The organism is Enterobacter sp. LM3, assembly GCF_046622475.1.
Classification (GTDB): Bacteria; Pseudomonadota; Gammaproteobacteria; order Enterobacterales; family Enterobacteriaceae; genus Enterobacter; species Enterobacter cloacae_P.
Map to the genome: position 1 here is coordinate 260,297 of NZ_JBJURN010000001.1, position 57,671 is coordinate 317,967.

At 53.3% G+C, this 57,671-nt stretch carries 54 protein-coding genes and 1 pseudogene (2 of these 55 running past the window's edge); 35 read left to right on the forward strand and 20 right to left on the reverse strand.

Annotated elements, in window-relative coordinates:
* The 10 genes from ACJ9N4_RS01195 to ACJ9N4_RS01240 form a co-directional block, all read left to right on the forward strand.
* A protein-coding gene (locus tag ACJ9N4_RS01195) for a glycyl-radical enzyme activating protein (protein ID WP_182919671.1) crosses the window boundary here: on the forward strand, positions 1-200 show its 3' portion. 700 nt of this gene lie to the left of the window's left edge; 200 of the gene's 900 nt are visible here — the last part of the coding sequence; its start codon lies off the left edge, out of view; its stop codon occupies positions 198-200.
* Positions 201-204: 4 nt separating this feature from the next.
* The gene (locus ACJ9N4_RS01200) at positions 205-2,637 is read left to right on the forward strand and encodes a formate C-acetyltransferase/glycerol dehydratase family glycyl radical enzyme (RefSeq protein ID WP_182919670.1); all 2,433 of its coding nucleotides are present in this window, start codon (positions 205-207) and stop codon (positions 2,635-2,637) included.
* A gap of 224 nt (positions 2,638-2,861) precedes the next feature.
* Complete coding sequence (gene tssD, locus ACJ9N4_RS01205; protein ID WP_182919669.1) at positions 2,862-4,847, forward strand: type VI secretion system tube protein TssD; 1,986 nt, start codon at positions 2,862-2,864, stop codon at positions 4,845-4,847.
* Positions 4,844-5,527 carry a DUF2931 family protein gene (locus ACJ9N4_RS01210; RefSeq protein WP_182919668.1) on the forward strand — a complete coding sequence of 228 codons (684 nt, stop codon included), beginning with the start codon at positions 4,844-4,846 and terminating at the stop codon, positions 5,525-5,527. The genes tssD and ACJ9N4_RS01210 overlap by 4 nt, the downstream gene beginning before the upstream one ends.
* 100 nt (positions 5,528-5,627) lie before the next feature.
* Positions 5,628-6,311 (forward strand): DUF2931 family protein, encoded by a 684-nt coding sequence (locus tag ACJ9N4_RS01215; protein ID WP_411500196.1) that lies wholly within the window; start codon positions 5,628-5,630, stop codon positions 6,309-6,311.
* A gap of 100 nt (positions 6,312-6,411) precedes the next feature.
* Positions 6,412-7,095, forward strand: a complete 684-nt coding sequence (locus tag ACJ9N4_RS01220; protein WP_411500197.1) for a DUF2931 family protein — start codon at positions 6,412-6,414, stop codon at positions 7,093-7,095.
* A gap of 97 nt (positions 7,096-7,192) precedes the next feature.
* The gene (locus tag ACJ9N4_RS01225; protein WP_411500198.1) at positions 7,193-7,879 is read left to right on the forward strand and encodes a DUF2931 family protein; all 687 of its coding nucleotides are present in this window, start codon (positions 7,193-7,195) and stop codon (positions 7,877-7,879) included.
* A 97-nt stretch (positions 7,880-7,976) separates the two neighbouring features.
* Positions 7,977-8,660: a DUF2931 family protein gene (locus tag ACJ9N4_RS01230; protein ID WP_411500199.1), complete on the forward strand. Its 684-nt coding sequence runs from the start codon at positions 7,977-7,979 to the stop codon at positions 8,658-8,660.
* A gap of 145 nt (positions 8,661-8,805) precedes the next feature.
* Positions 8,806-9,621 carry a Cof-type HAD-IIB family hydrolase gene (locus ACJ9N4_RS01235; RefSeq protein WP_182919664.1) on the forward strand — a complete coding sequence of 272 codons (816 nt, stop codon included), beginning with the start codon at positions 8,806-8,808 and terminating at the stop codon, positions 9,619-9,621.
* Positions 9,622-9,770: 149 nt separating this feature from the next.
* Positions 9,771-11,033, forward strand: coding sequence for a DUF1479 domain-containing protein (locus ACJ9N4_RS01240; RefSeq protein ID WP_182919663.1), 1,263 nt, complete (start codon positions 9,771-9,773; stop codon positions 11,031-11,033).
* Here ACJ9N4_RS01240 and ACJ9N4_RS01245 read toward each other — a convergent pair.
* The gene (locus ACJ9N4_RS01245; protein WP_182274241.1) at positions 11,030-12,103 is read right to left on the reverse strand and encodes a LacI family DNA-binding transcriptional regulator; all 1,074 of its coding nucleotides are present in this window, start codon (positions 12,101-12,103) and stop codon (positions 11,030-11,032) included. The genes ACJ9N4_RS01240 and ACJ9N4_RS01245 overlap by 4 nt on opposite strands.
* Positions 12,104-12,391: 288 nt before the next feature.
* Here ACJ9N4_RS01245 and ACJ9N4_RS01250 point away from each other — a divergent pair, with 288 nt between their 5' ends.
* Together ACJ9N4_RS01250 and ACJ9N4_RS01255 are read left to right on the forward strand one after the other, a co-directional pair.
* The gene (locus tag ACJ9N4_RS01250; protein ID WP_182919662.1) at positions 12,392-13,693 is read left to right on the forward strand and encodes an MFS transporter; all 1,302 of its coding nucleotides are present in this window, start codon (positions 12,392-12,394) and stop codon (positions 13,691-13,693) included.
* Between the two features lie 17 nt (positions 13,694-13,710).
* Entirely contained in the window at positions 13,711-16,074 is a 2,364-nt protein-coding gene (locus ACJ9N4_RS01255; protein ID WP_182919661.1) for a TIM-barrel domain-containing protein, read from the forward strand.
* Between the two features lie 88 nt (positions 16,075-16,162).
* Here ACJ9N4_RS01255 and ACJ9N4_RS01260 read toward each other — a convergent pair whose 3' ends face one another.
* On the reverse strand, positions 16,163-17,758 hold the full coding sequence (locus ACJ9N4_RS01260; RefSeq protein ID WP_182274238.1) for an ABC-F family ATPase: 1,596 nt from the start codon (positions 17,756-17,758) through the stop codon (positions 16,163-16,165).
* 222 nt (positions 17,759-17,980) lie between these two features.
* On the opposite strand from ACJ9N4_RS01260, the gene ldtB reads away from it, so the two are divergent.
* Positions 17,981-18,901 (forward strand): L,D-transpeptidase, encoded by a 921-nt coding sequence (gene ldtB, locus ACJ9N4_RS01265; protein ID WP_182274237.1) that lies wholly within the window; start codon positions 17,981-17,983, stop codon positions 18,899-18,901.
* Between the two features lie 231 nt (positions 18,902-19,132).
* Positions 19,133-19,942, forward strand: coding sequence for a hypothetical protein (locus tag ACJ9N4_RS01270; RefSeq protein ID WP_182274236.1), 810 nt, complete (start codon positions 19,133-19,135; stop codon positions 19,940-19,942).
* Positions 19,943-19,950: 8 nt separating this feature from the next.
* On the opposite strand, the gene ACJ9N4_RS01275 is transcribed toward ACJ9N4_RS01270, so the two are convergent.
* The 6 genes from ACJ9N4_RS01275 to mntR form a co-directional block, all read right to left on the reverse strand.
* Positions 19,951-20,667, reverse strand: coding sequence for a GntR family transcriptional regulator (locus tag ACJ9N4_RS01275; protein WP_182919660.1), 717 nt, complete (start codon positions 20,665-20,667; stop codon positions 19,951-19,953).
* Positions 20,668-20,682: 15 nt separating this feature from the next.
* Positions 20,683-22,005, reverse strand: a complete 1,323-nt coding sequence (locus ACJ9N4_RS01280; protein WP_182919659.1) for a PTS sugar transporter subunit IIC — start codon at positions 22,003-22,005, stop codon at positions 20,683-20,685.
* Positions 22,006-22,056: 51 nt separating this feature from the next.
* Positions 22,057-23,433, reverse strand: coding sequence for a glycoside hydrolase family 1 protein (locus ACJ9N4_RS01285; RefSeq protein WP_182919658.1), 1,377 nt, complete (start codon positions 23,431-23,433; stop codon positions 22,057-22,059).
* Positions 23,434-23,579: 146 nt separating this feature from the next.
* Complete coding sequence (locus ACJ9N4_RS01290; protein WP_182919657.1) at positions 23,580-24,620, reverse strand: aldo/keto reductase; 1,041 nt, start codon at positions 24,618-24,620, stop codon at positions 23,580-23,582.
* A 146-nt stretch (positions 24,621-24,766) separates the two neighbouring features.
* Complete coding sequence (locus ACJ9N4_RS01295) at positions 24,767-25,876, reverse strand: SLC13 family permease (protein ID WP_182919656.1); 1,110 nt, start codon at positions 25,874-25,876, stop codon at positions 24,767-24,769.
* Positions 25,873-26,346, reverse strand: coding sequence for a manganese-binding transcriptional regulator MntR (gene mntR, locus ACJ9N4_RS01300; protein WP_182274230.1), 474 nt, complete (start codon positions 26,344-26,346; stop codon positions 25,873-25,875). The genes ACJ9N4_RS01295 and mntR overlap by 4 nt, the downstream gene beginning before the upstream one ends.
* A 183-nt stretch (positions 26,347-26,529) precedes the next feature.
* Between mntR and mntS the strand changes: the two genes are divergently transcribed.
* Both mntS and ACJ9N4_RS01310 read left to right on the forward strand, forming a co-directional pair.
* Positions 26,530-26,658, forward strand: coding sequence for a manganase accumulation protein MntS (gene mntS, locus ACJ9N4_RS01305; protein WP_182274229.1), 129 nt, complete (start codon positions 26,530-26,532; stop codon positions 26,656-26,658).
* A 283-nt stretch (positions 26,659-26,941) separates the two neighbouring features.
* A complete protein-coding gene (locus ACJ9N4_RS01310) occupies positions 26,942-28,525 on the forward strand; it encodes a phosphoethanolamine transferase (protein WP_182919655.1) in 1,584 nt (527 codons plus the stop codon).
* A gap of 131 nt (positions 28,526-28,656) precedes the next feature.
* Here ACJ9N4_RS01310 and ompX read toward each other — a convergent pair whose 3' ends face one another.
* The gene (ompX, locus tag ACJ9N4_RS01315) at positions 28,657-29,175 is read right to left on the reverse strand and encodes an outer membrane protein OmpX (protein ID WP_182274227.1); all 519 of its coding nucleotides are present in this window, start codon (positions 29,173-29,175) and stop codon (positions 28,657-28,659) included.
* 354 nt (positions 29,176-29,529) lie between these two features.
* Here ompX and rhtA point away from each other — a divergent pair, with 354 nt between their 5' ends.
* From rhtA to glnQ, 5 genes and pseudogenes are all read left to right on the forward strand, one after another.
* A complete protein-coding gene (gene rhtA / locus ACJ9N4_RS01320) occupies positions 29,530-30,417 on the forward strand; it encodes a threonine/homoserine exporter RhtA (RefSeq protein ID WP_182919654.1) in 888 nt (295 codons plus the stop codon).
* A 300-nt stretch (positions 30,418-30,717) separates the two neighbouring features.
* Positions 30,718-31,220: pseudogene (gene dps / locus ACJ9N4_RS01325) on the forward strand (DNA starvation/stationary phase protection protein Dps).
* A gap of 361 nt (positions 31,221-31,581) precedes the next feature.
* Positions 31,582-32,325: a glutamine ABC transporter substrate-binding protein GlnH gene (glnH, locus tag ACJ9N4_RS01330; protein ID WP_182274224.1), complete on the forward strand. Its 744-nt coding sequence runs from the start codon at positions 31,582-31,584 to the stop codon at positions 32,323-32,325.
* Positions 32,326-32,411: 86 nt separating this feature from the next.
* Positions 32,412-33,071: a glutamine ABC transporter permease GlnP gene (glnP, locus tag ACJ9N4_RS01335; protein ID WP_182274223.1), complete on the forward strand. Its 660-nt coding sequence runs from the start codon at positions 32,412-32,414 to the stop codon at positions 33,069-33,071.
* The gene (glnQ, locus tag ACJ9N4_RS01340) at positions 33,068-33,790 is read left to right on the forward strand and encodes a glutamine ABC transporter ATP-binding protein GlnQ (protein WP_014069454.1); all 723 of its coding nucleotides are present in this window, start codon (positions 33,068-33,070) and stop codon (positions 33,788-33,790) included. Before glnP ends, glnQ begins: the two co-directional genes overlap by 4 nt.
* Positions 33,791-33,936: 146 nt before the next feature.
* Here glnQ and rlmF read toward each other — a convergent pair whose 3' ends face one another.
* Positions 33,937-34,848 carry a 23S rRNA (adenine(1618)-N(6))-methyltransferase RlmF gene (rlmF, locus tag ACJ9N4_RS01345; RefSeq protein ID WP_182274222.1) on the reverse strand — a complete coding sequence of 304 codons (912 nt, stop codon included), beginning with the start codon at positions 34,846-34,848 and terminating at the stop codon, positions 33,937-33,939.
* Between the two features lie 242 nt (positions 34,849-35,090).
* Here rlmF and mcbA point away from each other — a divergent pair, with 242 nt between their 5' ends.
* The 3 genes from mcbA (at position 35,091) to ybiJ (ending at position 36,274) form a co-directional block, all read left to right on the forward strand.
* Positions 35,091-35,357 (forward strand): DUF1471 family periplasmic protein McbA, encoded by a 267-nt coding sequence (gene mcbA / locus ACJ9N4_RS01350; protein ID WP_182274221.1) that lies wholly within the window; start codon positions 35,091-35,093, stop codon positions 35,355-35,357.
* 107 nt (positions 35,358-35,464) lie between these two features.
* Positions 35,465-35,731, forward strand: coding sequence for a DksA/TraR family C4-type zinc finger protein (locus ACJ9N4_RS01355; RefSeq protein ID WP_411500200.1), 267 nt, complete (start codon positions 35,465-35,467; stop codon positions 35,729-35,731).
* 282 nt (positions 35,732-36,013) lie between these two features.
* Positions 36,014-36,274, forward strand: a complete 261-nt coding sequence (gene ybiJ, locus ACJ9N4_RS01360; RefSeq protein ID WP_182274219.1) for a DUF1471 family protein YbiJ — start codon at positions 36,014-36,016, stop codon at positions 36,272-36,274.
* A gap of 116 nt (positions 36,275-36,390) precedes the next feature.
* Here the strand turns inward: ybiJ and ybiB are convergent, their stop codons facing one another.
* On the reverse strand, positions 36,391-37,353 hold the full coding sequence (ybiB, locus tag ACJ9N4_RS01365) for a DNA-binding protein YbiB (RefSeq protein ID WP_182919651.1): 963 nt from the start codon (positions 37,351-37,353) through the stop codon (positions 36,391-36,393).
* A gap of 248 nt (positions 37,354-37,601) precedes the next feature.
* Here ybiB and ACJ9N4_RS01370 point away from each other — a divergent pair, with 248 nt between their 5' ends.
* From ACJ9N4_RS01370 to ACJ9N4_RS01390, 5 genes are all read left to right on the forward strand, one after another.
* Positions 37,602-38,138 (forward strand): fimbrial protein, encoded by a 537-nt coding sequence (locus ACJ9N4_RS01370; protein WP_182274217.1) that lies wholly within the window; start codon positions 37,602-37,604, stop codon positions 38,136-38,138.
* 68 nt (positions 38,139-38,206) lie between these two features.
* Positions 38,207-38,881, forward strand: coding sequence for a molecular chaperone (locus ACJ9N4_RS01375; RefSeq protein ID WP_182274216.1), 675 nt, complete (start codon positions 38,207-38,209; stop codon positions 38,879-38,881).
* A 31-nt stretch (positions 38,882-38,912) separates the two neighbouring features.
* Positions 38,913-41,456 carry a fimbria/pilus outer membrane usher protein gene (locus ACJ9N4_RS01380; RefSeq protein ID WP_411500201.1) on the forward strand — a complete coding sequence of 848 codons (2,544 nt, stop codon included), beginning with the start codon at positions 38,913-38,915 and terminating at the stop codon, positions 41,454-41,456.
* A gap of 22 nt (positions 41,457-41,478) precedes the next feature.
* Complete coding sequence (locus ACJ9N4_RS01385) at positions 41,479-42,465, forward strand: fimbrial protein (protein WP_182274214.1); 987 nt, start codon at positions 41,479-41,481, stop codon at positions 42,463-42,465.
* Entirely contained in the window at positions 42,462-42,965 is a 504-nt protein-coding gene (locus tag ACJ9N4_RS01390; protein WP_182274213.1) for a fimbrial protein, read from the forward strand. The genes ACJ9N4_RS01385 and ACJ9N4_RS01390 overlap by 4 nt, the downstream gene beginning before the upstream one ends.
* Here ACJ9N4_RS01390 and dinG read toward each other — a convergent pair.
* Entirely contained in the window at positions 42,952-45,129 is a 2,178-nt protein-coding gene (dinG, locus tag ACJ9N4_RS01395; RefSeq protein WP_182919649.1) for an ATP-dependent DNA helicase DinG, read from the reverse strand. The two genes, ACJ9N4_RS01390 and dinG, sit on opposite strands and share 14 nt — an antisense overlap.
* Before the next feature lie 97 nt (positions 45,130-45,226).
* Positions 45,227-46,609 carry an ATP-dependent RNA helicase RhlE gene (rhlE, locus tag ACJ9N4_RS01400; protein ID WP_182274211.1) on the reverse strand — a complete coding sequence of 461 codons (1,383 nt, stop codon included), beginning with the start codon at positions 46,607-46,609 and terminating at the stop codon, positions 45,227-45,229.
* A gap of 208 nt (positions 46,610-46,817) precedes the next feature.
* On the opposite strand from rhlE, the gene cecR reads away from it, so the two are divergent.
* Genes cecR through ACJ9N4_RS01425 form a run of 5 tightly spaced genes read left to right on the forward strand, consistent with a single transcriptional unit; the run spans position 46,818 to position 52,458 of the window.
* Positions 46,818-47,495, forward strand: coding sequence for a transcriptional regulator CecR (cecR, locus tag ACJ9N4_RS01405; protein ID WP_196391025.1), 678 nt, complete (start codon positions 46,818-46,820; stop codon positions 47,493-47,495).
* Positions 47,492-48,487, forward strand: coding sequence for a secretion protein HlyD (hlyD, locus tag ACJ9N4_RS01410; protein WP_182919647.1), 996 nt, complete (start codon positions 47,492-47,494; stop codon positions 48,485-48,487). The genes cecR and hlyD overlap by 4 nt, the downstream gene beginning before the upstream one ends.
* Positions 48,480-50,219, forward strand: coding sequence for an ATP-binding cassette domain-containing protein (locus ACJ9N4_RS01415; RefSeq protein WP_182919646.1), 1,740 nt, complete (start codon positions 48,480-48,482; stop codon positions 50,217-50,219). Before hlyD ends, ACJ9N4_RS01415 begins: the two co-directional genes overlap by 8 nt.
* Complete coding sequence (locus ACJ9N4_RS01420) at positions 50,209-51,342, forward strand: ABC transporter permease (protein ID WP_182274207.1); 1,134 nt, start codon at positions 50,209-50,211, stop codon at positions 51,340-51,342. The genes ACJ9N4_RS01415 and ACJ9N4_RS01420 overlap by 11 nt, the downstream gene beginning before the upstream one ends.
* A gap of 9 nt (positions 51,343-51,351) precedes the next feature.
* The gene (locus ACJ9N4_RS01425; RefSeq protein ID WP_182919645.1) at positions 51,352-52,458 is read left to right on the forward strand and encodes an ABC transporter permease; all 1,107 of its coding nucleotides are present in this window, start codon (positions 51,352-51,354) and stop codon (positions 52,456-52,458) included.
* Here the strand turns inward: ACJ9N4_RS01425 and ACJ9N4_RS01430 are convergent.
* Positions 52,420-52,830 (reverse strand): YbhQ family protein, encoded by a 411-nt coding sequence (locus ACJ9N4_RS01430; protein WP_182274205.1) that lies wholly within the window; start codon positions 52,828-52,830, stop codon positions 52,420-52,422. The two genes, ACJ9N4_RS01425 and ACJ9N4_RS01430, sit on opposite strands and share 39 nt — an antisense overlap.
* 241 nt (positions 52,831-53,071) lie before the next feature.
* Between ACJ9N4_RS01430 and clsB the strand changes: the two genes are divergently transcribed.
* Positions 53,072-54,310, forward strand: a complete 1,239-nt coding sequence (gene clsB, locus ACJ9N4_RS01435; protein ID WP_182919644.1) for a cardiolipin synthase ClsB — start codon at positions 53,072-53,074, stop codon at positions 54,308-54,310.
* 100 nt (positions 54,311-54,410) lie between these two features.
* Here the strand turns inward: clsB and ACJ9N4_RS01440 are convergent, their stop codons facing one another.
* The 6 genes in view from ACJ9N4_RS01440 to moaA are tightly spaced (at most 58 nt apart) and all read right to left on the reverse strand, a layout consistent with a single transcriptional unit that may run on beyond the window.
* Complete coding sequence (locus ACJ9N4_RS01440) at positions 54,411-55,118, reverse strand: Bax inhibitor-1 family protein (RefSeq protein WP_182274203.1); 708 nt, start codon at positions 55,116-55,118, stop codon at positions 54,411-54,413.
* Positions 55,119-55,176: 58 nt separating this feature from the next.
* Positions 55,177-55,629: a molybdopterin synthase catalytic subunit MoaE gene (gene moaE, locus ACJ9N4_RS01445; protein ID WP_182919643.1), complete on the reverse strand. Its 453-nt coding sequence runs from the start codon at positions 55,627-55,629 to the stop codon at positions 55,177-55,179.
* A gap of 1 nt (position 55,630) precedes the next feature.
* The gene (gene moaD, locus ACJ9N4_RS01450; RefSeq protein ID WP_182919642.1) at positions 55,631-55,876 is read right to left on the reverse strand and encodes a molybdopterin synthase sulfur carrier subunit; all 246 of its coding nucleotides are present in this window, start codon (positions 55,874-55,876) and stop codon (positions 55,631-55,633) included.
* Positions 55,869-56,354: a cyclic pyranopterin monophosphate synthase MoaC gene (gene moaC / locus ACJ9N4_RS01455; protein WP_182919641.1), complete on the reverse strand. Its 486-nt coding sequence runs from the start codon at positions 56,352-56,354 to the stop codon at positions 55,869-55,871. The genes moaD and moaC overlap by 8 nt, the downstream gene beginning before the upstream one ends.
* 3 nt (positions 56,355-56,357) lie before the next feature.
* Complete coding sequence (gene moaB, locus ACJ9N4_RS01460; RefSeq protein ID WP_182919640.1) at positions 56,358-56,870, reverse strand: molybdenum cofactor biosynthesis protein B; 513 nt, start codon at positions 56,868-56,870, stop codon at positions 56,358-56,360.
* Between the two features lie 24 nt (positions 56,871-56,894).
* Positions 56,895-57,671 carry the 3' portion of a GTP 3',8-cyclase MoaA gene (gene moaA / locus ACJ9N4_RS01465; protein WP_182919639.1) on the reverse strand. The gene runs 213 nt beyond the window's last position, so only the last 777 of its 990 coding nucleotides appear in the window; its start codon lies beyond the right edge, outside the window — the gene reads right to left on this strand; the stop codon is at positions 56,895-56,897.

A 57,671-nucleotide genomic window follows, 5' to 3' on the forward strand; every position in this document is an offset into this window, starting at 1 on the left:
ACATTATCAATTTCGCTGCCGACGAACTCAACGTCCACGATATTCATTTTCTGCCGTATCACACGCTGGGCATGAACAAATACACCCTGCTCGGCCAACCCTACTCTGCCCCTGACAAACCGCTGGATAACCCTGCACTACTGGACTTTGCACAGCAGTATGCCTGCCAGAAAGGGTTAACCGCGACCTTACGAGGATAAACTGATGACAACCCTGAATCTCAACACGCTAAGCGACCGTATTAAAGCGCACAAAACCGCCCTGGTGCATATCGTCAAGCCGCCGGTGTGTACCGAACGCGCACAGCACTACACCGAAATGTACCAGCAGCACATGGACAAGCCTGTTCCGGTACGCCGGGCCCTGGCACTGGCACATCACCTGGCAAAACGCACCATCTGGATCAAACACGATGAGCTGATCATCGGTAACCAGGCAAGCGAAGTGCGCGCCGCGCCGATCTTCCCGGAATATACCGTCTCCTGGATTGAGAAAGAGATCGACGATCTGGCGGACCGCCCGGGTGCAGGTTTTGCCGTAAGCGAAGAGAATAAACGCGTCCTGCACGAAGTCTGTCCGTGGTGGCGCGGCCAGACGGTGCAGGATCGCTGTTACGGGATGTTCACCGACGAACAGAAAGGCCTGCTGGAAACTGGCATTATCAAAGCCGAAGGCAACATGACCTCCGGCGATGCACACCTGGCCGTTAACTTCCCGCTGGTGCTGGAAAAAGGTCTCGACGGGATGCGCGCCAAAGTGGCAGAGCGCCGTTCCCGCATCAACCTGACCGTGCTGGAAGACCTCCACGGAGACCAGTTCCTGAAAGCGATCGATATCGTACTGGAAGCCGTAAGTCTGCATATCGCACGTTTTGCCGCACTGGCACGCGAAATGGCCTCCACCGAAACGCGTGAAAGCCGCCGTGATGAACTGCTGGCAATGGCAGAAAACTGCGACGTTATCGCCCATGAACCACCCAAAACGTTCTGGCAGGCGCTGCAGCTGTGCTACTTCATCCAGTTGATCCTGCAAATTGAATCCAACGGCCACTCCGTGTCGTTTGCCCGTATGGATCAGTATCTTTATCCGTACTACCGTCGTGACGTGGAGCTGAACCAGAACCTCGACCGCGAACACGCCATTGAACTGCTGCACAGCTGCTGGCTGAAGCTGCTCGAAGTGAACAAGATCCGCTCCGGTTCGCACTCCAAAGCCTCTGCGGGTAGTCCGCTGTATCAGAACGTGACTATCGGTGGTCAGAAACTGGTGAACGGTGAGCCAATGGATGCCGTGAACCCGCTCTCCTACGCTATCCTGGAGTCCTGCGGCCGTCTGCGCTCTACCCAGCCTAACCTGAGCGTGCGTTATCACGCCGGAATGAGTAATGACTTCCTCGACGCCTGCGTGCAGGTGATCCGCTGCGGCTTTGGTATGCCAGCATTTAACAACGATGAAATCGTGATCCCGGAGTTCATCAAGCTGGGCGTTGAGAAAGACGACGCCTACGACTATGCGGCGATTGGCTGTATCGAAACGGCGGTTGGCGGCAAGTGGGGCTATCGCTGCACCGGCATGAGCTTCATTAACTTTGCCCGCGTGATGCTGGCCGCGCTGGAAGGCGGCCGTGATGCCACCAGCGGCAACGTGTTCCTGCCGCAGGAGAAAGCGCTCTCCGCCGGTAACTTCAATAACTTCGGGGAAGTGATGGCGGCCTGGGACACCCAGATCCGCTACTACACCCGTAAATCCATTGAGATTGAATATGTGGTAGACACCATGCTGGAGGAGAACGTCCACGATATTCTCTGCTCGGCCCTGGTAGATGACTGCATCGAACGCGCGAAAAGCATCAAGCAAGGCGGCGCGAAGTACGACTGGGTCTCCGGCCTGCAGGTGGGGATCGCTAACCTCGGTAACAGCCTTGCCGCGGTGAAAAAGCTGGTGTTCGAACAGGGAACGATTGGTCAACAACAGCTGGCGGCTGCCCTGGCGGATGATTTCGACGGGCTGACCCACGAGCAGTTGCGCCAGCGTCTCATCAACGGCGCGCCGAAATACGGTAACGACGACGACAGCGTGGATATGCTGCTCACCCGTGCTTACGAAACCTATATCGAAGAGCTGAAGCAGTACCATAACCCACGCTACGGTCGTGGCCCGATTGGCGGTAACTACTATGCAGGTACCTCCTCCATCTCTGCGAACGTACCATTTGGTGCAGCAACGATGGCAACACCAGACGGACGTAAAGCACATACGCCGCTGGCTGAAGGGGCAAGCCCGGCCTCCGGTACTGACCACCTCGGCCCAACGGCGGTGATTGGCTCCGTAGGTAAACTGCCAACCGAAGCGATCCTCGGCGGCGTGCTGTTAAACCAGAAACTGAACCCATCAACGCTGGAAAACGACAGCGACCGCCAGAAGTTAATGGTGCTGCTGCGTACCTTCTTCGAGGTGCATAAAGGCTGGCATATTCAGTACAACATCGTTTCGCGGGAAACACTGCTGGAAGCGAAGAAACACCCTGACCAGTATCGTGACCTGGTGGTGCGCGTAGCGGGTTACTCGGCGTTCTTTACTGCCCTGTCGCCGGATGCGCAGGACGATATTATTGCGCGTACTGAACATACGCTTTAATTTGCATACACAAATCCCCGGCATACATCGCCGGGGATTTTTTAATTTTACACCTCTGATAATAAGATATTTCTTTCCGTCCCCACTACCATTTAATTTATTAGCCATTCCTTTTACGCTTAAATAAAAACCATTTCCTTCATTTAATTTGATTAATAACAAGTTAACACCTCAATTTTATCATTAGGCTTCTTCCTGATTAAACACCTCACTCAGGGAAGCAAATGAGCAACATTATTTATTTAACGCTTGAGGGTGATATTCAGGGAAAGATTTCAGCAGGCTGTGGTTCACAGGCCTCTGTTGGTAACCGCTATCAGCTGGGGCATGAAGATGAAATCTTTGTCTTCAGCCTGACGCAGGCGGTGGCTGGGGTTAATGGAGGTATCCATCATCACGCCCTGCAATTTTGCAAACTCCTGGATAAAAGCTCTCCATTACTCAATAACGCCATTAATAATAATGAACGTCTAAAACTGACGTTTGATATTTACCGTACTAATAAATACGGACACATGGAAAAGTTTTATCTTATCGAACTTCGCGGTGCAACACTACAGTCTGTTTATCAGACCGTCAAGATGAACAATATGCCCTACGAATATATATCGGTGAATTACGATTATATTCTGAGCCGGCATCTTATCGCTGGTACCGAGTTCGATTACCTGCTGACGCCGGAAAATTATCACCGCCTTTTCCCGGTGTCGCAGAAAATTCTCCTGCCCGAAGAGCCACCAGAGCGTAAGGTGACGCTGGTGCTAGGGATCTTCTTTGACGGCACGGGTAATAACGCGGTGAATACCCGGAACATGCTTGAGGCGCTTACGGCACAGTACTTTGATATCAATAGCCTGGATGCGGAAACCATTCTCGCCAGAAATGCATCGGAGAAAATGGGCATCAGCGGGATCGGAGCGGGTAGCTATCTGGGGTATTACACAAACATTCATTGGTTAAATGAATTGTATGAACAAAACTTTCTTCCAGACAGCAGCTACATCCAGGGTGCTATCTATGTCGAAGGAATAGGTACCCGGGCGGGGGAACCCGATAATCCGATAGGACTGGGTCTGGGCACTGCTGAGACCGGGATTATCGCAAAAACTGACGCTGCAGTGGTGCAGTTGGAAGCTGGGATAAAGAAAACGCTCTCCCAACAAAACGGTAAGTTTGCTGTCAAAAACCTGCTGTTTGATATCTTCGGCTTCAGCCGAGGTGCGGCGGCAGCACGGCACTTCGCCAACCGCATCCAGTCTGAAGAACGCGCTATCATCAATGCAATCTCGAACGGGATGAAAGAATATAATTATCGCGGCGCATCTGCAGGCAAAACCCGTTTTCTCGGCATCATGGACACCGTGGCGGCGGTCGGCACGCTGGCAAACGGTCTTAATCCGCATAGCGCCGATACGGGCAATGTCGACATCCGTCTGCGTCCGGGTGTTGCGGAAAAGGTATTCCATATCACCGCCCAGCACGAGTGCCGCTATAACTTCGCCCTTAACAGCGTTGCCCCCGCGTGGCCCGAGCTGGCACTCCCGGGTGCCCATTCCGATATCGGTGGTGGTTATCTGCCCCAGCTGCGGGAGAACCTCTTTCTCACTCGTCCTCAGGTGGAAACCCTGTCTCAAAACCAGCCGGGATCGCAATCGCACGTTTACCAGCAGGCGATGGCGCAGCTGCGCGTGCTGGAACATTCCCCAGCCATTATGCCCATTATTCGTACCAACGCCATCACCCCGGACGTATGGGAGGATGATTTCGCCCCGCCAGACAATCACAGTCAGCCTAAGAAACGCACCTTTGCCGCGCTGACGTTGCGCCATCGTACGGTGAGTTATGACTGGTCGAAGGTCGCGCTGCGGGTAATGGTCGATGCGGCAGTTGAAGCCGGAGCGTTATTTGCTGACCCAGACACCATTAAACAGCACACCTTACCTGATGAGCTGAGACCGTTCAGCGAACGCGTCCGCGTAATGGGAAAAGCGGCTCGTCAACATACAACCGTAACCGGTTTTACGCCTGAAGACGTCGATGCGATTGCTCAACACTATATCCACTGCTCGGCCCACTGGAACGCCGTAGAGCTCAGACAGAACGGAGAATTACAGGGCGGTGCATCAGCCAGCGAAGCCATCAGCTTTGTCAACCGGCCGGACGAGGGCTGGACAAGAACGATTTACAACATGGATGGAAACGAAAGATGAAAAAGCATTACCTACTGACTCTAATACTGCTCCTGGCATTGACTGGCTGTAGCCCTAAAAAGAGCCATCCGCTACAGTCCAAACAGGCCGCTAATGGTGATTGGGCACTTCCCTACGATTACTGGGATTTTTCTTTTATCACTCCTTATGAGCTTCCGGCGGAAGCTCTTCATGCCCGGGTGATAGACACGGATGGTTATCTGTATACCTTTAATACGCTCGACCCAACCTCTCCTGACTCCGAATCCGTGGATAAATGGACGGATGTCACCTTTGGCGGAAGCGTTAATTTCAACAAAGTCAAAAAACCCCCACAGTACATTGTCTTCTGCTGGGAGTCCTATATTGACCAACAAACCTACGAAACCAGCGCCGTTTTCGGCCCCGACACCTGGCTGCGTATGAAAACACCTGCCGATCATATCTGGAATAATGGAGACTTAGTCTGGTACAGCAGAATGGTGTTTGGCCTGTCTCCCGGTGGCAAGGTCAAAATCTGGTTTTCAGATGTTGCCGGACGCCCCAGTATTCCCGTCAAACCCCTGAAAATAAGAACCCGCTCCGGCAAGGATCTGACCCTCTGCAAAGACTATGTCGTGCCCGGCGGCACGTTCAACGTTATCCCGTCCACCCAGAATTTCATCAAAGGCAAAACCTACCCGTACGGGAACTGGGAGTAACAAACAGATAAAAATGCTGCCCCGGCAGCATAAAAAAGTTGCCGTATTCACGCCTGAAGAGCGGAACAAGAAGGGTTTACAACATGGATGGAAAAAAACGATGAAAAGACATAACGCAATGGCACTTGCGCTGCTGCTGGCATTGACTGGCTGTAGCCCTCAGAAACCCCAACCGTTACAGTCAAAGCAGGCCGCCAGCGGAGACTGGACGCTCCCTTACGGCGAGTGGAGCTTTTCCTTTGTCACCCCCAAATATTTGCCGGCAGCAACGACGCATGTACGCATAATTGATACGGATGGGTACCTTTATACCTTTAACACGCTCGATCAAACTTCCCGTGGTCCTGATTCTGTCGATAAATGGGCTTCAGCCGTTCATGGTTCCAGCGTCAACTTCAACAAAGTCAAAAAACCCCCGCAGTACATTGTCTTTTGCTGGGAGTCCTATATTGACCAACAAACCTACGAAACCAGCGCCGTTTTCGGCCCCGACACCTGGCTGCGCATGAAAACGCCAGCCGACCATACATACCGCTCCGGTGCCCCCGTCTGGTACGACAATCTTCTCTTCGGCCTGTCCCCCGGCGGTAAAGTCAACATCTGGTTCCCGGATGTTGCAGGACGCCCCAGCCTTCCCGTCAAACCACTGAAAATAAGGACCCGCGCCGGCAAGGATCTGACGCTCTGTAAAAACTATGTCGTGCCCGGCGGCACGTTCAACGTTATCCCGTCCACGCAGGATTTCATCAAAGGCAAAACCTACCCGTACGGGAACTGGGAGTAACAAACAGATAAAAATGCTGCCCCGGCAGCATAAAAAAGTTGCCGTATTCACGCCTGAAGAGCGGAACAAGAAGGGTTTACAACATGGATGGAAAAAAACGATGAAAAGACATAACGCAATGGCACTTGCGCTGCTGCTGGCATTGACTGGCTGTAGCCCTCAGAAACCCCAACCGTTACAGTCAAAGCAGGCCGCCAGCGGAGACTGGACGCTCCCTTACGGCGAGTGGAGCTTTTCTTTTATCACGCCCTATAAATTACCTGCAAAAGCGCTTCATGTGCGGGTAATCGACACCGATGGTTATCTTTATACCTTTAACACACTTGACTCGACTGATCGCGATCCAGATTCCGTAAACAAATGGTCAGATGTGACCTTTGGCGGAAGCGTTAATTTCAACAAAGTCAAAAAACCCCCGCAGTACATTGTCTTTTGCTGGGAATCCTATATTGACCAACAAACCTACGAAACCAGCGTCGTCTTCGGGCCGGAAACCTGGCTGCGGATGAAAACACCCGCCGATCATATCTGGAGTAATGGGGACTTAGTCTGGTACAACAATATGACCTTCGGTCTGTCCCCCGGCGGTAAAGTCAACATCTGGTTCCCGGATGTTGCAGGACGCTCCAGCCTTCCCGTCAAACCACTGAAAATAAGGACCCGCGCCGGCAAGGATCTGACGCTCTGTAAAAACTATGTCGTGCCCGGCGGCACGTTCAACGTTATCCCGTCCACGCAGGATTTCATCAAAGGCAAAACCTACCCGTACGGCAACTGGGATTAACAAACAGATAAAAATGTTGCCCCGGCAGCATAAAAAAGTTGCAGTATTCACGCCTGAAGAGCGGAACAAGAAGGGTTTACAACATGGATGGAAAAAAATGGTGAAAAGACATAACGCAATGGCACTTGCGCTGCTGCTGGCATTGACTGGCTGTAGCCCTCAGAAACCCCAACCGTTACAGTCAAAGCAGGCCGCCAGCGGAGACTGGACGCTGCCTACCGGGGAGTGGTTTTTTTTATTTATCACGCCCTCTGAGTTACCTTCAGAAGTACTGCATGCGCGCGTCATTGATACGGATGGCTACCTGTATACCTATAATACGCTTGATTCTACTTCTTCTGATCCCAACTCTGTTGACAGATGGCCGGAGTATGCTCATGGCTATGGTGGCCAGTTTAATAAAGCCAAAAAACCCCCACAGTACATTGTCTTCTGCTGGGAATCTTATATTGACCAACAAACCTACGAAACCAGCGCCGTTTTCGGCCCCGACACCTGGCTGCGGATGAAAACACCCGCCGATCATATTGGTCCTACCGGCAGAACAGTCTGGTACAACAGAATGGTTTTCGGCCTGTCCCCTGGTGGAAAAGTTAACGTCTGGTTGTCTGATGTTGCCGGACGCCCCAGCCTTCCCGTCAAACCACTGAAAATAAGAACCCGCGCCGGCAAGGATCTGACGCTCTGTAAAAACTATGTCGTGCCCGGCGGCACGTTCAACGTTATCCCGTCCACGCAGGATTTCATCAAAGGCAAAACCTACCCGTACGGCAACTGGGATTAACAAACAGATAAAAATGTTGCCCCGGCAGCATAAAAAAGTTGCAGTATTCACGCCTGAAGAGCGGAACAAGAAGGGTTTACAACATGGATGGAAAAAAATGGTGAAAAGACATAACGCAATGGCACTTGCGCTGCTGCTGGCATTGACTGGCTGTAGCCCTCAGAAACCCCAACCGTTACAGTCAAAGCAGGCCGCCAGCGGAGACTGGACGCTCCCTTACGGCGAGTGGAGCTTTTCCTTTGTCACCCCCAAATATTTGCCGGCAGCAACGACGCATGTACGCATAATTGATACGGATGGGTACCTTTATACCTTTAACACGCTCGATCAAACTTCCCGTGGTCCTGGTTCTGTCGATAAATGGGCTTCAGCCGTTCATGGCCCCAGCGTCAACTTCAACAAAGTCAAAAAACCCCTACAGTACATTGTCTTTTGCTGGGAATCCTATATTGACCAACAAACCTACGAAACCAGCGCCGTTTTCGGGCCGGAAACCTGGCTGCGCATGAAAACACCCGCCGACCATACATGGGACGAGGATACCGTCTGGTACGACAATATGACCTTCGGCCTGTCCCCCGGCGGTAAAGTCAACATCTGGTTCCCGGATGTTGCCGGACGCCCCAGCCTTCCCGTCAAACCCCTGAAAATAAGAACCCGCGCCGGCAAGGATCTGACGCTCTGTAAAAACTATGTCGTGCCCGGCGGCACGTTCAACGTTATCCCGTCCACCCAGGATTTCATCAAAGGCAAAACCTACCCGTACGGGAACTGGGATTAATAATACCCTTGCCTAACAGGCAACGACAAATACGGTAACCTCGGTTGCCGTTTTGCTTTTACTTTCGAATGAAATTAAATTTGTGCTCCCCGTCACCTTGTTATTAGAATGTTGCTGGTCGCAGTAATATTCAGGAGCGCAAAGTATGACCGTAAAAGTTATCGTCACCGATATGGACGGAACTTTCCTTGATGATGCCAAGCAGTACGATCGTGACCGCTTTCAGGCGCAGTTTGAACAACTTAAAGCCCGTCATATTGAATTCGTTGTCGCCAGCGGCAACCAGTATTACCAGCTCATCTCCTTCTTCCCGGAACTGAAAGATCAGATCTCCTTTGTGGCGGAAAACGGCGCTCTGGTGTTCGATCACGGTGAGCAGATTTTCCACGGTGAACTGACCCGCCATGAATCACAAATCGTCATTGGTGAGCTGCTGAAAGACAAAGGGCTTAATTTCGTGGCCTGCGGGCTGGAAAGCGCCTACGTCAGCGATAACGCCCCTGAAGCGTTCGTGGCGCTGATGTCGAAGCACTATCACCGTTTAAAACGCATCAGCAATTATCGTGACATTGACGACGTACTGTTCAAATTCTCCCTGAACCTGCCGGACAGCGATATCCCGAACCTTGTCGACAAACTGCATGTGTCGCTGGACGGTATTATGAAGCCCGTCACCAGCGGCTTTGGATTTGTGGATTTGATTATCCCGGGTCTGCACAAAGCTAACGGCATCAGCCGACTGCTGAAGCGCTGGAAGATATCGCCACTGGAGTGCGCAGGCATTGGTGACAGCGGTAACGATGCGGAAATGCTCAGGCTGGTGAAATATTCCTTCGCAATGGGCAACGCGGCGCAGAGCATAAAAGAAATCAGTCGCTACAGCACCGACGACAACAACCATCAGGGCGCGCTAAACGTTATTCAGGCCGTGCTCGACGACCACTCCCCGTTCGATGCCTGATTTCTTCTTCGCCGGAGCCACGCTCCGGCACTTCACTCTTTTTCCATCCTGTGTCACACGTCAAATTTTTAAACTTGCATTAACTTATTTTTAACTTAAAGTATCGTTTGTAGATATTTTTAGTTTCGAATGAAAGATGCGAGGTCGTTATGACGTTAACCTTTACCAGTGAAATTCTGCCTGCGGACCACAAAGCGGCGATCCGCCAGATGAAACGTGAGTTACGGGCACAGATCGGCGACGTACAAGCGGTATTCGATCAACTCAGCGATAAAATTGCGACCCGCGTGGCGGAAATTAATGCGCTGAAAAATAAAGGCGAACCTGTCTGGCCAGTGATCCCGTTTGCTGATGTGAAAAACGGTACCATCACTGCAGAACAGCGCGAGGCGGTGAAACGCCGTGGCTGTGCGGTCATCAAAGGTCACTTCCCGCGCGAGCAGGCGCTGGCGTGGGATAACGCGATGCTCGACTACCTCGCTCTCAACCAGTTTGATGACGTCTATAAAGGGCCTGGCGATAACTTCTTCGGCACCTTAATGGCGTCTCGCCCGGAGATTTACCCGATCTACTGGTCGCAGGCACAAATGCAGGCGCGCCAGAGTGAAGAAATGGCCCAGGTACAATCGTTCCTGAACCGTTTATGGACATTCGAGAGCAACGGCAAGCAGTGGTTCAACCCGGATGTCAGCGTGATTTACCCGGATCGTATCCGCCGCCGCCCACCGGGAACCACGTCGAAAGGGCTTGGCGCGCATACCGATTCCGGCGCGCTGGAGCGCTGGCTGCTTCCGGCTTACCAGCAGGTGTTTGCCCGCGTCTTTGACGGTAATGTGGACAAATACGATCCGTGGAATGCCGCACACCGCACTGAAGTGGAAGAGTACACCGTGGATAACACCACCAGGTGCTCCGTGTTCCGCACTTTCCAGGGCTGGACGGCGCTGTCGGATATGATCCCGGATCAAGGTCTGTTGCACGTGGTGCCGATCCCGGAAGCGATGGCGTACATTCTGCTGCGTCCGCTGCTGGACGATGTGCCGGAAGATGAATTGTGTGGTGTTGCACCGGGTCGCGTGCTGCCGATTTCCGAAAAATGGCACCCGCTGTTAATCGAAGCGTTAACCAGCATTCCGGCACTGGAAGCGGGTGATTCGGTGTGGTGGCACTGCGATGTGATTCACTCCGTCGCACCGGTTAAAGATCAACAGGGCTGGGGCAACGTGATGTACATTCCTGCTGCGCCAATGTGTGAGAAAAACCTCGCCTACGCGAAGAAGGTAAAAGTCGCGCTGGAAACCGGCGCATCACCGGGTGATTTCCCGCGTGAAGATTATGAAAAAACCTGGCAGGATCGCTTTACCGTGAACGATCTGAACATCCACGGCAAGCGCGCGCTGGGCATGGCTTAACTGTCATATAGCCCTTCCCGCTCGACGGCGGTGCGTCGTTTCCCCTGACGTATCCGCCGTACGGACTCCCGTACGGTCAGCGTGCCATTAAGCAACAGCGTCCCTACTGGCGCATCCGGGCGCATCAGCCTCTGCTGGAGCATATGTACCGCTTCGGTACCCAGTTCATCACGCGGAACATGTACCGCGGTAAGCTGAACATCCTGGATCGCCGCCAGGTTGAACCCATCAATACTCATCACCGAGACATCCTGCGGCACGCGCAGCCCCTGCTTTTGTAACGCGCTGATAATACCCGCCGCCATAAAATCGCCACCGGCCAAAAAGGCCGTCGGTAAATCTTTCCCCTGCTTTTGGCTGAGCCAGTCGCTGACCAGTTGCTCCGTTTCACGTGCGCTGAAGCTTGGCACCACCAGCAGATCGCGTTTGTCATTGAGCTTCAGGTTGTGAGACTGCCATGCATCGCGGATCCCCGACAGGCGTAGCTCCATCGTGTAACGCCGCAGGCAAAGTACGTTCATCACCTCGCGGTGCCCCATTTCAAACAGGTATTCCGCCGCCCGCTCGCCAATAGCACGGTGATCGGGCGTGACGGCAGGCAGGCGCATGCGTCGGTCGCGGCAGTTAATCAGCATGCACGGTTTACCGACATCGACCGCCAGATCGTGGATATGCGGATCGTCGATACCAAGAAGAATAGCGGCCTGGGTGTCCTGTTCGTTCATGCGTGCCAGAAACAGTTGTGCGTCGCTGTCATTCTCTTCCAGCGCGCAATAGCGAAGGCGAACCTCATGTGAAGCAAGGCCTTTACTCACGCTCTGGATCACACGGTAGTAAAAGATGTCAGACCGCTCGTCAAAAGCCCGCTGAGGTGCAAAGACCACCAGACTATTGAGCAGCAGCCGACCAGCCGCCAGACCATCCATCACCCCCAGCTCGCGCGCGCATGTCAGCACTTTACTGCGCGCTTTCTCACTGGTGTTGGCTTTACCTGCCAGCACGCGGGAAACGGTGCTGATGGACAACTGCGTGCGGGCGGCAATTTCGGTAATTTTTAGCCTTTTGTCCATTTTGTGATCTGGCTCCATTTGCGAAATGACAAAATTTTCATAGCGTAACCATCAGGCAATTACTGATGTCACAGGCATCATGCCAAATAGCCGGCATCAGTTATGAGAAAATTTTCACAAAATTCACTATTTCCCGCTCATTTTCTCCCTTAAGGTGAACTTGTCACACAACTTCCATACTAGTTGCATACCAATTTGAAGCATTAAAACCGATAACTATCAAAGCCATAAAAATCTGTGTGACACCTGAAACAATTATTCCTTACCGATCGTCTTGTGGAGAGAGAAATGAGTCAGGACATCAATAACACGACAGAGGCAAGCAAACCGCGCCGCATTATTAAAAACCTGCGCTGGTACGTGCTGGTGCTGTTTTTACTTGGCGTGACCGTTAACTACATCACCCGAAATTCATTAGGGATCCTTGCGCCAGAGCTGAAAGACAGCCTGGGGATCACTACCGAACAATACTCCTGGATCGTCGGCGCGTTCCAGATTGCCTACACCATTTTCCAGCCTCTGTGCGGCTGGCTGATTGACGTGATTGGCCTGAAGATTGGCTTCATGGTTTGCGCCGGGATCTGGGCACTGATGTGTATTTTCCATGCCGGAGCCGGAAGCTGGCTGCACCTCGCGATCCTGCGCTTCTTTATGGGTGCTTCAGAAGCTGCTGCCACACCAGCTAACGCTAAAACCATTGGTGAATGGTTCCCGAAATCAGAACGTCCTGTTGCGGCCGGCTGGGCAGGCGTGGGCTTCTCGGTGGGTGCGATGCTGGCACCGCCTATCATCTACTTCGCGCACGCTTCATTTGGCTGGCAGGGTGCGTTTATGTTTACCGGTGTGCTGGCGCTGCTGTGGGTGATCCTGTGGTGGGTGTTCTATCACAACCCGGAACAGCACCCGAATCTGGGTAAAGAAGAGCTGACCTTTATCAAGCAGGATAATGAACCACCCGCGGTAAAACTGCCCTTCCTGACTGCGCTGAAAACCGTCTCAAAGAACAAACGTTTTTACGGTATCGCCATCCCGGCCTTTATGGCGGAACCGGCCTGGGCGGTGCTGAGCTTCTGGGTACCGCTGTATCTGGCGAAAGAACACGGCATGGATCTGAAGCAAATTGCGATGTTTGCCTGGCTGCCGTTCCTCGCCGCCGACCTCGGCAGCGTGGCGAGTGGTTACCTCACCCGCCTGTATACCCGTCTCTTCGGTTGCACCCGCGTAAACTCCGTGGTGGCCAGCTCCGTAACCGGCGCATTTCTGATGATCTCTTTAGGCGTGGTCGCCATTACCCGCGACCCGTATATCACCATCGTGCTGATTTCTATCGGCGGTTTCGGGCACCAGATCATCTCCTGCATGTTGAGCGCCCTGGTCGTGGAGTCGTTTGATAAAGGCCAGATGGCAACCGTTAACGGCATGCGCGGCTCGGCGGCATGGATCGCCAGCTTCCTGTTCTCTCTTTTGATTGGTGTTACCGCCGACACAATCGGCTTTAACCCGCTCTTTATTGCCATGGGTTTCTTTGACCTGATTGGCGCTGTTTTCCTGGTGGCATTTATTGCTGAACGTCGCGCCAAGCGCGCCTGATAGTGGATGTATTGCATATGAAAACCCTGAAAAACTGGACCGTAGATAAACAATCGGCAAACCATCTGGAACTGCTGGTCGATAACCAGCACCGTCTGTGTCTGTATGTGCTGGAAGAGAATCTGTTCCGCGTGCTGATTAAACGCAAAGGTGAACTGGCGCTCGACCGCACCTGGAGCATCGCACCGGAGCAGGATGTGCCGTGGGAAGGCCGTCGTCGCGACGACCTGAGCGGCTTCACCTGCCCGGCCTGGACGATGACGCAACAGGACAACGTGTTGACAGTGGCAACCGAACAGCTGCGCGTCACCGTACATCAGCCGCTGTGGCTGGAGTGGCACTACCGCAACGACGCGGGTGAATGGCAGCCGCTGGTGAATGACCGTCCGACAAGCGCCTATCTGCTGAACGCCCACGGCGACGGCGTGGCGCATTATCTGAGCCGTCGTAAGGACGAGCGATTCTACGGTCTGGGTGAAAAAGCGGGCGATCTGCAGCGCAACGGTAAACGCTATGAGATGCGTAACCTCGATGCGATGGGCTATAACGCGGTCAGCACCGATCCGCTGTACAAACATATTCCGTTCACCATTACCCGTCGCGACGACGTGAGCTACGGCCTGTTCTACGACAACCTGAGCAGTTGCTGGCTGGATCTGGGTAACGAAATTGATAACTACCATACGGCGTATCGTCGCTGGCAGGCGGAAGCCGGCGATATTGATTACTATATGTTCACCGGGAAAAAGGTCCTGGATATCACCAAAGCCTTCGTTCGTCTGACCGGGAAAACGCTGTTCGGACCCAAATGGAGCCTGGGCTACAGCGGTTCAACCATGCACTATACCGATGCGCCGGACGCGCAAAACCAGCTGATGAACTTTATTCGTCTGTGTGAAGAGCACGCCATCCCGTGTGATTCGTTCCAGCTTTCCTCCGGCTATACCTCAATCAACGGCAAGCGCTACGTCTTTAACTGGAACTACGACAAAGTGCCGCAGCCGAAAGTGATGAGCCAGGCGTTCCACGATGCAGGGCTGCGGCTTGCCGCGAACATCAAACCGTGCCTGCTACAGGATCACCCGCGCTATAACGAGGTGGCAGAAAAAGGGTTGTTTATTCGCGATTCAGAAGCGAACTCACCAGAACGTTCCAGCTTCTGGGATGACGAAGGTTCTCACCTCGACTTTACCAACCCACAGACGGTTCAATGGTGGCAGGAAGGCGTGACCACTCAGTTGCTGGAGATGGGGATAGACTCCACCTGGAACGATAACAACGAATTTGAAGTGTGGGATGGAGAGGCCCGTTGCTTTGGTTTCGGCCAGGCAATCGCCATCAAACACATCCGGCCAGTCATGCCGCTGCTGATGATGCGTGCATCAATGGAAGCGCAGCAGCGCTTTGCCCCGGAAAAACGTCCGTACCTGATCTCCCGCTCCGGTTGCGCCGGGATGCAGCGCTACGTTCAGACCTGGAGCGGCGACAACCGTACCAACTGGGATACTTTGCGCTATAACACCCGTATGGGTGTAGGAATGAGCCTTTCAGGACTGTTTAACGTCGGTCATGATGTCGGTGGTTTCTCCGGTGATAAGCCTGATGCCGAGCTGTTCGTGCGCTGGGTACAGAACGGCGTGATGCATCCGCGCTTTACCATTCACTCGTGGAACGACGACCACACGGTGAACGAGCCGTGGATGTATCCGGGCGTCACACCAGCCATTCGCGGTGCGATTGAGCTGCGGTATCGTCTGCTGCCGTATCTCTACACCCTGCTCTGGCAGGCGCATGTCGACGATGAACCGATGCTGCGTCCGACCTTCCTTGACCACGAACACGATATTCAGACTTTTGAAGAGTGTGACGATTTCCTGCTCGGCCGCGACGTACTGGTCGCAAGCGTGGTGGAAGCCGGCCAGCGCGAGCGCCGCGTCTGGCTGCCGGATAACGAAACCGGCTGGTACGATTTTTACACCCACGAGTGGTTCTCCGGCGGCCAGTGGATTGTTCGTGACGCCCCGCTGGAAAAATTGCCGCTGCTGGTCCGCGCCGGTGCGGGTCTGCCGCTCAGCGAACGTATCACCCATGTGAGCGCTGAAAAAGATGATACCCGCGAGCTGAAATTGTTCCCGGTGAGCGGTGTCGGCTCCACATCCGGCTTGCTGTTTGAAGACGACGGTGAAAGCTGGGGCTACCAGAAAGGGAATGCACTGTGGGTCGAGTGGGAAATGGAATGCAATGCCACGACCATTAACCTGAAGGTGAAATCACGCGGGGATTATCGTCCGGCGTGGAAGGCACTGAAGGTATCGTTACCGGCGGGGGAAAAGCGCAAGCTGCTGGTGAACGGTGAAGAAAGGTGTGATTGGGTGGTGTAGTGCGGCCTGATGCCCTCACCCTGACCCTCTCCCACAGGGAGAGGGAACAGAACGTAGGCCCGGTAAGCGTAGCGCCACCGGGCTTTTTTTAGCCGTCGATACCTTTGCTACGCAGATAATCTTCGTAATTACCGGTGAAGTCCACCACGCGCTCTGGCGTAATTTCAATCACACGGGTTGCCAGCGAGCTGACAAACTCACGGTCGTGAGACACGAACACCAGCGTTCCCTGATACATTTCCAGCGCCATGTTCAGCGATTCGATAGATTCCATATCCAGGTGGTTGGTTGGTTCGTCCATCACCAGGATATTGGGTTTTTCCATCATCAGCTTACCGAACAACATACGGCCCTTCTCACCACCGGAGAGCACTTTAGCAGGCTTTTTGATGTCGTCCTGGCTGAACAGCAGACGACCCAGAATGCTACGTACCGCCTGCTCATCGTCGCCTTCCTGCTTCCACTGGCTCATCCAGTCGAAGACGGTCAGGTCGTTTTCGAACTCGTACTCGTGATCCTGCGCGTAGTAACCAATCTGCGCGTTTTCAGACCATTTAACGGTACCGTTATCCGGCTGCAGTTCGCCCACCAGGGTTTTCAGCATAGTGGATTTACCCACGCCGTTAGCCCCCAGAATGGCAATCTTCTCGCCCACTTCCAGCAGCAGGTTGAAGTTTTTAAACAGCGGGCCATTTTCGAAGCCTTTTGCCAGGGCTTCCACTTCCAGCGCATTACGGAACAGTTTCTTATCCTGCTCGAAGCGGATAAACGGGTTCTGGCGGCTGGAGGCTTTAACTTCGTCAAGTTTGATCTTGTCAATCTGACGGGCACGAGAGGTTGCCTGACGTGATTTAGAGGCGTTCGCACTAAAGCGGCTAACGAAGGATTGCAGATCCGCAATCTGCGCTTTCTTCTTGGCGTTATCGGCCAGCAGACGTTCACGCGCCTGGGTTGCCGCCGTCATGTATTCGTCGTAGTTACCCGGATAAACGCGCAGCTCGCCGTAGTCCAGATCCGCCATGTGCGTACAGACCATGTTCAGGAAGTGACGGTCGTGCGAGATGATGATCATGGTGCTGTCACGCTCGTTCAGCGTCTGCTCCAGCCAGCGAATGGTGTCGATATCCAGGTTGTTCGTTGGTTCGTCGAGCAGCAGGATATCCGGGTTGGAGAACAGCGCCTGTGCCAGAAGAACACGCAGTTTCCAGCCCGGAGCAACTTCGCTCATCGGACCGTAATGTTGTTCAACCGGGATCCCTACGCCCAGCAGCAGCTCGCCCGCACGCGCTTCCGCAGAGTAGCCATCCATTTCGCCATACAGCACTTCAAGGTCAGCCACTTTGTAGCCATCCTCTTCGCTCATTTCGGCCAGCGCGTAGATGCGATCGCGCTCCTGCTTCACTTCCCACAGCTCCGCGTGCCCCATGATCACGGTGTCGAGCACGGTGAATTCTTCAAAGGCGAACTGATCCTGACGCAGCTTACCAATACGCTCGTTTGGATCGAGCGACACGTTGCCGAGCGTCGGCTCTAAGTCACCACCGAGGATCTTCATAAAGGTGGATTTACCGCTACCGTTGGCACCAATCAGGCCGTAACGGTTGCCGCCGCCAAATTTGACGGAAATGTTTTCGAACAGCGGCTTACTGCCAAACTGCATAGTGACGTTGCTGGTAACTAACACGGGGAGATTCCTGCGAAAAGTGTGATAAACACGGCATTATGCCACAATTCCGAAATGAGATCCCGTATTGCAACTCTCCACTAAACTTTAACAAAAGCGAAAAAAGTGTGATTTCGTACACATCTGAATTCCCTGTTAGTGGGAATGCACATATAATGCGCTCCCATCACAGACTCAGACTTATCAACTAATCGCCAGAGTGGCTCAGATACCTCGCACAACATGAACATGAAATTAACAACGCTTTTTGCGGCGGCGTTTGCCGTAGTAGGTTTTTGTAAAACCGCGTCTGCGGTGACTTATCCCCTGCCGACAGACGGAAGCCGTCTGGTAGGTCAAAACCAGGTTGTCACCGTTGAAGAAGGCAACACCCAGCCACTGGAGTATTTTGCTGCGCAGTACCAGCTTGGCCTGTCCAACATGCTGGAAGCTAACCCGGGCGTTGACCCGTATCTGCCAAAAGCCGGTACGGTTCTGAATATCCCTCAGCAGTTGATCCTGCCCGATACCGTTCATGAAGGTATCGTGATCAACAGCGCGGAAATGCGTCTCTATTACTACCCGAAAGGCACCAACACCGTCATCGTGCTGCCAATCGGTATCGGCCAGTTGGGCAAAGACACCCCGCTGAACTGGACGACCAAAGTTGAGCGTAAGAAAGCCGGCCCAACCTGGACGCCAACCGCGAAAATGCACGCCGAGTACATTGCTGCGGGCGAACCACTGCCAGCCGTTGTGCCAGCAGGCCCGGATAACCCAATGGGTCTGTATGCCCTGTACATTGGCCGTCTGTATGCCATCCACGGTACCAACGCCAACTTCGGTATCGGCCTGCGCGTAAGCCACGGCTGTGTGCGTCTGCGTAACGATGACATCAAGTTCCTGTTCGATAACGTGCCAGTAGGTACACGCGTCCAGTTCATCAACGAACCGGTGAAAGCGACCTCTGAACCGGATGGCAGCCGTTACATTGAAGTGCACAACCCGCTGTCCACCAGCGAAGACCAGATCAACAACAACGAAACCGTACCGGTTACGCTGAACAGCGCGGTGAAGTCCGTGACGTCTCAGGCTGATGTCGATACCACCGTTGTTGACCAGGCCGTTCAGAACCGCTCTGGTATGCCAGTACGTTTAAACTAATTACACTCGCTTACCCATTAAGACCCCGATACATCGGGGTCTTATTTTATCCAGCGCCTTACCCTCATTCTGTCTAAAAAGCAATTATTGCTATAATCCCTTTCAAGCCACTTTCTGTTAAGTCAGCAGGGTTACATCTTTTCAACCAGGTGTTATGATGCACGAGCCTATAAAATCAGTTTTTTCTGCATTTATAGGGTCGTATATTCTTTCTGGAGCACACTTAGTTCAATGATCAGTATTAACTTAACAACAACGAAATCGCGCCTTTATCTCTGTTCGCAAACAGTGTGGTCACTGGCGAACCAGAGTACCAAGGTCGATCAAATTGTTGTGTGGGTTTCCAGTACACCTTATCTCAGTGACGAAGGCATCACTGAAGAGCCTGCATGGGCTGAGAAAATACGCCAGACCGGAACTCATTTGGTTTTTAAATGGGTCAAAAACACCGGGCCTTACCGAAAATTGTTCCCGGCACTACAGGTCGCGGCCGAAGACGATATTCTGATCTACGCCGACGATGACGCCATCTATAACGAAATTTGGGCGGAAACGCTTCTGGATGATTTTTATCGCCACAATCAGGAGTATGTGGTGGCTGCCCGCGTGCGTAAAACGGTAAAGAAGAAAAAAGAACTTCTTGATACCTATCGTAATTTCCCACTCATTACCGTGCCGAAAGTGGTCGAACGGGACTATATCATCACCGGTCTTGGCGGTGTGGTGCTCAAGAAAAAGATGATCCCGGAATATTTTCATTTCAACGAAGATTTCCTGACCGTCTGTCCGCGTGCAGACGATATTTGGATCAGTAAACTTATTCAGTTAACAAAAACACCTGTTTATGTTTCGGCGCAAAGCATTCGATTTGTCCATGAAATAATCCATGACTACGGATTATCCCGTGACAATACCAGCAAAATAAAACGTTCACTGCTCCAGAAAATACGTTTTACGTTTAAGCCCGGGCAAATTCACTATCTGTGCCAGAATGATGTCTATATAAAAGACACCGACAGTTACTTCGAGTCGTGCGCCTGATCGCCTGATTACCCGTTATTCACGATCACAATTCCGCCGTGGTCGTAACGATAATGACAATGCGCATACTCCAGCGGTGTGCCATCTTCCAGATAGATCACCTGCTCCACCTCCAGAACCGGATCGCTGTGCTCACAGACCAGGTGTTGCATATCCAGCGCATTTGGTTTTAGTGCCCGCACCACCCGGTAAGACCCCATGATTTTGAGCCCCAGCGTCTCCTGCACATAGCGGAACACCGAGCTTTCAAGGTGACTTTTGTTCAGGCCCGGCACCAGGTTGAGCGGCATAACGGTTGAATCCAGCGACATCGGCTCACCGTTGAGCAGACGCAGGCGAATGAAGTCGTAGATCGGCGTATCCGCGTTAATCATCAGCGAAGACTGCTCTTTCTCATTGGGAAAACGTAGCTCGAAATGCACCACCTGGCTGGATACCGTGCCCAGATGTTCCCAGGTTTTTGTGGCACCAAAGTAGTCGCTGCCGGAAAGATCCCACTGGGAAAGCTGCAGGAAATTTTTGCGGATAAACGTCCCCTGCCCCTGGCGGGTATACACCAGCCCTTCAACAATCAGCTGGCGCATCGCCTGCTGAATGGTCATCCGGCTGGTGCTGAATTCCGCTGCCAGGGCAAACTGATCCGGCAGCGGTTCGTTGGCGGCATATTGCTGGCTGATAATGCGTTTCTTAATTTCCCGCGCTATGGTGATGTACTTCGCCGCCATCGTCCTTCCTTTCTGTTAGTTTTCTATCCCGCTGTTTTTTAATGCCACTCTCTCGGCAATTTTGAGGAAAGGCAGGTAGAAGAATACACCAAATATAATGATTGCCAACTGCACCACCACTGCCCGCCAGTCGCCCGCCGTCGCCAGCCAGGCGCTCAGGATCGGAGGGGTCGTCCACGGGATCATCACCACGCAGCGCGACATTAACCCCAGCGTGGTACAGAGCCAGGCAAAGTAAATACCGATGGCAGGCAGCAGCACAAACGGGATCATCAGCGGCAGGTTAAAGACAATCGGTAAACCGAAGATAACCGGTTCGTTGATGTTGAACAGGCCTGGAGCCAGCGATAAACGGGCCACCTGTTTTGCTGATTTTTGCCGCGAGAAGATAAAGATCGCCAGCAACAAGGAGATAGTGCTGCCAGTGCCACCCACCATGCCAAACGTCGGTACGAAGATGTTATTGATAATATGCGGGATCGGCTGACCATTCGCGAAGGCCAGCATATTCTCATTGGTGTTAATCAGCAGGAACGGTTCCAGCACCACGCTGTTCACCACCGACTGATGGATCCCCAGCGTGAACAGGAAGTTACCAAAGCTGTAGATAAACATCGTCCCCGGCAGGCTGGTATTGATAAGCCTGAGCGGCTGCTGGATAAAGGTTGTGATGAGATGGATCAGATCCGTATGCAGCACGTTCGCCAGTACCGCCGCCAGCACGGCAAATAAAGAGAGCGTGAGGATTGTTGGGATCAGCGCGGTAAACGATTTGCTCACCGCCGGGGGGACGTTTTCACCCAGTGAAATATGCAATGCTTTCAGCCGGGAAATGGCGATAAACAGCTCCGTCGACAGCAACCCAATCAACACCCCGGCGAAAATTCCGGTAGAGCCGATATTGGCGAACGTCAGTACCTGGGTGACATTCACCGTGGTGTCACTGCCGACGGGTGTGAGCTGTAAACGCATCGGCATCATAATAATAAAACTGCTGACAGCGATAACCACTGCCGAGACCGGATTGTCGAAATCTTTGTTACGCGCCAGTGACCAGGCAATCATCGGGGCCAGCAACAACGCGGCAATATTCAGCGTACCGTTGATAATGGCCTCGCCCCACACTTTAAACTGCGTCAGCGTGTCGCCTGCAAAAACCCACGGAAAGACCACGTTGTTCACCAGCACCGCCAGACCGGCGAGGATGAAAATCGGCATCACCGTGGCGAAGGCATCGCGCAGGGAGCGAAGATGCACCTGGTTTGCCAGGCGCGCCGAAAACTCAACAAATCTGTCAACAAAGGACTGCATATTCGGTGTTATTTTTGTTTCAGACATAGCGGATATTTCCCATCAATCAGTCACAAAAACGGCCCGGCAGCGTACGGCTTACATTTCGCGTCCGTTGGTATGGATAACCTGTTTCAGCCACGCGTAGCTCTTCTTCGGCACACGTTTCAGGTCTTTCAGGTCATGGTTTTCACGGTTGACATAGACCACGCCGTAGCGCTTACGCATGTCTCCCTGTGAGCTAAGAATGTCGATTAAGCCCCAGCCGAGATAGCCAATCACCTCTGCGCCATCCTCAACCATCGCGGCTTTCATGGCATCAATGTGCGCCCGGTGGTAGTCGATACGGTAAGTATCCTCGATCGGGTTCACACCGTCCCAGGACTCAATCACCCCGATACCGTTTTCAATCGGGAATACCGGCATCCGCCAGTCGTTGTAGTAGCGGGTAATGATGGTGCGAAAGCCCAGCGGATCGATCTGCCAGTTCCACTCGGTCGCTTTAAGGTAAGGGTTATTTTTCTCGCCGTGCAGCAGGTAATCGTTAACCGGCGTACCTTCCGGAATAGCATCACTGTCCAGCGTTTTGCTGGCGTAATAGCTAAAGGCCATAAAGTCATTCCTGGTACGCCCCAGCAGGGCAAGATCTTCGGCCCGGTAGATATCACCAAAGCCCTCCTGTTCCACCACCGCCATCACCGCCGGACTGTAGCCCTGACCGGCAAAGACACGCAGCAGGTTCTGATTGAGAAACTCGTCATATTGTTGCGCACAGAAGATATCGCGCGGTTTGCAGGTGGCCGGGTAAATCAGCTGGTGCGCCAGCATACCGCCCATCAGCTGACCCGGTCTGGTCTGGTGCAGATACCCGGTCAGCGCCATGTGCGCCACCATCGTATGGTGCTGTAGCTCATACAGCTCGCGCAGGGTTTTCTCGCCTTTCATGTAGCCGGAAATGCGAAACGCTTCCGGCATATGGAAGATGTTCTGTTCGTTGAAGGTCAACCAGTACTTCACGCGATCACCGTAGCAGTCGATCATCTTTTTACCGTAGCGGATAAAGGCGTCCATCACCCGACGATCGTTAAAACCGTTGTACTCCTGCGCCAGTGCCAGCGGCATATCGAAATGGTAGAGGCAGATCATCGGCTCAATACCGCGGGCGATCAGATCGTTGATAAAGCGGTCATAAAACGCGATGCCTTCATCGTTGAAATCCCCGTCACCCTGCGGACAGACGCGGCTCCAGGCTATCTGAAAGCGGTAGCAGTTCATGCCCAGATCCTGCATCAGATCGAAATCTTCCCGATAGCGGTGGTAGGAGTCGGTCGCCACCTTCCAGTCGGAGATGTTTTCCCCGGCTTCGCGAATGTCGTACACCGACATCCCCTTTCCCCCCTCGTTCCATGCCCCTTCCGTCTGCATGCTGGATACCGAATTACCCCATAAAAAGTTGACTGGCAGTGATTGGTTCATGGTTTCTCCCTATATGACTAGTCATTTAAATTTCATGACTAGTCATATAGGCGAAGATGAAAAATCAATCAAAGAGAAGGATCGTTTTTTGTGAGATGGGCAGAAAAAAAGCCCCAGTAAGCGAAGCCCACCGGGGAAAAGAAGGGTTACTGCTGTGCTAACTGATTACGACGATATTCGCCCTGTCGCTCCAGCATCCAGCCCGGATATTCCCGTGGCAGTGCGCTCACAGCATCAAGTTGTTTAAGTTCTTCTTCGCTTAACCGGATCCCGGTTGCGGCAATGTTGTCATCCAACTGGTCGACCCGTTTCGCGCCAATGATCACACTGCTGACCACTTTCTGATGCAGCAGCCACGCCAGCGCGATCTGTGCAACGGAAACGCCTTTGCTTTCGGCAATGGTGCGCATCACGTCAACACAGTCGAAGGCACGCTCTTTCTCCACAGGCGGGAAGTCAAACTCCTGGCGACGTCCACCGGCTTCGCTCTGGCCGTCGCGGTCATATTTTCCGCTCAGCAGGCCACCCGCCAGCGGGCTCCAGACCATCAGCCCGACACCTTCGCTCTGCATCATCGGCACCAGCTCGCGCTCCAGGTCACGACCGGCAATGGTGTAATACGCCTGCAAAGAGGCAAAACGTGCCAGCCCAAGACGCTCGGAAATGCCCAGCGCTTTGGCAATCTGCCATGCCGCCCAGTTAGAGACGCCGATATAACGCACGTGGCCGTGCTGCACCAGGTTATCCAGCGCATAAAGCGTCTCTTCGATGGGCGTCGCGGGGTCAAATCCGTGTAGCTGGTAGAGATCGATATGATCAAGCTGCAGGCGACGCAGGCTCTCTTTCACGCTGCTGATAATGTGATAGCGTGAGCTGCCGCGTGAGTTCACGCCCGCCGTACCGGTCTCGCCAAACACTTTAGTGGCGACAACAACATTTTCACGCGGGATCTTCAGGTTTTTCAGCGCCTGCCCGGTGATCTCCTCCGAGCGACCTTCTGAATAGACGTTCGCGGTATCGATGAAATTGATCCCGGCATCCAGCGCGCGACCCACCAGCTGCTCGGCTTCACGTTGCTGCAGCTGGCCAATCTTGCCCCACATGCCACCTTCACCGCCGAATGTCATGGTGCCGAGGCACAGTTCAGAAACAAACAAACCGGTATTGCCGAGTTTTTGATAACGCATAAGACATTCCTCGCATTTTGTTTGATGAGTGCCTGATAGTTATACCCGCCCCTCAGCGAACGCGAATGTGGCGTTTCTGTCCGTTTCTTGCCCAATCCTCTGAATCTTTTTCCATGCAGGGTTTGACAGTTCATTACAGGAGACGGCTATACGAGAAGGAATAAACCGAAACCAGCCGCCACAGCCCAAACCAGCATCGGGAGTGACCATAAATGGAAGCGCCACCAGATACGGCGGTCATTCGCCATTCGCAGGGCAATCAGGTTGGCAAGCGAACCGGGGAGTAACCCAAATCCACCGATATTAACCGCCCAGGCCAGCAGCGTGTCAGGGGGAACATAGTTGAGCAGTAAGATGGTCGAGGGAACGTTACTGATAAACTGCGACAGGCCAATCGCCGCCAGCCACAGCCCCGGCTGCGACAGGCTACTGACGCCATGCAGAACGTTTTGCAGCACCGGAAGCTGGATAAGCAAATGGACATCAATAAACATGGCTATAAAGACCAGTAACAATGTCCAGTCGACGCTCACCAGCACGCGTCTTGCGAGGAACAGGAATCCGCAGGCCACCAGTAACACCCCAGCCAGTTCCTGTTTCAACTCCAGTGCCGTGAGGAAGACGATATAAAGGCCCAGACAACTCCAGACCAGACGAGGCAGCCATTCCGGGCCCGGGGTTCCGCTATGGTACTGCAGTTTTGTATCGGGGAACGCCAGCCAGCAGACCACCAGCAGCGAAAGCACCATCACCAGCGCCAGCGGTGCCATTTGCCAGGTAAAAGCGGCAAACGACAGGCCTGAGCGACCCCAGAGAAGAATGTTTTGCGGGTTACCGATGGGTGTCAGAAGCGAACCGGCATTCACGGCCAGTGCCTCAAAGATGATCAGGCGGGAGACCGGGATCTCGCAGAGCCTCCGCAGCGTGAGCGTCAGCGGCACCACAATGAACAGCGCCACATCGTTAGTCAGGAAGGTGGACAATACCGCAGCGGAAAAGACCATAAACAGGGCCAGTTTGCGCTCAGTGGCAAAGCGGCGCACCATTTTACGCCCCAGTACATCAAAGTAACCGCTCAGTTCCACCCCTTTGGTGAGCATCATTAAGCCGCTCAGGGTAATTATCGTACGCCAGTCAATTACCGCAGGCCAGGTCTGTGGCGCGAACGGTACAAAAGCACTCAGCCCTGCACCAATAATTAATAAAAGATGAAAAAAACGATCGCGAGCCAGTGCCTGGAGTCCGGGAAGCCTCATTCTGCAGAAATCCCGGCGTTGAGTGTAAATTCGCGGAATTTCGCCAGCGTCTCTTCACTGACATGGTGCTCTATTCCTTCCGCATCACGACGGGCAATTTCCGGGCTGACGCCCAGCACCAGCAAAAAATGCTCGACGATTTGATGGCGCTCACGGCTCTCCTGCGCCAGCTTTTCCCCTTCCGGCGTCAGGAATACACCGCGCCAGGGGATCATTTCAATTAAGCCCACAGATGCCAGCCGTTTTAACATCTTGGCAACGGTGGGTTGCGAGACACCCAACCTGGCCGCCATATCAACCTGACGGGCTTCCCCCACTTCACGGATCAAATCGGAAATCAGCTCGACATAATCATCGATCAGTTCACGCCGGTGCGCTTCACGTACCTGGCGAAAACCTTCGACATGTTCTTCGACATTCACCAGTTGCGTCGTTTTTATTATTGTTGGCTTACCTGCGCGACGGTTCATTGCACTTCCTCAGTAGGGTGACGCTTCCAGCGCCCGGAATCGAGAACACACATTGTAAACCATCACTTCACAAGCACAAAAAATTAACGAAATAGCCATAGCTATAAAATATAGCCTGTGCTATATCTGTACGTAATGCAGTCACCTTTCACGGATCGAAGGGGTCAAAAATCAGGAGGTCTTATGAATGAATTCAAGAGGTGTATGACCGTGTTTACTCACTCTCCTTTTAAAGTACGCTTAATGCTGCTGAACATGCTGTGCGATATGTTTAGTCAGAAACCGCATCAGGACGATAAACCTTCCCACTAAGCGGCGTCGCGGTACGCCGCTTCATTTTTCCGTCATAATTCTTCCGTAAACTGGCTCCAGGCCGCGTAATTCCCGATCTTTTTCACGGATTTGCAATCCCCTTCGCAAAACATCTGCTTAGCAACTGTTGACCTTAGTTAACGCTCGCACTATCTTCTTGCTGCCCTGCACAATTTGCGGCTCGCTGAAGCGGACCCTCATTCCCTCTCCACGCACTGTCAGGCAGGTTTTGACCCTCGACGCCAGGGTGAGCACATGGCGTTTTCATGCATGATAGTGACCTATGAATTTAACCCTGAAAGAAACACTTGTTACCCGCAGCCGGGCCTTAAGCCCGTGGACGGGGTTCTACTTTCTGCAATCGTTGCTGATTAACTTTGCGCTGGGCTATCCTTTTAGCCTGCTCTACACCGCGGCCTTCACCTGCATACTGCATTTACTGTGGCGGAGCGCTCCGCGCGTGCAGAAAACGTTAATCGGGCTCTGTTCGCTGGTCGCCGCCTTCTATTTCCCGTTTGGCCAGGCCTATGGCGCGCCAAACTTTAATACCTTGCTGGCACTACACTCGACCAATATGGAAGAGTCGACAGAGATCCTGACGATCTTCCCGTGGTACAGCTATGTGGTTGCCCTGTTCATCTTCGCGCTTGGCGTTATTGCCGTTCGCCGCAAAGCGGAAGAGAAAAAAACATGGAGCAAAATTGAACACCTGTGTCTGGTATTCAGTATCGCCACTATTTTTGTCGCCCCCGTGCAAAATCTTGCCTGGGGAGGTGTATTTAAGCTGAAAGATACCGGCTATCCGGTATTCCGTTTTGTAAAAGACGTCGTCGTCAACAATCAAGAGGTTCTCGACGAACAGGCACGCATGGCCGAGCTTTCCACAATGAAAGACACCTGGAACGTGCTGGCCGTAAAACCGAAGTACCACACCTATGTCGTGGTGATCGGCGAAAGCGCACGCCGCGATGCGATGGGCGCGTTTGGCGGACACTGGGACAACACGCCGTTTGCGAGTACGGTCAATGGCACCCTGTTTACCGATTATGTGGCGGCCAGCGGCTCGACGCAGAAATCACTTGGCCTGACGCTGAACCGCGTGGTCGATGGTAAACCGCAGTACCAGGATAACTTTGTCACTCTGGCTAACCGTGCAGGTTTCCAGACATGGTGGTTCTCCAACCAGGGTCAAATTGGCGAATACGATACGGCCATCGCCAGTATTGCAAAGCGTGCCGATGAAGTGCAGTTCCTGAAAAACGGTGATTTCCAGGCCGATAAAAACACCAAAGATGAAGCGTTGCTGAAAATGACGTCTCAGGTCTTTGCCACTCAGCATACCCAGCCTCAGTTGATTGTTCTGCATCTGATGGGCTCACACCCGCAGGCATGCGATCGCACGCAGGGAAAATACGCTGAGTTCGTGCAATCCAGAGAGACCTCATGCTACCTCTATACCATGACGCAAACCGATGATTTGCTCAGCAAGCTGTACGACCAGCTCCGCAATACTGGCAACAGTTTCTCGCTGGTCTATTTCTCGGATCACGGGCTGGCGTTTAAGGAACGTGGCAAAGAGGTACAGTACCTGGCCCATGATGACCAGTTCCAGCAGAACTTCCAGGTGCCGTTTATGGTGCTGTCGAGTGATGACAAAACGCACCGCATCATCAAAGCGCGTCGTTCCGCGAATGATTTCCTGGAATTCTTCTCGCAGTGGACGGGGATTACTGCGGAACAGATTAAAAATAGTTACCCGTTTGTCTCAGGTAAGAAGGCTCCCCCAGTTTACATTACCAACTTCAAGTTACAGAAAGTTGACTATACCCATCTGGGAACGGATGTATTCGATATAAAGAGTAAGTGACATCTTCCACAAGCCCAAAAGGCTGCACGGACGCCCCCCCTCTCCTCTTTGGGGAGAGGACTGGGATGAGGGGAAATAGCAAAAAAAAATCCGCCACATTGGGCGGATTTTTTATTGGCTCACCGGAGTGATTAGAAGCGGTAACCTACGCCCGCGATCCAGGTGCCAACGTCAACGCTGCGGATACGGCTCTGCTCATAGGAGAAGTCCAGAGCAACGTTTTCGATTGGGTTGAACTGCAGACCCGCACCGTAAGAGAAACCGTAGTCGCTGGTGCTTGCAGTGCGGTTAGCACCTTCGTTTTCGGTCTGCTGGAATTTACCGTAGCCAACACCAACAACACCGTAGATGCTTGCCCAGTCGTTCAGACGGTAAGCAGGACCTGCGGTAATACCGTAGTACTGGCTCTTGTTATAAGCGCTGTCGTCGAAACGGTCTTTTTCAGTGTAAGTAAAGGAACCGATCACACCCAGCGGGCTGTTGTCCTGCTCGTAGCGGTATTTCAGGTTGAAACCGTTAGCTTTGTTCATCACGCCCTGCATATCGCTCTGAGCGTAACCACCGGTAACGGTAGAAGTAGCAGCTACAGCGGTACCTGCGGAAACAGCCAGAACTGCGGCCAGTGCTGAAAGACATGCAATTTTTTTCATAACCACCTCAAATGTGCTTCAAGTAAATCCGTAAGTTTTCAATATATCAAAAATTCTTGTGAAACTCTTTGTGATTCGTGATGTCTAACAAAACCTTTCCTGTAACAGAACATTTCCAGCTTTAGCTATCTCATTCAAATAACATAGAATTTCCACTTCAAAACACCAATAGTGCGCGCCTGTGCTGTTACATTCATCCAGATTATTCCTAATCAGACAGACGATAAATCCACCCGCGCTTAACCATTTTACGGATCTCACACCGTTTTTTTTCAACGGGGCCTCAACCGTTACGGCATATTTCCATTACACTGCAGCTTTTACCCCACTTGACATAAACTGACGGGAGAAAGGATGCCAGGGTCACCCCGCAAGGCTTCAGTATGGTTGCCGGTTGCTGTAATATTCATCGCGATGTTGTCCATTCAAAGCGGCGCATCGCTGGCAAAATCGCTGTTTCCACTGGTCGGTGCGCCGGGCGTCACAGCGCTGCGTATCGTATTAGGGACCCTGATTCTGGTGGTCATCTTCAAACCCTGGCGATTGCGCTTCAGAAAAGAGCAGCGTTTACCTCTGCTGTTTTACGGGCTGTCGCTGGGGGCAATGAACTATATGTTCTATCTCTCCATCCAGACCATTCCTCTGGGGATCGCCGTCGCGCTTGAATTTACCGGCCCGCTGGCCGTAGCGCTCTTTTCTTCTCGTCGTCCGGTCGATTTTATCTGGGTTGTGTTAGCCGTTCTGGGGCTATGGTTCCTGTTACCGTTGGGTCAGAATGTCTCACACATTGATCTGAAAGGTGCGGCGCTGGCACTGGGTGCAGGAGCCGGCTGGGCGGTTTATATCCTTTCTGGCCAGCGCGCCGGGGAAGAGCATGGCCCGGCGACCGTCGCACTGGGCTCATTAATTGCTGCCATCGTCTTTGTTCCAATCGGCATGGCGCAGGCTACGGCATCCATCTGGCAATGGTCGGTCATGCCCATCGGGCTTGCTGTCGCCATTCTGTCAACAGCACTTCCCTATTCTCTGGAGATGATTGCCCTCACGCGTCTCCCGACACGCATATTTGGCACACTGATGAGCATGGAGCCTGCACTGGCCGCCATCTCCGGTATGGTTTTCCTCGGAGAAACCCTGACATTCACCCAGACGCTGGCACTCTGCTCCATTATTGCCGCATCTATGGGATCCACGCTCACCCTGAATCGGGAGAGCAAAGTCGAAAAAGTCGATATTAACTGACGCACTCTATTCTGCATGGCTAAATAGCCATGCAGAATAGAGTCCAGAACCGCTCACTGAATTATTTCCTCACATCTTTGACATCACCAAGAAATAAAATTGCAGATAACAACACTTACCAACGCAATTATAAAAACCATCTCATAAAATAAAAAATCACCATAAAAACAATGCACTAATAAAAAACAATGTGCTTTACTATTAAAGCGATAGGCAACACCAAAACTGTACTGCATAAATCCGGTGCTATACTCAACCTCGTTAATTCATGGGGCACTAACATCAAGAGGATATGAGATTATGAGTACCGCTAAGCTGGTGAAAACAAAAGCGTCTAATCTGCTTTATACCCGCAACGATGTATCAGATAGCGATAAAAAAGCGACGGTTGAGTTGCTTAATCGTCAGGTGATCCAGTTCATTGACCTGTCGCTGATCACCAAACAGGCCCACTGGAACATGCGTGGTGCAAACTTTATTGCCGTACATGAAATGCTGGATGGCTTCCGTACAGCACTGACCGATCATCTTGACACAATGGCAGAGCGTGCCGTGCAGCTGGGGGCGTAGCCCTGGGCACTACGCAGGTTATCAACAGTAAAACGCCGCTGAAAAGCTACCCGCTGGAGATCCATACGGTTCAGGATCACCTGAAAGAGCTGGCCGATCGTTATGCGGTTGTCGCCAACGACGTCCGCAAAGCCATTTCTGAAACGAAAGACGAAGACACCGCTGACATTTTCACTGCCGCCTCTCGCGACCTGGACAAATTCCTGTGGTTTATTGAATCTAACATCGCGTAATTCCTGAGCATTTTCTCCCAAACCCTCGCCACCGGTGAGGGTTTTGCACATTTATGGTGCGCATTTTTTTCCTGAGACAGTGCAAAAGTGAAGAAAATGTAATAATCACCTCACACAACCGTTAATGGAAGATTGTTTTTTCGTCAGAATTTGCGCTAAATAGCACCCCGTCAGTTGCATCAAACGAAACGCACCAAAATGGTGCTCCATCCTGGTGCAACAGAACATCATTGCCACATTTATTGTGCAATGCATGACACCATCCCCTTTGAAAAACAATGGCTTGTAAAGTTGGCACGATTTTTTCATTGTGCCTGTTGTTCTCGCAGGGGATCGCCCCGTGGATATAAAAGGAAATGCTATGAAGTCTGTATTAAAAGTTTCACTGGCTGCACTTACCCTGGCTTTTGCGGTGTCTTCTCAGGCTGCCGACAAACTGGTTGTAGCGACCGACACGGCGTTCGTTCCGTTTGAATTCAAACAGGGTGATAAATACGTTGGTTTTGATGTGGATCTGTGGGCTGCGGTAGCAAAAGAGCTCAAACTGGATTACACCCTGAAGCCTATGGATTTCAGCGGTATCATCCCGGCACTGCAAACCAAAAACGTTGATGTAGCACTGGCAGGCATCACCATTACTGAAGAACGCAAAAAAGCGATCGACTTCTCCGACGGTTACTACAAAAGCGGCCTGCTGGTGATGGTGAAAGCCGATAATAATGACGTAAAAAGCGTGAAAGACCTCGACGGTAAAGTGGTGGCAGTGAAGAGCGGCACGGGTTCCGTTGATTACGCGAAAGCTAACATCAAAACCAAAGACCTGCGTCAGTTCCCGAACATCGATAACGCCTACATGGAACTGGGCACCAACCGTGCTGACGCTGTTCTGCACGACACCCCTAACATCCTGTACTTCATCAAAACAGCAGGTAACGGCAAGTTCAAAGCGGTAGGTGAATCTCTGGAAGCACAGCAGTACGGTATTGCGTTCCCGAAAGGCAGCGACGATCTGCGTACCAAAGTTAACGGCGCGCTGAAAACCCTGAAAGAGAACGGCACGTACAACGAAATCTACAAAAAATGGTTCGGTACCGAGCCTAAATAATTATTCTTAAAAAAATAATGTTCACTCGGGGGCGACCTTTCGCCCCTGATATTTTTGAAACACGGTAACAGTAACAGGAAACTATCATGCAGTTTGACTGGAGCGCCATCTGGCCTGCCATTCCTATCTTGCTTGAAGGCGCTAAAATGACCCTGTGGATTTCGGTCCTCGGTCTGGTTGGTGGGTTGATTATCGGTCTTGTCGCCGGTTTCGCCCGCACCTACGGCGGCTGGATTGCAAACCACATCGCACTGGTTTTCATCGAAGTGATCCGCGGCACCCCTATTGTCGTCCAGGTCATGTTCATCTATTTCGCCCTGCCAATGGCCTTTACTGACCTGCGCATTGACCCGTTCAGTGCCGCCGTCGTGACTATTATGATCAACTCCGGTGCCTACATCGCGGAAATTACCCGTGGTGCCGTTCTGTCGATTCATAAAGGTTTCAGCGAAGCTGGTCTGGCATTAGGCCTGTCCCGTCGCGAAACGATCCGCCACGTTATTCTGCCACTGGCGCTGCGCCGCATGCTGCCACCGCTGGGTAACCAATGGATCATCAGTATTAAAGATACGTCGCTGTTCATTGTTATCGGCGTTGCTGAACTGACCCGTCAGGGCCAGGAGATTATTGCGGGCAACTTCCGTGCACTGGAAATCTGGAGTGCGGTAGCCGTTGTCTACCTGGTCATCACTCTGGTTCTGAGCTTCGTTCTGCGTCGTCTTGAAAGAAGGATGAAAATCCTGTGATTGAATTTAAAAACGTTTCCAAGCACTTTGGCCCAACCCAGGTGCTGCACAATATCGATTTGAACATCAAACAGGGTGAAGTGGTGGTCATTATCGGGCCATCCGGCTCCGGTAAGTCCACTCTGCTGCGCTGCATCAACAAGCTGGAAGAGATAACCAGCGGCGATCTGATCGTCGATGGTCTGAAGGTGAATGACCCGAAAGTGGATGACCGTCTGATTCGTCAGGAAGCGGGCATGGTGTTCCAGCAGTTCTACCTGTTCCCGCACCTCACGGCGCTGGAAAACGTGATGTTTGGCCCACTGCGCGTGCGCGGTGCCAACAAAGCGGCTGCAGAAGCGCTGGCAAAAGATCTGCTGGCCAAAGTTGGCCTGGCAGAACGTGCGCACCACTACCCTTCAGAGCTGTCCGGTGGTCAACAGCAGCGTGTGGCGATTGCCCGTGCGCTGGCAGTTAAACCGAAAATGATGCTGTTTGATGAGCCAACCTCGGCGCTCGACCCTGAATTGCGCCACGAAGTGCTGAAAGTCATGCAGGATCTGGCAGAGGAAGGAATGACGATGGTTATCGTCACCCACGAAATCGGCTTTGCTGAGAAGGTGGCTTCCCGTCTGATCTTTATTGATAAAGGTCGTATCGCGGAAGACGGTAATCCGCAAGAACTGATTGCAAACCCGCCAAGTCAGCGTTTGCAGGAGTTCCTGCAGCACGTGTCGTAATACGCCAACGTTCGAAAAAGCCGGGTATGCGAATGCAGAGCCCGGCTTTTTTTTTCAGAGTGTTCTCTGGCGTATCGTTCACCACACAGCCGCCGTAAACCGGGGGAACAAGCCGGAGAGTGGCGACGCCTTCCCCGGTCTGCGGATTATTTACGACGTTTGTTATCGTCCATAAACGACCAGGCGATAAAGCGGCTCTGTTTCTGGCCTTGCGCCATCTCTTTCTTCACCACTTTCACCGCGCCAGCTTCGCTCAATGCACGGTAGAGTGGCGGCAGGTTATCGCCACGGGACACCAGGGTTGTAAACCATTTAACCTGACGGCCGAACGGTTTACTTTCTGCAATCATGCGCAGAATAAACGCTACTTCACCGCCCTCGCACCACAGCTCCTGCTGCTGGCCACCGAAGTTCAGCGCGGCATCTTCATCCTGACCCAGATTGCGACGCTTACGCTCGCTGCCCGCGCGGGCGGCAGCCGCTGAATCATGGAATGGCGGGTTGCACATTGTGGCATCGTACTGTTCATTCTTGTGAATAATGCCGTTGAAAATGGCATTCGCCTCTTTCTGCCTGCGCAGACGAATGGCCCGGCTTAGCCCCGCATTCGCGTTAACGATCGCCTGCGCGCTGGAAAATGCCTCTGCACCGATTTCACTGCCGGTAAAGCGCCAGTGATATTCATGGACACCGATCAACGGGTAAATCAGGTTCGCCCCGGTACCGATATCCAGCACGGTGGCCTGTTGCGGGATCACGCCGTCATGATCTTCTGCCAGGAGATCGGCAAGATGGTGGATATAATCGGCACGCCCCGGCACGGGCGGGCAGAGAAAGCCTTCCGGAATATCCCAGTGCGTGACACCGTAAAAATGCGCCAGCAGCGCTTTATTCAGCATTTTGACCGCCAGCGGGTCAGCAAAATTGACCGAAGGTTCACCGGCAGGCGTCTGCACAATGAAGTCCTGCAGCGGAGGACAGCTTTGGCACAGCGCCTTCATGTCGTAGCGGCTGCGGTGGCGATTTCGTGGGTGCAATCCCGGCTTTTGGGAAGTCATGGCATTCTCCTTTAAACAGCGGCGTAAGATACCCTTTGCAGACCCAGCGGTAAATATCTCTGTTCAATACGCAAAAACACGCCATAAATCAGCAACCTCTATGTCTATGATCTGTCAATAAATTGACAACTATTATTGTTCAAAAAATAAGCAGATCATCATCAAATTTTTGCGCTAAATCACACTCTCCAGGCTTCTAAACTTAAGGTGAGTCACCCGTTGTTTCCCCTGAGGATGTGATTATGAAAAAGTATCTGACCCTTGTTGTTATCGCTGGTGCACTTGCAACAGTATCATTCTCCGCCTGGTCAGTTCAGTCTCTGACAAACAGCACGGATACCAGTCAATTGCGACCTGCAGGCTCGGTTTCTGTCAGCAATGCGAGCAACCTTGACGACCTACAGGATAAGCTGGCTGAAAAAGCACGTGAGCAGGGTGCGAAAGGATTTGTGGTGAACTCCGCCGGAGGGGATAACCATATGTATGGTACCGCCACTATCTATAAATAAGCGCCTTCCTGCCATCAGACTGCATCTGCCTGCCAGATGCAGTTTCTCTTTTCTCGCTCCCCGGTTGTATAATTTTTAATCCCATCTGACTTACACAGGAGGATGCAATGGCTTCCGGTTGGGCAAATGACGACGCCGTTAACGAACAAATCAACAGTACAATTGAAGATGCAGTTGCTCGCGCTCGTGGTGAAATACCACACGGCGAAAGTTTATATGAATGTGAGGAATGCGGAGATCCTATCCCGGAGGCTCGCCGTAAAGCCATTCCTGGCGTGCGGTTATGCATTGCCTGCCAACAGGATAAAGATTCAAAAAACTCATCATATGCGGGATATAATCACAGAGGTTCAAAGGACAGCCAGTTACGTTGACTTTCCTTTACCTAAGTAAACCCTCTGAGTTGTTTCCTTTACGCTCACGATTTTTAGCTGAACACGTAGCAAAATGTGCCCTTCTCCATCGCTCTGTAAAGTGCAGCAACAAGAAGTGTAAATTACCCTCCTGAATTTATTAATATTCAATAAGTTATTTGTCATTCAGTTTTTTTGACCGACCACGTCAATTCTCTTCGATTTTCTCTGGTGAAAAAAAGCGTGATACTCATCACATCGACGGAACACCGTCCCCTAACAGAAACCTGCGAGAGATTAACAATGAAAACCATCAAATATGCTGTTGCTGCTGTTGCCCTGTCTGCTCTTTCTTTTGGCGTATTCGCTGCAGAGCCTGTCTCTTCTGCCCAGGCGCAGAGCATGAATAAAATCGGTGTGGTGAGTGCAGAAGGCGCAACCACGCTGGACGGTCTGGAAGCCAAACTGGCTGAGAAAGCCGCGGCTGCGGGTGCAAGTGGTTATACCATCACTTCCGCAAACAACGGCAACAAGCTGAGCGGTACCGCGGTTATCTATAAATAACCGAACGCATTATGCTCCACCCTCACCGAACCCTCTGGTGAGATGCTCCAACCCTCATTGACCCTGTTTGTTACCCTTGCTTGCCCGTCCGCCACTGGACGGGCTTTTTTTTTTGCCTAAAACGCGCGTTCTACACGCTGCATACCAGCCTCGACCGTTTCCACTTCCCCGGTGGCCAACAGGCAGCAAGCCATCTGCAGTTTAATCGAGTGCGGAACGGGAACATGGCCGGCAAGACATTGCTCAATCCATTGTGCAGTTGAGTGGGGATCTTTTACCTGCGGCAGAATGACGTCAGTATTCTCTTCCCCACGCTCAAGCACAGCGCGAGTGCCCGCAGCATCGATAAGCATCAGTTGCGGACAACGCAGCGGATTGGCGTACACCTCCCCTTCCGTGCCATGCATCAGTAAGGCTCTGCCACCGATATCCTCAAAAAATTTCCCGACGCGGGTCACATACTCAGGGTGTGACACGCTGGAAAGACGCAGCGCGGCATCTTCAGCAAACGGCGTCACCAGTTTCGCCAGCGTGTGCGCACTGTTACGCACGCCCATACGCCAGCGCATATCCAGCTGCTTTTCCAGCGGCGGGCAAAGCGCTTTGATAGGGATATAGACCGGTTGATGTCCATCCAGCTTCGCCTGCGCCTGTCCGGCATGCAGGGTGGGTTCGATACCCAACATGTCAAATATGGTCTCCGTCAGCACGCGGGTTGGATCTTCACTGACGCCATGCACCACCACCGGGAACCCGAGCTTGTGCAACAAAATTGCCAACAGCGGCGTCAGGTTCGCCAGCTTGCGCGCACCGTTATAGGTCGGAATAACGATCGGCATCGGTTTGGCCACAGGCGGCGTTAAGCGCAGGGTTTGTGCCTGCATCGCCTCATAAAAGCCTCGCATTTCAGCCTCACCTTCCCCCTTGATACGCAGCGCAATCAGAATGCCGCCCAGCTCCAGCTCGGGTACATCACCGTTCAGCATGTGGGTATACAGTGTACGTGCAGTTTCATGGTCCAGGTCGCGGGCATGATTTTTTCCGCGCCCTACCTCTTTGATAATTTTGCGGTAATCCACGACATCTCTCCTTACGGCATCATCTTGTTAACAATATAGCCCTGATGAAGACCTGGCCGATAGTATTTTATCAACACACTGAAATGATGAGAAAAAGCCAAACACAAGCAGAATTTAAATTATTTGTGATTTCTACAGAAGATTCTTAGACATGCATTTTTTGATTAAATAACCAGCGGAAAGTCATTGAGCGTCAACGGTGACAACGTCCAGGCAACGTTGTCACCCGACATACACCAGGATTTAATATGAACAAGGTCGCTTTAGGGTTATTTATCGCTGCAACGGTGGGATGTTCTGCATCTGCATTTGCGGCAACAAATGGTGAAGGTCAAATTAACTTTACTGGCGAAATCATTGATTCCGCATGTCAGGTCGTTAATGGGTTAAGTAATCCGCTGAATGTCCAGCTTGGCAAAGTATCTAAAACGGTATTTACCGGCGCAGGCTCCACCAGCACATTAACGAAGTTTGATATCCAGTTAACAAATTGTCCGGAAACGGTGACATCTGCTGCCATTAATTTTGGTGGTACACCAGATGCTAACAATAATTCTACTCTGGCATTATCGCCAGATGTGGATGCGGCAACAGGTGTTGCTATTCAGTTGGTTGATTCAGCAGAGCAGCCAGTGAGTTTATATACACCTTCCCAGCAATATCCGTTAGCGTCAGGTACGACTGTCAATAATCTGGAGTTCGGTGCGCGTTATATTCAGACTCAGGCTGCAGTGACTGCTGGCCCGGCTAACTCTGTTTCAACCTTCACCGTCATTTATAACTGATATTATCAATTCAGAGATATTAGCGCTGTTCAGGGGCTGATATCTCTTATTTTTTTTGAGAAATATTTATGCGTCACGGTTATTTACTGAGTACTCTTTTACTGGTCGCAGCCACTGCACATGCAGGTGTCATTATCAATGGCACACGGCTGGTTTACCAGGGAGATAAAAAGGAATCATCTCTTGGTCTTTCAAACCCAGATACAACGGATTATCTGGTGCAGTCCTGGGTTGATTCTGGTGGTAAAAACCGGGCCAAAGCCCCCTTTCTGATTACTCCGCCTCTGTTTCGTCTGGATGCAAAAGAAGATAATGTTTTGCGCGTTGTGCGTACAGGTGGGAATTTACCGGAAGATCGCGAGTCGCTGTACTGGTTAAATATCAAAGCCATTCCCTCTTCAAAACATGTTGAAGGGATGAATACCCTGCAAATCGCCATCAACACCCGCATTAAATTGTTGTATCGCCCCTCCTCGATTCAGGGTAAGCCGGAAGATGTGGCAGATAAACTGGAATGGCATCGCGAAGGCAATGATCTGGTGGTCAATAACCCAACGCCTTTTTATATGAACTTCCAGAGCGTCACGCTGAATGGACAAAAAGTGAAAAAAGCAACCTGGGCCGTCCCGAAGACAGAAACACATTTTCCCCTTCCAGCGAATATGGGTGGGAATACCGTCGCATGGTCAATTATTACCGATTACGGCAGCATCAGCCACACCTGGTCTACATCACTCCATTAATCACTCTGTAAGCCGGTAATGTTAAATAATCATGTATAGCAATAACAAGCCTTGCACTTGCCAGATATTCTCATTGCTGCTCCTGTTGTGGGTGCTGGCAATGGCTATCTTTGCATCGCAAGTCCAGGCTGATGATTATTTTAACCCGGCATTACTGGATATTGACAATCCTCAACAGACCAGGACCGATCTGTCTGTTTATGAGAAAGGCCCGGGACAAGCACCAGGGAAATATCAGGTTTCGGTCTTTATCAATAATAATAAAATTGACACGCGCAATGTCACATTTAGATTACGAAAGGACAGTAGCGGAAATAATTCACTCCAGCCTTGCTTTACTTCGGATGAGTTAAAAAGTCTCGGAATTAAAATCAAAAAGTACCCCCGGTTAATCGCCAATGGCCAGTGCGCAGACTTAAACGCGATCCCAGGGGCGTCCGCCACCTTTCATGTTCGTAACCAGCAGTTACTGCTTAGCATTCCACAAATCGCACTGGGTAAAGTTCCACGTGGCTATATTGACCCAAAAGAGTTCGATGAAGGGATCACTGCCGGACTGCTCAATTACAGTGCGACAGCAAGCCAAAGCCATGCGCGTCAGCAGGGTGAGGAAGATACCAGCAGCCAGTATGTGAATCTCCGGCCTGGCCTTAACATTGGCGCATGGCGGCTGAGAAATTACTCGACATGGAACCGCAGCACCACGGGTAAAGAAGAAGAGCAAAAGTTCTCGTCCGTTTATACCTACGCCCAGCGCGATATTGCGGCGATGAAAAGCAGTTTGACGGTCGGGCAAAGCTCTTCTCCGGCTGACGTTTTTGACAGCGTACCCTACACCGGCGTACAGCTTAATTCCGACAGCGACATGCTCCCGGACAGCGAGAAAGGCTACGCGCCGATTATTCGCGGTACCGCACACAGTAATGCGCTGGTGATGGTGCGTCAGAACGGTTACATCATTTATCAAAATACCGTGGCTCCCGGGGCATTTGAAATTAACGATCTCTACCCAACCGGCAGCAGCGGCGACCTTCAGGTGACGGTGAAAGAAACCGACGGTAGCGAAAGCCATTTCGTGGTGCCCTACGCCTCCGTACCGGTGCTGCAACGTGAACATAACCTGCGCTATAGCGTCACTGCCGGTCGTTATCGCTCGTACGACAGCGACGTAGAGAAAACTCCGTTCGCCCAGGGCAGCGCTATCTATGGTTTACCCTACGGTTTTACGGCCTATGGCGGCGTGCAGCAGAGCAGCCATTACCAGTCGCAGGCCATCGGTGCCGGTAAAAACATGGGCGATCTTGGCGCTTTTTCAATCGACGTTACGCGTGCAAAAGCCTTGCTGAAAAAGCAGCAGGCCAGTAAAGGTCAGTCCTGGCGCGTACGTTACAGCAAAGATTTCGCAGGGTCTGGCACCAACTTCTCTCTGGCGGGCTATCGCTATAACAGCAAAGGTTTCTATACCCTGGAAGACACGATGGAGTCGTACACCCGCTCAGACGACTGGTCTGCCCCCCAGCAGCGTCGCGCGCGCACAGAGGCCACCATCGACCAGACGCTTGGTGAAGGCTGGGGATCGGTGACGCTAAGCCTGGTCAAAGAGACCTACTGGAGCCAGAGCCAGGACATGACCTCCATGAGCGTCAGCTACAACAACAGCTGGCACGGCGTGAGCTACAGCCTGAGCTACAGCATGAACAAGAATACTAACGACAGCGATGAAGATGGGGAGTCCGTCACCAACGACAACCAGCTTTCCCTGAGTGTCTCCGTACCGCTGGATCACTGGATGCACAACACCTGGGCGACGTACAACCTGAACAACACCAAAGAGGGTACCACGCAGAACATTGGCCTGAATGGCACGGCCCTGCAGGAAGACAATCTTAACTGGAATATTCAGGAAGGGCTGAGCACAACCGGCAGCGGTAGCTCCACCAGCATGAATGCCGACTATAAGGCCACCTATGGCGAAGTGAGTGGTGGCATCAGTCAGGATAAATATCAGCGTACCGTCAACATGGGTCTGCAGGGTGGCGTTGTGGCACATGCCAACGGTATCACGCTAAGCCAGCCGCTTGGGGAAACCATCGCCCTGGTGAAAGCACCCGGTACACATGGTACCCATATCACCAACCAGACGGGCGTCGAGACCGATTTCCGTGGCTATACCGTCGTGCCATTTGTCACAGCCTATCGTCATAACACCATTGCGCTGGATACTGAAACGCTACCAGACGATGCCGACGTGACCCACGCCGCGCAGATTGTTACCCCAACACGCGGTGCCGTGGTGCGGGCCAGCTTCAACACTCGCGTGGGGCGTCGGGTACTGATGACGTTGACGCAAAACGGTAAACCGCTGCCCTTTGGCGCAACGGTCACCACCGACGATAAGGACAGCGAGTTTATTGTTGGCAACGACGGCCAGACTTACCTCTCCGGTTTACCTCAGCACGGAAAACTCTCCGTTAACTGGGGACAAGGTGCCAGCGAGCATTGCGTCGCTGAATACGCGCTAACGGATGAGAAAGATAAAACCAGCATCATTAATGCTGCCGCGCAGTGTCAGTGATCCACCGTTCAGGCTAAATATTATGCAATTGATTAAGCAATGCTTTTTTTTACTGATTCTGGGAACTGCAGCGTTATTTATGCCGCATGCGAAAGCGACCTGTACCACTCCGGATATGCCGAAAATGATTAACGTCGCCTCGATTTCGGTCTCCACAACGCTGGCTGTAGGGGCGATCATTCCCGGTTCGGAACAGACAGTGCATGTGGCGGGAAACTGCGATCAAAACATCGATAGTGGTCTGGAAATTGTCTCCTGCTATTACGGCACGGGTGCGGAAATCCCGGGCATGACTGGCGTTTATGACTCGGGCGTACCTGGCATTGGCATCGCGTTGATGAACGACAAGGGCCAGCGCATCAGTGGTGCGGGTGGCGTACAGTGTGATTCTCGCGGCACCCCCATTGGCTACGTCTCCAGCGACGGGCAGCAATCCTTCAGTTTTGACGTCACACTTGAGCTGGTGAAAACCAGCAATGAGATCGCATCAGGAATGTTGGCTCAGGCACAAACCCAGTTTGGTATTGGCGTATTTGGCCATGAGGGGATTGGCGAACCCAACGTTATCTCCTACGCAGGGAATGTCACATTTAACGAAGTGACCTGCTCGGTATCGCCAAAAAGCCTGACGATCACGTTAGGTGATTTCCCGGTCAGCGATTTTACAGGCACCGGCACGCTGACACCCGGTAAAACGTTTTATGTTGACGTCAATTGCACCGACACCGTTCAGCCTGAAGCGATGGTGACGAGTGCGAATGGCTACGAGACAGATTTTCCTGGCGTTATCAAACTGACCCCAGAAACTGGTGTCGCAACCGGGGTGGGAGTTCGTATGTTATATGATGGCGAAGTCCCTGTTTTCGGTACCTACAGGGACACCGCCGCAGTGGCACAGGCCAACCAGACGCTGGAGATCCCCTTCGAAGTGGCTTATGAGCAGATAGCCGCCGACGTAACCCCTGGTACTGCCAACAGCATTGCCACCATTACACTGGGCTATAAATGAAAAAGTATCTTCTGATTTTGCTTTTTGGCCTGGCGTATAACGCTATTGCGGACGATATTCAGGTAGAGATGCGGGGGAACATCTTCGCGAACACCTGCTCCGTAGACAGTGCCAGCCAAAATTTAACGGTCGATCTCGGCCAGGCGACGTCCGGGGATTTTAAAGACATCGGTGACACGGGAGTCTGGAAAAACGTTGATCTGACGCTCTCGAAATGCCCGGTCACCACAACGCTTGCCACCGCCACGTTTCACGGACAGGCGGACGGAGCACACCCGACGAAATTTGCGAATACCGGCACAGCTGGCGGTCTGGCTCTCGAACTGGCCGATCGCCCGGATAAAATGCTTATCGCCCCGGAGGCCAGTTTTAGCGTGCTGATTAATCAAAGCGATCATACGGCAGACTTCCCCTTAGCTGCGCGTTATTACGCCACCTCGATGCCCGTCACTGCCGGCACATTCAACAGCATCGTACAGGTGACCTTTACTTACCAGTAGGGCTGCGCCCCCTGGTACGGATGCTTTTTTTACGCCCCGCAGCCCGTTGTGCCGGGCGTTTTTTTACCTCAGGCACCTCCGGTTGCTCGATGGGGAAAACGGGCAACGCATTCAATAACCGCTGACCGTAGTTTTTGGTAAGCAACCGTTTATCATAAATCACCACCTCTCCCCAGCAGCCGTGGCTACGGATCAGACGCCCCACCTGTTGAATCAGGTTAAACGACGCAGCGGGCAGACTTTGCACCTCAAACGGATAGCGATTCAGGCTTTTCAGCCACTCTCCTTCGGTGATCACCACCGGGCTGTCGATGGGCGGGAAGGCTATCTTGTGGATATGTACCTGAGTGAGGTAATCCCCCTTCAGATCCAGACCTTCGGCGAAAGACTGCAACCCCACCAGCACACTGCGCTCACCGTTATCAATGCGTTTGCGGTGTAACTCAACCAGCCGATAGCGCGGCTGGTCGCCCTGAACAAGCAGGAGTAAACGCAGGTCGGTGACGTGTTCCAGAAAACGCTGCATCGCACGTCCGCTGGCAAACAACACCAGCATGCCAGGGTATTTTTTGCTCTCTACCTGTTCGCGAAAATAGGCCGCCATCTCAGCAATGTGCTGCTCTTCGTTGTCGATAAGCGGCTCGTACTTCATACGCGGGATCACCAGCTTACCCTGCTCGCAGTGATTAAACGGTGAGTCCAGCGCCACAAAGCGGTCGCCAGCTTTTTCTCTCAGACCGCTCATCTCCTGCAAACGGGAGAAGCTGTTCAGGGAGCGCAGCGTCGCAGAGGTCACCACCACATGTGGTACGCTGCGCCAGATGAGCTTTTCCAGCTGGTCGGCCACGCGAATGCCCACGCAGTGGAAGAAAAGATGTACCTGCCCGTCTTTCGCTTCACGGGTGGCCCATTTGGTGACCGGTGCGCCGGAGGCCTGTGCCATGGAGGCCAGTCGCCAGAGCTTGCTTTGCGCTTCGAACATGCCGAGTGCGCGGTTCATCTGCAACAACACGCGATGCAGACGCACCACGTCATGGGTGCCCGTTTTCTCACTGAGATCGTTTAAGAACATCTCCGCCAGCCCGCGCAGCTTTTCAAGATGCTTTGCCAGCTGCTGGCAAATCTCCATCACCTCTTCCGGCAGTTCGCCCATGGCAAAGCGGTGCTCCGCTTCCTGCGTCGCCGGAAGGTAAAGGTTCAGGATATTGTTCAGTGACGAAATGAGCGTGTACCCCTCTTCACAGTGCTCGCTCAGCCGCTCAGGCACCGCCAGCGGCGGCGTAGTTTTCGGGCGGAACTGCTCCATGCAGGTTGCCACCAGCTTGCAGAACAGGTCGAGCTGTAGACGGAACCACGGGGCGGTAATTTCAGCGCTCATCTCCAGCGCATCCCGCGCCACATCAGGCAGATGATGGCCTTCATCGAGCACCAGCAACAAGTTTTTGGGTTCCGGCAGGACCGCTTCACTCTCCAGCGCGGCCATGACCAGAGCATGGTTTGCCACCACCACTTCTGCTTCCTGAATTTCACGCCGTGCAACAAAAAACGGGCACTCACGATAGTAGTGACAGTTGCGGTTCAGACAACTGGCTTTATCAGTGCTGAGCCTGCGCCACAAGTCGTCGTCAATCGCCTGATTGGTATGATCGCGCAGTCCATCCCATTTGTAGCTGTCGAGATCGGCTTTCAGCTTCGCACACCGATCCTGTTCAGCCTTATTGTTTGGCGTCAGTTCATCATCGAGAAACGCCAGCAGATCCTGCTGGGTGGGTTCGCTACTGGCGAGCGCCGCCAGGTTGCGTGGGCAGACATAACGCCCGCGACCAAAAGCGGCGGTAAAACGCAGTTCGGGAATAATTTTGCGCAGCAGAGGCAAGTCTTTGCTGTAGATCTGATCCTGCAGCGCCACATTGGCGGTGCTGACCACCAGCGTCTTTTGTTCTTCCCGCGCAATGGCAATGCCCGGGATCAGATAGGAAAGGGTTTTCCCGACGCCCGTCGGGGCTTCAATCGCCAGATGTCGTCCGTCGTCCCCGGCAAGCGTTTTTGCCACGTCAGCAATCATCTGCCGCTGTGGCGCTCGGGGGATAAAATCGGGGATCTGTTGTTGTAGCGCCTTATACCAGGCACCAATTTGCGCTTTGAGCGCCGCGGTTAAAGCCATCGGAAAACCTGAAATACTGTATAAACAGCCACTATTGTGGCACTTTCTTTCCGTTGCCGCAAAAAGAAAAGCCCGGCTTTACTGCCGGGCTTCCAGATTACTGCGCGTTAGCAGGTTTACGCGGGCGGCGTCGGCGCTGCCCTTCCCCTGCCGGTTTCCCTTCACCACTGCGCCACGGGTTTTCACCCGCCGGTTTAGCATCGTTGTTACGACGCGGAGGTTTAGCGGATGATTTTGGCGCACCGCCTTCAGAGCGACGCGGTTGCTGACCACGACCGCCGCCACCCTGACCGCGACCACCGCCCTGACGACCGTTCTGGATCGGCTCCGCTTTGATGGATGGATCCACTTCATAGCCCGGGGTTTCGATACGCGGGATCTCTTTTTTCAGCAGACGCTCAATGTCGCGCAACAGTTTGTGTTCATCGACACACACCAGAGAGAGCGCTTCACCGGTGGCCGCCGCGCGGCCGGTACGACCAATACGGTGTACGTAATCTTCCGGCACGTTTGGCAGCTCATAGTTCACCACGTGTGGCAGCTCTTCAATGTCCAGGCCACGCGCGGCAATGTCGGTGGCCACCAGCACGCGGATATCACCGGATTTGAAATCAGCCAGCGCGCGGGTACGTGCCCCCTGGCTCTTGTTGCCGTGGATCGCCGCACTGCGAATGCCGTCTTTGTTCAGCTGCTCTGCCAGGTGGTTTGCACCGTGCTTGGTACGGGTAAAGACCAGCACCTGCTGCCAGTTACCCTGGCCAATCATCTGGGAAAGCAGTTCCCGCTTACGCTTTTTATCAACAAAGTGTACGTGCTGCGTGACCTGCTCAGAGGCGGTGTTACGACGCGCTACTTCGATTTCCAGCGGGTTGTGCAGCAGCTTTTCAGCAAGTGCCTTGATGTCGTCGGAGAAGGTCGCAGAGAACAACAGGTTCTGACGACGCGGTGGCAGCTTAGCCAGCACGCGGCGGATATCGTGGATAAAGCCCATGTCCAGCATGCGGTCGGCTTCGTCCAGCACCAGAATTTCAATTTGATCCAGCTTCACCGCGTTTTGGTGTTCCAGATCCAGCAGACGGCCCGGCGTTGCCACCAGCACGTCCACACCACCACGCAATTTCATCATCTGCGGGTTGATGCTCACCCCACCGAAAACCACCAGCGAGCGAATGTTGAGATAGCGGCTGTACTCACGCACGTTCTCACCAATTTGCGCGGCCAGTTCACGGGTTGGCGTGAGGATCAGCGCCCGAACCGGACGGCGGCCTTTCGCGTGCGGCTGGTTTTTTACCAGCAGCTCTAACAGCGGCAGAGTAAAGCCTGCGGTTTTACCGGTACCGGTCTGAGCACTGGCCATCAGGTCGCGGCCTTCCAGCACGGCAGGGATCGCCTGCTTCTGGATCGGGGTTGGCTCGAGGTAACCCTGCTCTGCAATTGCACGCAGGATTTCCGGGTTCAGGCCAAGGGAATCAAAAGACATAAAAACTCCGAACCGCCCCGACCGTCACAGGTGTAGTTTTCAGGGAGATATAACGATAAAGGAGAGGACAAAAACCACAATGTCGCGAAGCAGCGGAGTGTAGCAGCTTTTGTGACATGGCGCATAAAATATCCCTCAGCACGCCCTCGACGATACTGCGAATAAGGCATAATCTTAATCAATCGATTGATTAATTTTTAATGCCGCCATGAATATAACCCCGACCACCTCTAAAGGTGAACAGGCCAAAAGCCAGCTTATCGCCGCCGCACTGGCGCAGTTTGGTGAGTATGGGTTACATGCCACCACGCGTGATATCGCCGCGCAGGCCGGGCAGAACATTGCGGCCATTACTTACTATTTTGGCTCAAAAGAGGATTTGTACCTCGCCTGCGCGCAGTCGATCGCCGATTTTATCGGCACGAATTTTCGCCCGCACATTGACGAGGCCTCCAGGCTGTTCAGCCAGCCGTCACCCGATCGTGCCGCTATTCGTCAGCTTATCCTCAATGCCTGTCACAATATGATCCGCCTGTTGACGCATGACGATACGCTGAACCTGAGTAAATTTATCTCCCGTGAGCAGCTCTCCCCCACTGCGGCCTATCAGCTGGTTCACGATCAGGTCATTGCCCCGATGCACACCCACCTGGCCCGGCTTATTGCGGCCTATACCGGGCGTGATGCCAACGATACAGAAACCATCTTGCATACCCACGCCCTGCTGGGCGAAGTGCTCGCCTTTCGTCTGGGGCGGGAAACTATCCTGCTACGTACTGGCTGGACACAATTTGATGAGGATAAAGCCGCGCAGATTAGCCAGGTCATCACCTGTCATCTCGATCTGATCCTGCAAGGCTTAACGCAAAGGAGCCTGAAGTCATGAAAAAACCTGTCGCCATCATTCTGGTGGTTGTTGTTCTGCTTGCCGCAGGTGTTGGTGGCTGGCTGTGGTATCAGAGCCATCAGGACAAAGGCCTGACGCTGTATGGCAATGTCGATATTCGTACCGTGAACATGAGCTTCCGCGTCGGTGGTCGTCTGGCGTCGCTCACCGTGGACGAAGGCGATACCATTAAAAGCGGGCAGATGCTGGGAATGCTGGACAAAGCGCCATACGAGAATGCGCTGATGCAGGCAAAGGCAGGGGTGTCTGTCGCTCAGGCGCAGTATGACCTGATGCTGGCAGGCTATCGCGATGAAGAGATTGCCCAAGCCGCCGCAGCCGTTAAACAGGCACAGGCGGCCTATGACTATGCGCAGAACTTCTATGCGCGTCAGCAAGGGTTGTGGAAAAGTCGCACGATTTCAGCCAATGACCTGGAAAATGCGCGTTCCTCCCGCGACCAGGCGCAGGCAACACTGAAATCCGCACAGGATAAATTAAGCCAGTACCATACCGGTAACCGCCCGCAGAATATTGCTCAGGCAAAAGCCAGCCTTGAACAGGCACAGGCGCAGCTGGCCCAGGCGGAACTGGATCTGCACGATACCACACTGGTTGCCCCCTCTGACGGCACGCTGATGACCCGCGCCGTGGAACCAGGCAGCATGTTAAGCGCGGGCAGTACCGTCTTAACACTGTCACTGACCCGTCCGGTGTGGGTACGCGCCTACATTGATGAACCCAGCCTCGGCCAGGTGCAGCCGGGCCGGGAGCTGCTGCTCTATACCGACGGTCGCCCGGACAAGCCGTATCACGGCATCGTCGGGTTTGTCTCCCCGACTGCCGAGTTCACGCCAAAAACCGTTGAAACACCGGATCTGCGTACCGCTCTGGTGTACCGCCTGCGCATCATCGTGACCGATGCCGACGACGCCCTGCGCCAGGGTATGCCGGTAACCGTAAAATTCAACGACGGGAAACGACATGAATGACACGGTTATCCAGCTCAACAATCTGGTAAAACGCTTCGCGGGCCTGGATAAACCGGCCGTTGCCCCGCTGAACTGTACCATCCAGAAAGGCTATGTGACCGGGCTGGTCGGCCCGGATGGTGCAGGCAAAACCACGCTGATGCGAATGCTGGCGGGGCTACTGAAGCCCGATGACGGCAGCGCCAGCGTACTCGGCCTCGACCCCATCCACGACGACAGTGCGCTCCACGCCATGCTGGGTTATATGCCACAGAAATTTGGTCTGTATGAAGACCTGACGGTGATGGAAAACCTGAATCTGTACGCCGACCTGCGCAGCGTTACCGGTGAGACCCGGCAAAAAACCTTCGCTCGTCTGCTGGAATTTACCTCACTTGGCCCATTCACTGGCCGGCTGGCAGGCAAGCTCTCCGGCGGGATGAAGCAGAAGCTGGGGCTGGCCTGTACACTGGTGGGAGAGCCGAAGGTGCTGCTGCTGGATGAACCCGGCGTGGGTGTCGACCCGATTTCACGCCGCGAACTGTGGCAGATGGTGCATGAACTGGCAGGTGACGGAATGCTGATCCTCTGGAGCACCTCTTATCTCGATGAAGCCGAGCAATGCCGCGACGTGCTGCTGATGAACGAAGGCGAACTGCTCTACCAGGGTGAACCCACAACGCTGACGCAAAGCATGGCCGGACGCAGCTTCCTGCTGCACAGCCCGCAGGAGTCCAACCGCAAGCTGCTGCAGCGGGTGCTCAGGCTACCGCTGGTCAGCGACGGGATGATTCAGGGCCGCTCCGTGCGCGTGATCCTCAAAAAAGGGGCCACGGCAGCGGATATTCGCCACGCACCGGGCATACCGGAAATAGACCTTGAAGAGACAGCGCCACGCTTTGAAGATGCGTTTATCGATCTGCTGGGCGGCGCGGGCACATCGGAATCACCACTGGGCGCTATCCTGCACACGGTCGACGGTACGCCCGGTGAAACGGTGATCGAAGCGAAATCCCTCACGAAGAAGTTCGGCGATTTTGCTGCCACCGATAACGTCAATTTCGCCGTGAAGCGCGGTGAGATTTTTGGCCTGCTCGGCCCAAACGGGGCAGGAAAATCCACCACCTTTAAGATGATGTGTGGGCTGCTGGTCCCCACCTCCGGCAAAGCGCTGGTGCTGGATATGGATCTGAAGGTCAGCTCCGGTAAAGCGCGTCAGCATCTGGGTTATATGGCGCAGAAATTCTCGCTGTACGGCAACCTGACGGTCGAGCAAAACCTGCGCTTTTTCTCCGGCGTTTACGGCCTGCGCGGACGGGCGCAAAACGAGAAAATCAGCCGCATGTGTGAGGCCTTTGGCCTGTCGAACATAGCGTCCCACGCCACCGACGAACTGCCGCTTGGATTCAAACAGCGGCTGGCGCTGGCCTGCTCGCTGATGCATGAACCGGATATTCTGTTTCTCGATGAGCCGACCTCGGGCGTGGATCCCCTCACCCGTCGCGAGTTCTGGTTGCACATCAACAGCATGGTGGAAAAAGGGGTGACGGTGATGGTCACTACCCACTTCATGGATGAAGCGGAATACTGCGACCGCATCGGGCTGGTCTATCGCGGCAAACTGATTGCCCACGGTACACCGGACTCGCTCAAAACGCAGGCCGCAGACGACAGCCAGCCCGACCCAACGATGGAGCAGGCATTTATCACCCTCATCCACGACTGGGATAAGGAGCATACCGATGCGCAGTAACGCTATTTCGTGGCGCAGGGTGCGCGCATTGTGCGTCAAAGAGACACGCCAGATTGTGCGTGACCCCAGTAGCTGGCTGATTGCCGTGGTGATCCCCCTGATGCTGCTGTTTATCTTTGGCTACGGGATCAACCTTGATTCGAGCAAGCTGCGGGTGGGCATTTTACTGGAACAGCAGAGCAAAGAAGCGCTGGACTTCACCCATGCCATGACCGGATCCCCCTATATTGACGCCACCATCAGCGACAATCGCCAGGCGTTGATCCAGAAGATGCAGGCCGGGAAAATTCGCGGGCTGGTGGTGATCCCGGTAGATTTCGACGCCAATATGGCGCGGGCGAATACCGACGCCCCCATTCAGGTGATCACCGACGGTAGCGAGCCAAACACGGCTAATTTCGTGCAGGGTTATGTGGAAGGCATCTGGCAGCTCTGGCAAATGCAGCGAGCCGAGGACAGAGGCGAAACGTTTGAACCGCTGATCGACGTGCAGACACGTTACTGGTTTAACCCCGCCGCCATCAGCCAGCATTTTATTATTCCGGGCGCGGTCACCATCATCATGACGGTAATTGGCGCGATCCTCACCTCGCTGGTGATTGCCCGCGAGTGGGAGCGCGGCACAATGGAAGCACTGCTCTCGACTGAGGTGACGCGGGCAGAGCTGCTGCTCTGCAAACTCATCCCCTACTACTTCCTCGGCATGCTGGCGATGCTGCTTTGCATGCTGGTGTCGGTATTTATCCTCGGTGTGCCGTATCGCGGCTCGCTGGTGCTGCTCTTTTTCATCACCAGCCTGTTTCTGCTGAGCACGCTGGGGATGGGGCTGCTCATCTCGACCGTGACCCGTAACCAGTTTAACGCCGCCCAGGTGGCGCTCAATGCCGCCTTTTTACCGTCGATTATGCTGTCCGGGTTTATCTTTCAGATAGACAGTATGCCCGCCGTGATCCGCGCGGTGACGTACATTATTCCGGCGCGTTACTTTGTGAGTACGTTGCAAAGCCTGTTCCTGGCGGGGAATATTCCGCTGGTGCTGATTATCAACACCCTGTTTCTGATGGCCTCGGCGACGATGTTCATTGGGTTGACGTGGGTGAAGACCAAACGGCGACTGGATTAAGGAGCGAATATGTTTCACCGTTTATGGACATTGATCCGCAAAGAGCTACAGTCGCTGCTGCGCGAGCCGCAGACCCGTGTCATTCTGGTTTTGCCGGTGTTGATACAGGTTTTTCTGTTCCCGTTCGCCGCGACGCTTGAGGTGACGAACGCTACCATTGCCATCTACAACGAAGACAGTGGCAAACATTCTGTCGAACTGACCCAGCGTTTTGCCCGGGCGAAGGCGTTTACCCACATCCTGTTGCTGAAAAGCCCGCAGGCGATCCAGCCCACCATTGACACGCAAAAAGCGTTGCTGCTGGTCCGGTTCCCGGCAGATTTCTCCCGCAACCTGGACACTTTCCAGACCGCACCGATGCAACTCATCCTCGACGGGCGTAACTCTAACAGTGCCCAGATAGCGGCTAATTACCTGCAACAGATAGTGAAAAATTACCAGCAGGAGCTGATGGAAGGTAAAACCAAACCCAATAACAGCGAGCTGGTAGTGCGCAACTGGTACAACCCAAATCTGGATTACAAGTGGTTTGTGGTGCCGTCGCTGATCGCCATGATCACCACCATTGGGGTGATGATTGTCACGTCACTTTCCGTCGCCCGCGAGCGCGAGCAAGGTACGCTTGACCAGCTTCTGGTTTCCCCTCTGGCAACCTGGCAGATTTTCGTCGGCAAAGCGGTTCCGGCGCTGATTGTCGCCACCTTCCAGGCCACTATCGTGCTGGGAGTTGGGATCTGGGCATACCAAATTCCGTTTGCCGGATCGCTGGCGCTGTTCTACTGCACGATGGTGATTTACGGGCTGTCGCTGGTTGGTTTTGGTTTGCTGATCTCGGCGCTTTGCTCGACACAGCAGCAGGCATTTATTGGCGTGTTCGTCTTTATGATGCCGGCGATTTTGCTCTCAGGTTATGTCTCTCCGGTTGAGAACATGCCGGTGTGGTTACAGGATCTGACGTGGATAAACCCGATTCGTCACTTTACGGACATCACCAAGCAAATCTATCTGAAGGATGCGAGTCTGGACATTATCTGGGGAAGTTTGTGGCCGCTACTGGTCATAGCGGCCACGACGGGGTCAGTGGCGTACGCGATGTTTAGACGAAACATTGCGTAGCTTTTTCTCTTTGGTAAGTAAAGAGACAACCGCAGGCCCTGCAAGAATGGCCAGACCGGCCAGGGCCAGCAACAGGTTGTTTTGCAGCACGCGTGACAGTAGCCACAGAACGATCATCGCCGCACCAAAATACCAGGTGGTGGTGAGCTCTTCGAGCACATCACCCACTTCGCGCCAGCGTGCTTCATGGTGACGCTGTAAGAACAGCATCGACAGCACGGTTACGCCGTAAAGCACACATAATCCCAGGCCAACACGCACCAGCGTGCCGCTCATCCAGCCCATCACCAGTACGGCCACGACCAGTAAATGCAACATTATCTGCCAGCAACTCAGGCCAGTTGCGACACGAACGCGTTGTTGCCACTTCATGGCTTCTCTCCTGAAGAATATTTCTCTGCTTATTCAGACTACCGCACTTTACGGAAAATTCCGTAACACCGCATCTTTTTGTGACGCCGACTACACTTTATTTTCATCAGGATAGTCATCCTGGAAGGCGTTTATGGCCCATAAAATACCGCTTTCTCGCGTAACGTGCTGACAATAAACATTCATGATAGCTTCATCGTATTTAACTGCTGCTTCATTTTATCAGCGTGGAGATCCACCTATGAGATGCGTCTGGCGGGAAGGTAACCGCATTACGCTGCTGGAAAATGGTGATAACTACTATCCGGCGGTTTTTGATGCCATCAGCCGCGCGCGGGAGAAGGTGATCCTCGAGACCTTTATCTGGTTCGAAGACGACGTGGGGAGACGGTTGCATGCCGTGCTGTTGCGCGCCGCACTGCGTGGTATCAAAATCGACGTATTACTTGATGACTATGGTTCACCGGATCTTAGCGATGATTTCGTCAACGCGCTCACCTCGGCGGGCGTGGTGTTCCGCTACTACGATCCTGGATCTCGCCTGTTTGGTATGCGCACTAACCTCTTTCGCCGGATGCACCGCAAAATTGTGGTTGTGGATGAAGCGATGGCGTTCGTCGGCGGCATTAACTATTCCGCTGAACATATGTCCGACTATGGAGCAGAGGCCAAACAGGATTACGCCATTCAAATTGAAGGCCCCGTGGTTCAGGACATCTTGCTGTTCGAACTGGAAAACCTGTCGGGTAAAGAGGTCTCCCACCACTGGTGGGTACGCCGCCATCGCCCCGAAGAGAACCGGCATCCCGGAGAAGCGCAGGCGCTGTTTGTCTGGCGGGATAACGCTGAGCACCGGAACGATATCGAACATCACTACCTGAAAATGCTGGCGAAGGCGAAGCATGAAGTCATCATTGCCAATGCCTATTTCTTCCCCGGCTATCGCCTGCTTCACGCCATGCGTAACGCCGCCCGACGCGGCGTGCGCGTAAAACTGATTGTGCAGGGTGAGCCGGATATACCGATTGTGAAGGTCGGTGCGCGCCTGCTCTACAACTATCTGGTGAAAGGCGGCGTACAAATCTATGAATATCGCCGCCGACCGCTGCACGGCAAGGTCGCGCTGATGGACGATCACTGGGCGACCGTCGGCTCCAGTAATCTTGATCCGCTGAGTTTATCCCTTAATCTGGAAGCCAACCTGATCATTCACGATCGCCAGTTTAATCAGACCCTGCGCGATAACCTGCAGGGTCTGCTCGACAATGACTGTGTGCGTGTGGATGACTCGATGGTACCGAAACGCACCTGGTGGAATCTCGGAAAAAGCGTGCTGGCGTTCCACTTCCTGCGTCATTTCCCGGCGATGGTGGGCTGGCTGCCCGCTCATACACCAACGCTGGCACGTGTGGCTCCCCCTGTGCAGCCCAAAATGGAAACTCAGGATCGCGTAGAGGTGGAAGACGGAGAGAAAACCTGATGTTGACGGTTATTTGATACTGAAGAGCCGGAAGAAGAATGAGAAGGCGTTACAACGGGATTTAAGTCGGGTGGCGAAGCCGCCACCCGGCAAAACAACCTTAGCGACGGTTGCCCAGAATACGCAGCAGCATCAGGAACAGGTTGATGAAGTCCAGATACAGCGTCAGCGCACCCAGAATGGAGTATTTGCGCAGGTTTGAGCTGTCGCGCACGTCAATCTGCTCGCCAATGTTCTTCAGCTTCTGCGTGTCGTATGCCGTCAGCCCGACGAAGACCAGCACCCCAATGTAGGTCACGGCCCACATCAGCGCTTCGCTCTTCAGCCACAGGTTAACCAGCGACGCCAGCACAATCCCAATCAGCCCCATCAGCAGCATACTGCCAAAACCGCTCAGGTCACGTTTGGTGGTGTAACCCCACAGGCTCATCGCGCCAAACATCCCACCGGTCACCACAAACGTACTGGCGATGGACGAGTAGGTATAGACGATAAAAATGCTGGAGAGCGTTAGCCCCGTCAGTGCCGAATAGAGCATAAACAGCGTGGTTGCCATTCCGGCGCTGAGCTTCTGCACCATTCCCGACAGGACAAACACCAGCGCCAGCTGTGCAATAATCAGCCCAAAGAAGGTGATTTTGCTGGAGAAGATAAACATCATCAGTTCAGGCGTATTGGCCGCATACCACGCGATAAACGCCGTCAGCAGTAAGCCGACCGTCATCCAGCCATACACCTGAGCCATATACGTCTGCAGTCCGCTACGGGTCTGCTGTACTATCGAATCGGAACGCGGAAATCGGTCCATGATTCACTCCTGATTAAGTAGACACACACGTTAAGACTAACACATTTGCGTAAACCAACTACCAACGGCCGGCCGCTTGTTTGTCGCTGTCACGCGACTCAACCCAGCGGTCCCCCTCTGGTGTTGCTTCACGCTTCCAGAATGGTGCTTTGGTCTTGAGGTAATCCATAATGAATTCCCCTGCTGCGAACGCGCTGCTGCGATGGGCGCTGGTGACCCCAACAAAAACAATCTCTTCACCCGGCCACATCTCACCAATACGGTGGATAACCGTCACCCGTCCGAGCGGCCAGCGGCTGCGCGCCTGCCCGACAATCTCCGCAAGCGATTTTTCCGTCATGCCCGGATAGTGCTCAAGCGTCAGTGCCTTCACGCTGTCGCCGAGGTTGTGGTTACGCACTTTGCCGGTGAAGGTGACAACCGCACCATCTTCATCACGTTCGGCCAGCCAGCTGTATTCTGTTCCGACATTAAAACGCGCGTGGTCGACCAGAATTCGGGTTTCCGCCATTTCAGCCTCCTGTGACCGGCGGGAAGAAAGCGACTTCATCCCCTGCCGTGAGCGGATGGGTAAACTCGACCAGCGTCTGATTCACCGCGGCCAGCAACTTACCTTCATCCAGCGCCAGCGCCCAGCGGTCGCTTTGCGCGGCCAGATGCGTGCGAAGTGCGGCAACATCGTCAAAGGGAGCATCGAGCGTCAGGCTGTCGGTATTGACCAGCTCGCGTACCTGCGCAAAAAAGAGAACCTTAATCATGGCTGTCCACCTTAAAATCACCGGATTTGCCGCCACTTTTCGCCAGCAGGCGAAGCGGGCCAATCACCATGTCTTTCTGCACGGCCTTGCACATATCGTAGATGGTCAGCGCAGCAACCGACGCCGCAGTCAGGGCTTCCATCTCAACACCGGTTTTACCGGTTAAACGACACAGCGACTCAATGCGCACCCGGTTATGCTCTGGCTGCGCCTGAAGATTCACCTCCACCTTGCTCAGCATCAGCGGATGACATAACGGGATTAAGTCCCAGGTCCGTTTCGCCGCCTGGATCCCGGCAATGCGGGCGGTGGCAAAGACATCGCCCTTGTGGTGGCTGCCGTCGATAATCATCGCCAGCGTCTCTGGCAGCATGGTGACAAACGCTTCGGCGCGTGCCTCACGTACCGTTTCCGCTTTGGCGGAGACATCCACCATATGGGCTTCACCCGCGGCATTAATGTGGGTCAGTTGCGACATAACTTATTTCTTTAAATGAGGGTGGAAATTACACGGGCGGGTGCGGGCATCCAGCTGCGGCGCGATAATGTTATCCCACGCGGTGCGACAGGCTTTGGTGGAGCCAGGCATAGCGAAAATCAACGTGTTGTTTGCCACACCGGCCACCGCACGGGACTGCAACGTGGAGGTGCCAATCTCTTCAAACGAGAGCATACGGAACACTTCACCAAAGCCTTCCACTTCACGGTCGAACAGCGGGATCAGCGCCTCAGGAGCCTGATCGCCCGCGGTAAACCCGGTACCGCCGGTAATCAACACCACCTGCACCTCATCACCCGCAATCCACTGAGAAACCTGGGCGCGAATAGCATAACGGTTCTCTTTCACAATCGCTTTATCGACGATTTTATGCCCTGCTTCCTGTGCCGCCTCGCATAGCCAGTGACCGGAGGTATCATCCTCTTCGCCACGGCGGTCGGAAACGGTCAGAATGGCAATACGTGTCGGGATAAATTCTGCGCTTACCTGACTCATCTTATGATTCCTTCTTAAGCCTGATTACCCGCCAATGTATGACAGGTTCTGAGTAATTCCGGTGTTGCCCTGATGCAGGAAGTGAGTTTGCTTTTTATGCGTCAGCGCTTCGGAAATGCGCGCTTCAAGCGCGTCCTGTTGAGCATCATCTTCCAGCAGATCGCGCAGATCGACGCCGCCATCGCCAAACAAGCAAAGATGCAGCTTGCCGACAGAGGAGACGCGCAGGCGGTTACAGCTGGCGCAGAAGTCTTTTTCATACGGCATGATAAGCCCGATTTCCCCTTCGTAATCAGGGTGACAAAAGACCTGCGCCGGGCCGTCGCTACGCTGGCGGATCTGGTGGATCCAGCCGCGCTTCAGCAACTCGTCGCGCAGCACCATGCCGGAAATGTGATGACGACGGAACAACTCACTGCCCTCGCCGGTTTCCATCAGCTCAATAAAACGCAATTGAATGCGACGTGGTTTGATCCACGCCAGAAAGGTGTCCAGTTGATGATGATTAACATCGCGCATCAGCACCGTATTGACTTTGACCTTGTCAAAACCGGCAGCAAACGCTGCGTCAATACCGTCCATCACCTGCCGGAACTTGTCCTGGCCGGTAATGGCGTGGAACTGGCGGGCATCGAGGCTGTCCACGCTGACGTTAATCGCCGTCAGGCCAGCATCGCGCCAGTTCGCCACATCACGGGCCATGCGATAGCCATTGGTGGTCACCGCAATTTGACGGATACGCTCGTTTTCACGCACCGCCGCGATAATGTCAGGGAAGTCACGACGCAGAGAGGGTTCACC

Bases quoted from the DNA above. Each gene is read 5' to 3' on its own strand.
- ACJ9N4_RS01200 (WP_182919670.1), top strand. From the start codon at position 205: ATGACAACCCTGAATCTCAACACGCTAAGCGACCGTATTAAAGCGCAC.
- tssD (WP_182919669.1), top strand. From the start codon at position 2,862: ATGAGCAACATTATTTATTTAACGCTTGAGGGTGATATTCAGGGAAAG.
- ACJ9N4_RS01210 (WP_182919668.1), top strand. From the start codon at position 4,844: ATGAAAAAGCATTACCTACTGACTCTAATACTGCTCCTGGCATTGACT.
- ACJ9N4_RS01215 (WP_411500196.1), top strand. From the start codon at position 5,628: ATGAAAAGACATAACGCAATGGCACTTGCGCTGCTGCTGGCATTGACT.
- ACJ9N4_RS01220 (WP_411500197.1), top strand. From the start codon at position 6,412: ATGAAAAGACATAACGCAATGGCACTTGCGCTGCTGCTGGCATTGACT.
- ACJ9N4_RS01225 (WP_411500198.1), top strand. From the start codon at position 7,193: ATGGTGAAAAGACATAACGCAATGGCACTTGCGCTGCTGCTGGCATTG.
- ACJ9N4_RS01230 (WP_411500199.1), top strand. From the start codon at position 7,977: ATGGTGAAAAGACATAACGCAATGGCACTTGCGCTGCTGCTGGCATTG.
- ACJ9N4_RS01235 (WP_182919664.1), top strand. From the start codon at position 8,806: ATGACCGTAAAAGTTATCGTCACCGATATGGACGGAACTTTCCTTGAT.
- ACJ9N4_RS01240 (WP_182919663.1), top strand. From the start codon at position 9,771: ATGACGTTAACCTTTACCAGTGAAATTCTGCCTGCGGACCACAAAGCG.
- ACJ9N4_RS01245 (WP_182274241.1), bottom strand. From the start codon at position 12,103: ATGGACAAAAGGCTAAAAATTACCGAAATTGCCGCCCGCACGCAGTTG.
- ACJ9N4_RS01250 (WP_182919662.1), top strand. From the start codon at position 12,392: ATGAGTCAGGACATCAATAACACGACAGAGGCAAGCAAACCGCGCCGC.
- ACJ9N4_RS01255 (WP_182919661.1), top strand. From the start codon at position 13,711: ATGAAAACCCTGAAAAACTGGACCGTAGATAAACAATCGGCAAACCAT.
- ldtB (WP_182274237.1), top strand. From the start codon at position 17,981: ATGAACATGAAATTAACAACGCTTTTTGCGGCGGCGTTTGCCGTAGTA.
- ACJ9N4_RS01270 (WP_182274236.1), top strand. From the start codon at position 19,133: ATGATCAGTATTAACTTAACAACAACGAAATCGCGCCTTTATCTCTGT.
- ACJ9N4_RS01275 (WP_182919660.1), bottom strand. From the start codon at position 20,667: ATGGCGGCGAAGTACATCACCATAGCGCGGGAAATTAAGAAACGCATT.
- ACJ9N4_RS01280 (WP_182919659.1), bottom strand. From the start codon at position 22,005: ATGTCTGAAACAAAAATAACACCGAATATGCAGTCCTTTGTTGACAGA.
- ACJ9N4_RS01285 (WP_182919658.1), bottom strand. From the start codon at position 23,433: ATGAACCAATCACTGCCAGTCAACTTTTTATGGGGTAATTCGGTATCC.
- ACJ9N4_RS01290 (WP_182919657.1), bottom strand. From the start codon at position 24,620: ATGCGTTATCAAAAACTCGGCAATACCGGTTTGTTTGTTTCTGAACTG.
- ACJ9N4_RS01295 (WP_182919656.1), bottom strand. From the start codon at position 25,876: ATGAGGCTTCCCGGACTCCAGGCACTGGCTCGCGATCGTTTTTTTCAT.
- mntR (WP_182274230.1), bottom strand. From the start codon at position 26,346: ATGAACCGTCGCGCAGGTAAGCCAACAATAATAAAAACGACGCAACTG.
- mntS (WP_182274229.1), top strand. From the start codon at position 26,530: ATGAATGAATTCAAGAGGTGTATGACCGTGTTTACTCACTCTCCTTTT.
- ACJ9N4_RS01310 (WP_182919655.1), top strand. From the start codon at position 26,942: ATGAATTTAACCCTGAAAGAAACACTTGTTACCCGCAGCCGGGCCTTA.
- ompX (WP_182274227.1), bottom strand. From the start codon at position 29,175: ATGAAAAAAATTGCATGTCTTTCAGCACTGGCCGCAGTTCTGGCTGTT.
- rhtA (WP_182919654.1), top strand. From the start codon at position 29,530: ATGCCAGGGTCACCCCGCAAGGCTTCAGTATGGTTGCCGGTTGCTGTA.
- glnH (WP_182274224.1), top strand. From the start codon at position 31,582: ATGAAGTCTGTATTAAAAGTTTCACTGGCTGCACTTACCCTGGCTTTT.
- glnP (WP_182274223.1), top strand. From the start codon at position 32,412: ATGCAGTTTGACTGGAGCGCCATCTGGCCTGCCATTCCTATCTTGCTT.
- rlmF (WP_182274222.1), bottom strand. From the start codon at position 34,848: ATGACTTCCCAAAAGCCGGGATTGCACCCACGAAATCGCCACCGCAGC.
- mcbA (WP_182274221.1), top strand. From the start codon at position 35,091: ATGAAAAAGTATCTGACCCTTGTTGTTATCGCTGGTGCACTTGCAACA.
- ACJ9N4_RS01355 (WP_411500200.1), top strand. From the start codon at position 35,465: ATGGCTTCCGGTTGGGCAAATGACGACGCCGTTAACGAACAAATCAAC.
- ybiJ (WP_182274219.1), top strand. From the start codon at position 36,014: ATGAAAACCATCAAATATGCTGTTGCTGCTGTTGCCCTGTCTGCTCTT.
- ACJ9N4_RS01370 (WP_182274217.1), top strand. From the start codon at position 37,602: ATGAACAAGGTCGCTTTAGGGTTATTTATCGCTGCAACGGTGGGATGT.
- ACJ9N4_RS01375 (WP_182274216.1), top strand. From the start codon at position 38,207: ATGCGTCACGGTTATTTACTGAGTACTCTTTTACTGGTCGCAGCCACT.
- ACJ9N4_RS01380 (WP_411500201.1), top strand. From the start codon at position 38,913: ATGTATAGCAATAACAAGCCTTGCACTTGCCAGATATTCTCATTGCTG.
- ACJ9N4_RS01385 (WP_182274214.1), top strand. From the start codon at position 41,479: ATGCAATTGATTAAGCAATGCTTTTTTTTACTGATTCTGGGAACTGCA.
- ACJ9N4_RS01390 (WP_182274213.1), top strand. From the start codon at position 42,462: ATGAAAAAGTATCTTCTGATTTTGCTTTTTGGCCTGGCGTATAACGCT.
- dinG (WP_182919649.1), bottom strand. From the start codon at position 45,129: ATGGCTTTAACCGCGGCGCTCAAAGCGCAAATTGGTGCCTGGTATAAG.
- rhlE (WP_182274211.1), bottom strand. From the start codon at position 46,609: ATGTCTTTTGATTCCCTTGGCCTGAACCCGGAAATCCTGCGTGCAATT.
- cecR (WP_196391025.1), top strand. From the start codon at position 46,818: ATGAATATAACCCCGACCACCTCTAAAGGTGAACAGGCCAAAAGCCAG.
- hlyD (WP_182919647.1), top strand. From the start codon at position 47,492: ATGAAAAAACCTGTCGCCATCATTCTGGTGGTTGTTGTTCTGCTTGCC.
- ACJ9N4_RS01415 (WP_182919646.1), top strand. From the start codon at position 48,480: ATGAATGACACGGTTATCCAGCTCAACAATCTGGTAAAACGCTTCGCG.
- ACJ9N4_RS01420 (WP_182274207.1), top strand. From the start codon at position 50,209: ATGCGCAGTAACGCTATTTCGTGGCGCAGGGTGCGCGCATTGTGCGTC.
- ACJ9N4_RS01425 (WP_182919645.1), top strand. From the start codon at position 51,352: ATGTTTCACCGTTTATGGACATTGATCCGCAAAGAGCTACAGTCGCTG.
- ACJ9N4_RS01430 (WP_182274205.1), bottom strand. From the start codon at position 52,830: ATGAAGTGGCAACAACGCGTTCGTGTCGCAACTGGCCTGAGTTGCTGG.
- clsB (WP_182919644.1), top strand. From the start codon at position 53,072: ATGAGATGCGTCTGGCGGGAAGGTAACCGCATTACGCTGCTGGAAAAT.
- ACJ9N4_RS01440 (WP_182274203.1), bottom strand. From the start codon at position 55,118: ATGGACCGATTTCCGCGTTCCGATTCGATAGTACAGCAGACCCGTAGC.
- moaE (WP_182919643.1), bottom strand. From the start codon at position 55,629: ATGGCGGAAACCCGAATTCTGGTCGACCACGCGCGTTTTAATGTCGGA.
- moaD (WP_182919642.1), bottom strand. From the start codon at position 55,876: ATGATTAAGGTTCTCTTTTTTGCGCAGGTACGCGAGCTGGTCAATACC.
- moaC (WP_182919641.1), bottom strand. From the start codon at position 56,354: ATGTCGCAACTGACCCACATTAATGCCGCGGGTGAAGCCCATATGGTG.
- moaB (WP_182919640.1), bottom strand. From the start codon at position 56,870: ATGAGTCAGGTAAGCGCAGAATTTATCCCGACACGTATTGCCATTCTG.